Below are 50,132 nucleotides of genomic sequence, written 5' to 3'. Positions count from 1 at the left end.
CCGCCCCGGCCGCGCCGCCTTCGGATTGCATTTCCACCACCGTGGGGATGGTGCCCCAGATATTGGTATCGCCCCTGGCGCTAAAGGCATCGGCGTGTTCGCCCATTCCAGAGGACGGGGTAATGGGGTAAATAGCAATTACCTCGTTGGTTTTGTGGGCAACGTAGGCTGCCGCCTCGTTGCCGTCAATCGTAACTTGCGTTCGAGTCATAATAATGTCTCCTTTGATCGAAAACTAGATGTTTTTCATTAATGCAGCCAAACGCTCCGGTGTCCCGGCGACAGCATTGAACCCGGACATCGGAGCGTATCATTGCGTTCTGGCTCAGCCGCCACTGGTGGAGTTTTGGCCTGAATAGCACCTTTTTATCTTACTCTCTTTGGGCGGCTGGCAACAGTGACACATGTCATCTTTCTAGGCGATACATGTCATCTGTGTGATATTCGTCACGATAATGCTCGGTAGGGGGTTCTATAAGGTATCTTTTAACACCTGCGCCGACTTTTTGGTCATGCCCGGCACGGCGGCCAGTTCTTCCACACTGGCTTCACGAATGGCCCGGATGGAGCCAAACTTTTGCAGCAGGGCGCGGCGGCGTTTGGGGCCAATGCCGTCAATGTCGTCGAGGCTGGAACGGACCGCGCTTTTGCCGCGCAATTGGCGATGGTAGGTTACGCCAAAACGGTGCGCTTCGTCGCGGATGCGCTGCACCAGGAACAGGGCCTGGGAATTGCGGGGCAGCATGATGGATTCCGACTCGCCCGGTCTGAAGATTTCTTCCTCGCGTTTGGCCAGCCCCACCATGGGAATCGCGTCGCGCAAGTCAAACTCGTCCAACACGGCCAGGGCGGCGTTCAATTGGCCCTTGCCGCCGTCAATGATCACCAGGTTGGGAATGAGGGCCCAGGCGTCTTCGCTTTTGTCCACTTTTGATTTGTCCCGGTAGCCCTCGTCGGTCATGCGTTTGAAGCGGCGGCGCAGCATCTCTTGCATGCTGGCGTAATCATCCTGCCCCGCCACCGACTTGATTTTAAAACGCCGGTAGTCGTTTTTACGAGGCACGCCTTTGGCAAACACCACCATGGAGCCAATAGTATGCGCGCCCTGCAAGGTGCTGATGTCGTAACACTCAATGCGCAGCGGCGGCTCCGGCAGGTCGAGCGCTTGCTGCAATTCAGCCAGGCCCTCGGTTTGTTTGCTCTCGTCGGCGGCCCATTGGGCGCGGAGATGGTTCAGGGTTTCCAGCGCGTTTTCGGCGGCCAGTTCCAACAGTTCCTTTTGTTTACCCCGGCGGGGCACCTTTAAGGTCACCTTGTCGCCGCGTTTGCCCTGCAACCAATCGCGGATGATCATCAGTTCGTCCACATCTTTGGGCAGTAAAATCTGGGGGGGGATCTGGGTGGATTGGTCGTAAAATTGTTTCAAGAACGAGGTCATGATTTCGGCGTCTTCCTCTTCCGCCGTTCCTTCTAAAACAAAATAGTCCCGGCCCACCAGTTTGCCGCCGCGAATAAAAAAGACCTGCACACAAGCGTCGCCGTCGGCGCGGGCAAAAGCCACTACATCTTCGTCCATGGTGGTGGCGCTGACCACTTTTTGTTTTTCCACCACCTGATCTATGGCCTTGATCTGGTCGCGCAGTTGGGCGGCGCGTTCAAAATCAAGGTTTTCGGCGGCGGTTTCCATCTGGCGGTGAATATCGGCCACTACCGGCTCAATGTTGCCGTTCAAAAAGTCGCATAAATTATCAATTATTTGGCGATACTCGGCCTGGTTGACCGCGCCAATACAGGGCGCGGCGCAGCGGCCCAGGTGATAGTAGAGGCAGGCTCGCTCGTCCTGGCCGTTAATTACGCGGGTGCAGGTTAAATAAGGAAAAATCTTGCGCACCAGGTCCAGGGTTTGGTAGGCGGCCCAGGCGGCGGTGTAAGGGCCAAAATAGCGCGCGCCATCGTTTTGCAAACGGCGGGTGGTGGTGACGCGGGGAAAGGGGTCTTGCCAATGCACCTTGATGTAGGGGTAACGTTTATCGTCTTTCAACCGCACATTATAGTAGGGTTGATACTTTTTGATGAGCGTGTTTTCCAGCAGCAGGGCTTCCAGTTCGCTATCGGCCACAATGAATTCGATGTCGGCAATTTCTTCCACCAGGCGGCGGGTTTTGGGGCTGCCGGTTTGGGCGGATTTATGAAAGTAAGAACGCACCCGGTTCTTCAGGTTAACGGCCTTGCCCACATAAATCACTTTGCCCTGGGCGTTTTTATGCATATAAATGCCCGGCCGGGCCGGTAAATTTTTTAGAATTTGCTCGATCTTGGCTGTCATGAGAGTGATCCGGCCTGACGGATTTTGAAAACCGATCAGACCTTCCAGTTTCTTAAGAACATATTTTACCACCTGACCAACGCCAAAACAAATGGGTTTTCCGGTGAAGATGACCACAGTACCCTCATCCCCTGATAAATTTTATGGTATAATGGAACTTGTTTGAACATGCCAGCAACATTGACCTGCTGGGTCATCAAATTAACCGGAGCGGTGATTAAACCCTTTTGCCCCAAGAACAACCTCATTAAGGACCAACCATGACCAAAGATAAAGACACCCTGCTCATAGTTGACGACAGTCCCGAAAATTTAGATTTGCTGTGCGTTTATTTACAGGGTTGCGGCTTCAGCGTATTGGTGGCTGAAAACGGTGAGGAAGCGCTACAAAAGGTCAATGAGGTCCGGCCCGACTTGATTCTCCTGGACGTAGTGATGCCGGTGATGGACGGCTTTGAAACGTGCCAGCGTTTGCAGGAAAACGAAGCTACCCGGGACATCCCCATTATTTTTATGACGGCCCTGGCCAACACCGCGGACAAAGTAAAAGGTTTTGCCCTGGGCGCAGTGGATCACATCACCAAACCCCTCCAGCCGGAGGAGGTGTTGGCTCGCATCACCACCCACCTGACCATTAAAAAGCTGCAAAAAAATCTCCAAGAACAAATCAGCGAGCGCGATAATTTGATTGCCCAATTGGATGCGTTTGCTCACACCGTAGCCCACGACCTCAAGAGTCCGCTGGGCCTGATCACGGGCTACATTGGTTTTTTACAAGATAATTGGATGACCATCCCGGCCGAACAAAGACAGGAATACCTGCAAACTATTGCCCAAACCGGCTACAAAATGAGCAATATCATTGAGGAATTGTTGCTGCTGGCCAGCATCCGCCAGAGCGAGGTTAAGGTAAAGCCGCTAGACATGGGCCAGATTGTGGCCGAGGCCTTGTTGCGCCTGGATTACCTGGTTGAAAAATACCAGGCTGAAGTTATTGTTTCCGATAATTGGCCGGTGGCAGTGGGCCATCGGCAATGGGTTGAGGAAGTGTGGGTTAATTATGTTAGTAATGGCCTGAAGTATGGCGGCCAGCCTCCGCGCCTGGAACTGGGAGCCGTGCCTTACGAAAACGGCTCTATTTGCTTTTGGATCCGGGATAACGGTCCGGGGTTAACCCCAGAAGAGCAAGCGCAATTATTCACCCGTTTCACCCGCCTGGACCAAACCCGGGCCAAAGGATACGGCCTGGGCTTGTCTATTGTGCAGTACATTGTGGAAAAACTCGGCGGGGAAGTAGGGGTGAACAGTAAAGAAGGACATGGCAGTATTTTTTCTTTTACCTTGCCGGCGGCAATTTATCAGAAGGGATAACTTAGGCTCCTAAGCTCACGCCTGCTGGCGCCGCTCATCGTGCAAACGCAGGATATGGCGCAGCACTTCGGCCCGATTAAAAGCGTGGAGCCGCCGCGAGCGCTGGCCAACAGAGAAGAAGTAATGATCGCCCAGCACTACCTGGATATTCCAACTGTGCAGCCCCATGCTTTCCAGCAAGTCCAGGGTTGGCCCCAGGGCCACCAGCCGGTCTTTGTGGCCCAACATCACAAACACATTGCTCCAATCGCGGGGGGGCGCGGTTTCTTCAGACAAACCGAGGGCAAAAAAAACCTGGGCAATCGTACCCTTGTCGGTTTGTTGAAAAATACGCACGTGCTCATCTTTAACAGCCTGGCTGGCGTTGGCCGCTAACAGGTCCATAATTGGCACGGCCAGGCGGCCTTTGAACGTATCCAAAAAGCCATATTGCACACCGGCTCCAATGCCCAAACCCAGGGTTTTATAGAGGGCTTTTTTCACCGTATCCTTATGCAGCATGGCCGGAGCCAGGGCCAGCAAGCTGTAGGGGGTTTCCTCCCAACCTCGTTTGACCTTGTGAAAAATAGATGCCCCACTCATCGAATGTCCCACAAAAGTAAAAACCTGTCGCTGACCGCCGGGGCGATGCAGCTTGAGCAAATTGAGCCATAGCTCCACCGCCTGCATATTGCCACGCGGCCCGCACAACTCCAAAAGCGGACTCTCAGCCTCGATGAAGGGCGACCCGCCAAAGCCATTGACATCCAAGGAAAAACAGATCAGGCGTGGGTTGGCCTCACACACGGCGGCGGGCAAATCTTCCCAGATAGCGTGGCTGCCATCCCAGCCGTGCAAAAAGATAACATATCCTTGAGCATTAGCCGCCAGCTCAGGGGCGGGCTGGACTCGCCCGGCAGGCCGGCGGTGGTAGTATACGCGCCAGGTAAAATCGGCCAGGCCGGTTTCCCGTTGAAATTGGGGTAATACGCGAGAGGAGATAGTTTCTGTAGCCGTGGCATGGGTAAGGCTGTGTAGCTGGCTCTTTACCCACTGCTGCGACTCCTGCCGGAGCGCGAGCGAGGTATTGAGCCAATCCCAGCGCCCGCGCCGTTTTTTACGCGCCATTTATTTCCTGCCACCCCCATCTAAAAAACTATTGCCAATATTTTATCATAGGTGAGAGGGCATTGAAAATAGGAGTTTGGGGGGAAGACATTAATAGGCGCCAGGCCGCGTCAACGGCAAATATTTTTTACTCGGTTCGCCCGCCGTAACGACGATCTCGCCGGCTAAACTCGCATAGGGCCTGGTAATACTCCTCTTTGCCAAAAGCGGGCCAGTAGGTGGGGGTGATGTAATACTCGGCGTAGGCGGCCTGCCAGATGAGAAAGTTGCTGGTGCGGAACTCGCCGCTGGTGCGGATGATCAAATCGGGGTCCGGCGACGTGCCGGTATACATGTAGCGGCTCAACAATTCTTCGGTTACGTCCTCGGGTTTCACATTATCGCGCATCAGGCTTTGGACAGCGTGGACAATTTCATCCCGGCCCCCATAATTAAAGGCCACGTTGAGCACAAGCCGGTTGTTGTTTTTGGTCAGGTCAATCGCGTGAATCACTTTTTTGCGAATGGCCGGATTCAGTCGTTCTAACTGGCCGATATGCCGCAACTGCACGCCGTTTTTGTGCAACTCATTCAATTCCCGGTCAATTACATTTTCCAGAATACTCATCAAGCCTTTCACTTCCAGGGGCGGGCGTTTCCAATTTTCAGTAGAAAAAGCGTAAATGGTGAGCATTTTTACGCCAAATTCCACCGACGCCTCCAAAATACGCCGTAGATTCTCGGTGCCGGCCCGGTGTCCTTCCAGTCGGGACTTGCCCCGTTCCTGCGCCCAACGCCCGTTGCCGTCCATAATAATGCCCACGTGGGAAGGGGGATTGGGCAGTGGGGGAAATTTTTTCTGGCCTGTTACTTCTTCCTGGTTTTGTATCATCACCATATCCATCATTTTTCCACTCCTGTTTTAAGGCAGCTCTCAAAATACGGATTGCGTATGGCAAGGATGATTTCCACAGCCGCCTCCGCCATCACTGGGGTAAACGTGATTCTGGGAACTGCCTGACTGCTAATACAAACGATTTATCAAAAACTCTGTCATCGTCCTCAAATCAGACTGCGCCTGGTTTGAGGCCCCAATTTTAGCCAGGGCGGCAAACGATTTCTGTTTGTAATTATCGGCCACCCCCTGAGCATAATGTTGCGCCTCCACCAGGGCCAAACATTCGCGCACAAACTCAATTTCCGGGGCGGATAAAGGCTCTGGGGTGGCGTAATAAGCCTCCAGTTTTTTTTGGCGCGCCCCATCTATCTGATCAAGCATATAAATCACGGGCAGGGTTTTCTTTTTGCGGCGCAGATCGTTAACGGCGGATTTGCCGGTTTGCTTACTATCGCCCCATATTCCCAATACGTCATCACGAATTTGAAAGGCCAGGCCAATATTGTGCGCAAAGTCGCTATAATTCTGGATGATGTCTTCGTCCGCGGTGGCCAGCCTGGCCCCGGCCAGAATAGCAGCCTCAATCAAGGCCCCGGTTTTTTTATACACCATGTCCAAGTACATGCCGGTTGACACGTTTTGAATCGTTTCAAATTTCAGGTCCAAATCCTGTCCTTCGGTGAGCCGCAAACAGGCTTCGTTGACAACGCGCAAAACCGCAAAAATTCTTTCGGGGGCAATTTTGGCCGGATCAAGCTGATACAGGGCTTTGTAAGCTAACGAATAGAGATGGTCACCGGCATTAATTACGGCGGGCTGGCCCCAGATTGTCCAGGCGGTGGGGCGTCCGCGGCGCTCCACATCATTATCTTCAATGTCATCGTGCAACAAACTGAAGTTGTGGATGATTTCAATAGACGCCGCCACCGGCAGGGCGTCTTGATAATTGCCGGTAATGGCCTCATAAACCAAGAGGCTGATGACGGGCCGCAGCATTTTGCCCCGCTTAGAAGTTGTTGGCTGAAAATTTTCATCCATCCAGCCAAAATGATAGCCAATAATGCCCCGCATAAAAGGTGGGGTTTCATTGACCAGGCGTTTGATGGTATTGTCAATATCTGCGGCGTATTTGGCCACAATTTGATTAATGGTAGACATTTTTTTTAGCTGAAACTTCACCTACCGCTTTATCAAACAAGGTAGTCTTTAAGGCTAAACGTCATTATCAGCAAAACAGGGGAAATAGGCAAAATGAGGGATTTGGTTTAAGCAAGGGTTAAAAGACAAAAAACTCAGACGTATGTACGTACATCCGAGTTTTTTCTGGTCCAGCCCTTTAGGTTTTAATAGTTGAGCAAACCAAGAGCTAAACCTCCATAATTTCTTTCTCTTTGGCCTCACCAATTTCATCGGCTCTTTTGATGTAATCGTCGGTGAGTTCTTGCAATTCGTCTTTACCGTGGTAAAAATCATCTTCGGTAATCAGGCTTTCTTTTTCAAAACTGCGCAAGTCTTCCAGCCCCCCGCGCCGAATATTACGAATGGAAACTTTGGCCTCTTCTACCCGCTTAGACACAGATTTGCTCAACTCCCGGCGGCGTTCCTCGGTGAGGGTAGGAATCTGCAACCGGATTAATTTGCCATCGTTGTTGGGGGTCAGGCCCAGATCCGATTGCAGAATGGCTCGCTCAATGGCCTTAAGGGCGGTGGGGTCATAGGGACGAATGGCAATTAATTGCGCTTCGGGCACGCTAATTGAGGCGACTTCTTGCAACGACGTTGGCGTGCCGTAATAATCAACCACCAATTTGTTCACCAACCCGGCCGAGGCCCGGCCGGTGCGCAAGCTGGCCAAATCATGTTGCAAACTCTCAATGGATTTTTCCATGCCGTCTTTGGCTTCGGCCAGAACATCATTGATCATTTTTTACCTCCACTGGATAGAATTACAAATAGCAAATTACAACTAAAAAAATGATTGACGGTTGCTATTTGCCACTTGCAACTTGCATGCTACTTGCTACCTGGCTACTTGTCAATTCAATAGCTAATCAGTGTGCCCACGGTTTTGCCCAACACCGCCTTTTTTAAACTATCGGGTTGCCACAGGTCCAGCACAATAATGGGCATTTGGTTATCCATGCACAGGGTCAGGGCCGTGCCGTCTAAAACTTTTAATCCCAGGTTAATGGCCTCAATATACGTTAATCGCTCAAATTTTTTGGCCTGGGCGTCAACTTTGGGGTCCGAGTTGTAAACGCCGTCCACTTTGGTAGCTTTTACCAAAAGTTCGGCGTCAATTTCCATGGCCCGCAGAGCGGCAGCGGTGTCGGTGGTAAAGTAGGGGTTGCCCGTGCCCGCGCCCAAAATCACCACCCGTCCCTTCTCCAGATGGCGGATCGCCCGTCCCCGGATATAGGGTTCGGCCACGGCGCGCATTTCAATGGCGGTTTGGACGCGGGTTTCTATGCCAATCCGGCTCAGGGCGTCGGCCAGGGCCAGCGCATTCATCACGGTAGCCAACATGCCCATGTGGTCGGCCGTGGCCCGATCCATGCCGTGGTCCAGGCCATCCTTGCCCCGCCACAAATTACCCGCGCCAATAACCATGGCAATCTCAATGCCTAACTGATGAATATCTTTGACGGTGGTGGCCACAGAGTCGGCCAAATCAGGGTTAATGCCAAAATTATTCTCGCCGGCCAGCGATTCGCCCCCCATTTTTAACAAGATACGATGATATTTTGGCAAGGTCATAAAATATTCCTCAAAATTTTATTGACTTTACACAGAAAGGCCGGAACAATTTGCTTGTTCCGGCCTTGTTGACAGGCTCACTAAACGCCTCGCTCAAAGCGGGCAAAGCGTCTCACCGTAATATTATTGCCCGATTTCTGCAACAATTTAGCAATGGTCAGATCGGGGTCTTTAATAAACTCCTGGTTGAGCAACACCACTTCGCTATACCACTTTTTGAGTTTGCCTTCGACTATTCGTTCTTTGATGTTGTCGGGTTTTTTATCCTCAACCAATTGGGTCTGGAAAAACTCCTTTTCGGCGGCAATCGCTTCAGCCGGAATATCTGCTTCAGAGACGTAATGTGGGGCAGCCGCGGCAATTTGCAGGGCCAGGTCGTGCACCAGTTCGGCAAATTGACTGTCCCTGGGGTCGCCGCCGGCCACCTCTACCAACACGCCCACCCGCGCGCCAGGGTGAACGTAGCTTTCAAGCATTCCTTCACCGGGCAGGTCAAAGCGGGCCACCCGGCGGACGATCATATTTTCACCCAGTCTGGCAATGATCTCGGTGAGTTGTTCCTGCACGGTTTTGCCGGGATCATCAAGGTAAGGAGCCGCTAACAAAGCTTCAACGCGGTCAAGGCCGGGTTGCTCCAACACCTGCTGAACCATAGCGTCCACAAATTTTTGAAAATCCTCGGTGCGGGCCACAAAGTCGGTTTCACAATTAACCTCAACCATTACGGCGGTTTGGCCATCATCGCTCATCTGCGCGCTAATCAAACCATCATTGGCTTCGCGGTTGGCTTTTTTAGCGGCGGCGGCCAGCCCTTTTTTGCGCAACAACTCACTGGCTTTATCAATGTCGCCGTTGGTTTCTTGCAAGGCTTTTTTACAATCTAATACCCCGGCTCCGGTTAATTCCCGAAGCAGTTTAATATCTGCGGTTGAAATTGACACAATTCCTCCAAAATCTATTTTTTGAAAACTTCTAATTTTACATCTTAGCCTACTTCTTTCAGATAACGGCTAATCCTTTTCCGCCTCAGCAGGTTCTGCCTCTTCTTCCCCTTCGACTTCTCCGGCAGCCTCTACCTGCTCGTCGCCGACTTCTTCAGCAACAGGTTCTTCAACCTCAACTTCCGGCTCTTCAACTTGGGGTTCCGCCTCTGGCTCGTCAGCCTCAACCTCTGGTTCCTCGGCGGCCACTACTTCTGCTTCGGAAATGACTGCCGCCAGCTCCTCAGCCTCAACAATGGCCTCGACCTCAGCTTCCGGTTCCTCTAACTCAGGTTCCTCCACGGCAAAAGCTTCTTCGCCTGCTTCGGCCTCGGCTTCAACCGCCGCCTGAATTTTGGCCAGGGTGCTGGGGCCAAGATAGCGCTCATCGGGCAGTTCTTCGCCTTCCAGCTCAACTTCTTCTTCCTCGGCCTGGAGACTGCTGTAAATAGCTTGGCCGTCTAACACGGCATTGGCCATGGTTGATAAAATCAACCGGATGGCCCGAATAGCGTCATCATTGCAGGGAATGGCGTAATCAATGGGATCGGGATCGCAATTTGTGTCAACCATAGCAATCACCGGAATGCCCAAAACGTTAGCCTCTTTAACGGCCAGATCATCTCGACGCACATCTACCACAAAAAGGTAGTTGGGCAAACGGCGCATATCTTTTAAGCCGCCCAACCGTTGATTTAAACGCTCAATTTCACGCGTGCGCAGCAGGGCCTCTTTTTTGATCAGGCGCTCAAATTCACCCCGGGCCTGTTTTTTTTCGGCTTCCAATAAATAATCAATCCGCTGCCGAATAGTGCGCCAATTGGTAAGGGTGCCGCCCAACCAACGATTTTCAACATAAGGCATGCCACAGCGTTGCGCTTCCTGCGCCACCGCTTCTTGGGCCTGCCGTTTGGTGCCAACAAACAGAATAATGCCGCCGGAAGCAACGTTATCTTTAACTAATTCGTAAGCTTGGTTTAACCGGGTAATGGTTTGTTGTAGGTCAATGATGTGGATGCCGTTGCGCTCGGTAAAGATGAAGGGCTTCATCTTGGGATTCCAGCGCCGGGTGCGATGACCAAAATGGACGCCTGCCTCAAGCAGGGCTTTCATAGGTGCAACTGACATATTTTGTTTCCTCCGTTTTTCTACTGCTACTCGTCCGTTCTCGTCAACCGTCCGGGAACCCCCTCGCCAGGAAAGGGCACGACCCGTTTGTCGGAGAACGTGTGAATTTGCCTAAAAATTTCCAAGCGGGCAGTATAGCACGTTGGCCAAGAATAAGCAAGAAAGAGCCGGGAAATAAAACTCATTGGGCCAACCGGCAAAAGGTTTGGCAAACCCCCCGTTCAGATGTATAATAACAGGCAGTTGTTAAAGTCGAGGCCGAAGGAGTGAGGCTTTAAGGGCATGAGCAGCGCCATCGACGAGATTAAAACTCGACTTGATATTGTCGAAGTAGTTTCGGAAACCGTCACCCTAAAAAAGACCGGCCGAAACTATATCGGCTTTTGTCCTTTCCACTCAAATACCAAAACCCCTGCCTTTGTTGTTTTTCCCGATTCTCAAACCTGGCGCTGTTTTGGGGCCTGCGCAGATGGCGGCGATTTATTTAGCTTTGTCATGAAGCGGGAAGGCTATGATTTTAAAGAGGCCCTCCGGCTGTTGGCCCAAAAAGCCGGTGTGCCCCTGGAACCGCCCTCCCCTCAGGCGGCCCAACAAGACGAACAACGTCAAAAACTGCTGGATTTAAACGCAGCCGCAGCCACCTATTTTCATCATTTGCTGACTACCTCCCCGGCTGCGCATGAAACAAGAGTATATTTGGCCCGGCGAGACTTTACCGCCGAAACCATTGCCACTTTCCAGTTAGGCTACGCCCTGGACGAATGGGAAACCCTGAAGAAACACTTTTTAGAACGGGGCTATCAGCCCGCAGATTTGTTAGCCGCCGGACTCATTGTGGAACGGGATGACGGCTCGCCGGGATACGACCGCTTTCGCCACCGGCTGATCATTCCCATCCGGGACCTGCGGGGGCGGGTAATTGGGTTTGGCGCGCGCGCCCTGGCCGAGGACCAGGCGCCCAAATATCTCAACTCGCCTCAAACCGCGCTCTTTGACAAAAGCGCCACCCTGTATGGCCTGGACCTGGCCCGCAAGCACATCCGCGAGGCCGACGAGGTAGTGGTGGTTGAAGGTTATATGGACGTGATCCAGGCTCACCAGCGCGGGGCCACAAACGTGGTGGCCCAAATGGGCACGGCCCTGACCGAAGCCCAGTTGAAACGGATTGGCGGCCTGGCCAACAGAATTGTGCTGGCCCTGGATGCCGATACCGCCGGCAACGCCGCCACCATGCGCGGCCTTAGCCTGGCCCGGCAGTTACTGCCTAAAAGAACCCAGGCTGCGCCAACGTCGCGGGGCATTGAGCTTGAGGCGCACCTGGTGCAAGAACTTTATATTGCGGCCCTGCCCCAGGGCCAAGACCCGGACGATGTTTTGCGGGAGGGGCTGGATGTTTGGCAGGCGCTCATTGACAACGCTATTCCTACCCTGGATTTTTACGAAGGCCTGATTTTGGGCCAGGCCGATTTGAACACCCCGCAAGGCAAATCCGTAGCCGTGCGGGAACTCATCCCCATTTACCGGGAGATCAAGGATAGCGTAGAGCGAGAAGCCCGCGTGCAGCGACTGGCCCGCCAACTGGGCCTTGACGAGCGCACCCTGCTGGCCGAGTTAAAAAGTAAACAGTACCAACCCCGTCCGGCGCGGCGAAAACAAGAACCGCCGCCGCCCGAACCGGACCTGTCGTTGGCCGACCTCCCGCCGCTGCCGGCCAGCGCAGAAAAACCAGGCCCGGCCTTAGAACGGTACTGTCTGGCCCTGATTTTGGCCAATCCCTCGGCCCTGGCCCTGGCCAATGATATTTTGGAAAAACAGGGCGTGCCGGGGTTGGTTGTTAACGATTTTAAACAAGGCGATCATCGAGAAATCTTCAAATCGTTGAACATCTGGACGGCGTCGGAAACGCCTAAAATAGAAATTCTGACAGAAATGGTGGGCGAATCCCTGGGCCAAAACCTGGCGACGCTGACCAGTCACTGGCATCGCCGCCCGCCGGCGCCGTTGGAAGATATAGATAAAGACTTGAGCAGCGCCGTTTTGCGGCTAAGGCTGAAAAACATTGTTGAACAAATTAATGAATTGACAACATTGCAACACCACACCGGCGATAAGCAGGACAATCGCTATTACACCGAAATGGTAGAACAATACAGACAAGAACGTAAAAAATTGGAATATACCCAAGATGCGCTCTCATTAATGGGCAAACGTCGGCTAGAGGCCAATCAATATGGAGAACCAATTTAGAACCAATTTCTATGGAGTTGTCCACAAACAACTCCCTGCATTGTGGAGACCGTGAATGGCCAAAAAGCAAGTTGCTAACCAAAAAATTCTCAAAACAGCCAAAAAGAAAACCAAACCCGCCCAGACGCCGGAAGCGGAAGTCGGTGATCCCCTGGAAGTTTTGGTAAATAAAGGCAAAAAACAAAAGGTTCTCACCCAAAAAGAGATTTTAAATGTGTTGCCTGATGGCGGGCTGGACGTGGAAGCCACCGATGCGCTTATTGCGCAACTGGTTGAACACGGCATTGAAGTGATTGAGGATGACGAAAGCGATACCCAGGCCCTGGCCGACGTGGATGAACCTGACGATGCGGCGTTGCAAGAAGTTGAAGAAGAATTAGAAGAAAGCGGCGCCACCAATAACATCATTGGCTTGGATAGTGAATTGAGCGTGGAATTAACCAATGATCCGGTGCGCATGTATCTGCGCGAAATCGGCCAGGTTAATTTGCTGACCGCCGCCGATGAAGTATCCCTGGCCAAACGCATCCAGCGTGGCCTCAAGGCCCAAAAGAGATTGGAAAAGAAAGAAGAACTGACCGAACCGGAGTATATCAGGCATAAAACCCAGGCCATTGACGGCCTGCTGGCCAAACGCTACCTGGCCGAAGCCAACCTGCGGCTGGTGGTCAGCGTAGCCAAACGTTACATTGGCCGGGGCATGAACTTTTTAGACTTGATCCAGGAAGGCAACATTGGCCTGCTCCGGGCTGTGGAAAAGTTTGATTATAAACGTGGCTACAAATTCTCCACCTATGCCACCTGGTGGATTCGCCAGGCCATTAGCCGGGCCATTGCCGACCAGGCCCGCACCATTCGCATTCCGGTGCACATGGTGGAAACCATCAACCGCCTGCTGCGTGTTCAGCGCCGCCTGCTGCAAGAGTATGGCCGGGAGCCAACGGCCAAAGAAATTGCCCTGGAAATGGACTTACTCACCGATGAAGAACTGCAAGCCATTGTTGAGGCGCAAGGTAACAGCCAAACGCTCGATTCGATGGTAGAACGCAGTTGGCGCCGCGCAGCCGGCAAAGTGCGCCGCATTATGCGCATTGCCCAGGAGCCGATGTCGTTGGACACGCCCATAGGCTCAGAGGAAAACAGTTACCTGGGCGACTTTATTGAAGATGAAAGCGTGGTTGGCCCGGTAGACGCGGCCTCCAAACAACTGCTCAAAGAACAATTGCACGAGATTTTGGACTCCCTGAGCGACCGCGAGCGTAAGGTATTGGAGATGCGCTTTGGCCTGTCCGACGGCCAGGGCCGCACCCTGGAAGAGGTTGGCCTGGCCTTTGGCGTAACCCGGGAAAGAATCCGGCAAATAGAGGCCAAAGCCCTGCGCAAATTGCGCCATCCCATCCGCAGCCGCAAACTGCGGGATTACTTGGGCTAAACCCAATTTGACGAACCGCCACTCTTGCATATAATTTATAGCTGCTGCCAGTTTTATCTGGCACACAAAAAAATAATCCTCGGTAGCTCAATCGGTAGAGCGGCCGGCTGTATATTGTTGCAGCCCTAGTCAGCAATGGCTAGTGGAAAAACGGGGTGAATTCAGGGAAACCGCAGCACTGCGGGTGGTGGTAACCTTGAGCCAAGCCTGGTGAATGGGAAGAAAAACGAGAATTACTCGTGAGAAGTAGCCAGGAAGGTGCAGAGACTTAAGTGGTGAGGACCCCAACCAATAAACCACTCTTGAGCGCCCCGCACCCCTCTGGGGTGGTGAGATAGTCCATTCCTTGTGGAAACGCAGGGGTAGATGTAACCGGTTGGTTGTAGGTTCGAGTCCTACCCGAGGAGCAAAAAAAAGCGGCTCACTATGGCGTGAGCCGTTTTTTTATTGAGTACACCCGGCCTTTGCCATTTCGGGCCGCAGCCGGTACAATGTAGGTTAGCACACCAAACGGAAGCATAATGACCCATTCTACAACCTCATTTGAATTTCCCTGTTCTTTTCCCCTCAAGGCGTTTGGCCGGAACGTAGACAACTTTGAATCATTCATCGTGGCTATTGCCCGCAAGCACATCCCCAACTTTGAACAGGCTACCATCAAAAGCCGGCCCAGCCAAAGGGACAAATACCTGGCCGTCACCATTACCTTTACGGCTACCAGCCAGGCCCAACTGGACGCCCTGTACCGAGAAATCAGCGCCTCCGAGCGCGTTTTGATGTTGCTTTAAACTTCCAAGCCACCCTCAACTTATTGACATTCCAGGCCGCCGGATGAGCCAGGGCCAGCCGGTTTACCCCGCCCCCACCGGACAAAGCCGGTGGTTAACCGGACAGCCGGCAGTTACCTTTCAGCTTTTTGGGTCAGGTTAGAAGACGTGCTACAATACATACATCAAAACCTGCAAGGAAATGAACCGTGAACAGAGCAGAAACCCTGGCCTGGATTGATCTGATTTTAGATTCCCTGGACAACTCTGAGATGATGGCCATTATCAACGAAAGCGCCGCCGAGTTTGACGGCGAATTTTTTGAAACGATGGACAGTGAAACCCAACGTTACCTGGCCCAAAACGATGCGGCCACCGCGGACCGCCTGACCGCTATTGCCCGGGCCATTGCCGTGGTCCGGCAAAATCGGGCGGAGAATTTATAACCCTCACCCACAGGACAAAGCATGACCAACCACTCCCACCAAAATATTATGTTAGACGGCGCTTTAGTGAGCAAATTAAGGGCCGAGATTGAAGACGTTTTTCAAGTTGACCGGGTTGAAATCCCCCCCCAACTTCCCCAAGAAATGGGCCTATGGCCCTGGCGACGCCCAGTCCATGGCTCGCGTGAGGCTGCGCCGGCCCGGCCAACGGGCGTCATCTTTTTTATGGGCAGCCTGCTGCGGCAAGACAGCGAAGCGGTTTATGACCTGGTGGCCGAACGCTGGTTAGCGCACGACTACACCCCCCTGCTGCGACGCTACAAGGGCCAAATTGCCCTCATCGCCCGGCCTGGCGTTGTCACCCCCCAACCAAGTAATCCGTGGGTTAACCTGGCCCTGGCCATTGCCACCATCCTGTCGGTGCTGCTCACCGGGGCCAGTTATGAATGCCAATGCTTCCCCACCACCCTACCCCAATGGTTAAGCGGCTTGCCCATGATGTTGACCATGATGGTTATTTTGTTGGCCCACGAATTTGGCCATTACTTTGCGGCCCGCCATCACCGGGTAGCGGTGACCCTGCCCTATTTTATTCCGCTGCCGATTATTTCACCGGTGGGCACCTTGGGGGCGTTTATTCAACTGCGCAGCCCGTTCAAAACCAAAAAAGAGTTGTTTGACATTGGCCTGGCCGGCCCGTTGGGCGGCCTGATTTTTGCCATTCCCCTGATTTTCTGGGGCGTGGCTACTTCACCGCTAAGGGAAATAACCCGGGGGGAAATGTCTCTCCTGGAGGGAAATTCTGTTTTTTATCTGTTGGTCAAATACTTGCTGCACGGCCAATTATTGCCAAATTTTGAGCAGTATGCCCATCTACCCTTCTGGCAAGAATTTGCGCTGTTGCTAACCGGCCTGATCCCGGCCGGCGGCGGAAACGATATTATTCTCAACTCAATTGCTTTTGCCGCCTGGTTTGGGTTATTTGTGACCGCCATGAACCTCATGCCGGTGGGTCAATTAGATGGAGGCCACCTCATCTACTGTCTGTTAGGGGAAAAGGCTCGCTGGTTGGGTATGATTTTGGTGACGGCCATGTTTGTGGCCGGGATTTTTTGGTGGTCGGGCTGGTTTGTGTGGGCTATGCTGATTTTCTTTATCATCGGCACGGGCCATCCTCCCCCGCTCAATGATTTGGTAGAGTTGGGGCCTACCCGGAAATTAGTGGCTTATCTAACCATTATTTTGTTCTTTCTCTTGTTTATGCCTAACCCCTTGCAGCCAATGTAGACCAAATACCTTCAACAAAAAACAGGCCCCGGCGGTTGCCGGGGCCTGTTGTGATCTCCGACCAAAAAGTCTACTCCTCTTCAGCAGATTCTTTGGGAATGCGGTAAACACAGTTAGAAGCTCCGTTAGCAATACAAGCTACTTCTTCTACCTTGTAGACCTTGCCCGTGGTCCAGGCCATAGCTTCCATAATGGCCCCCACACTCACGTAACAACAGGGCCTATCGTGTTGGGGCCGCCAGCGGCAGGGACATTCATCCTGGATGTAATAAAAGGCGTCGTCTTCCTCGCGCACGTGGCTGGGTTGATTGATCCGGTCGGTGGCGGCGGAGGCCATTCTTTCCAGGATCAGTTTCATTCGTTTCTGTTCGGGGATAGCTTTTAAGGCAATGCCGGCCAGTCCCAAAATGGCGGGCTGGTCTTTTAAGCCAAAACGAAAGGTGGCCCGGCCAATGCGCAGCAGCATTGCGCGCGCGCCTCGCGGCCCATAAAAATCTTCCACCGCTTGTTGGATGGCCCCATACTCAGAAAATTGGCGAGCCATTTCCAGGTCTTTGGGGGGATAATTGTCAATCAGGTCCTTTAAGCCTCCGGCATTTAACACCGCTTTGGTGCCGTTTTCTCCCATTACTTCCTCTACTGCATCCAATAACACCCGAACGGTTGCATTAGACATTGGACGATCTGCTGGCATCAGATAACCTCCCAATATTGTAGTAAGTTGATTATACCATAATTTGGTCAATTCGCTGAGTCAGGCTAAAAATCAGCGCGTGCGGCGACGCCACTCCTCTTTTAATTCCAAAACAGATAAATCGTCTTGCACGTCAAGAAAATCTTTGAGCAGGCGGGTGAATTTGGCCGCTTCATCCAGCATGGGAAAATGTTTTGATTCTGATAGGCCGATGGGCCGCACGTTGTCCCATTGGCCGTCCAGTTCCCGGCTGGGAGCCGGATCAATCAGATCATCTTTTTCGCCGTAAACAACCAGCAGCATTGAATCTTTGAATTGGCCAATGCTCTGAATTCGGCTGGGAATATCGGTTTGGGCCGCCGACTGAAGGCTAACGCTCACGGCTTCCTGGCCGGCTTTTTCGGCTTCGGTTTGCACTTCCTTGTAGGTAATCTGTCGCCACCAGCGCATTTTGGCCATCACCGAATTGTTGGCAAAATCAACCAAATTGCGATTGATACTTTCGGCCCCTATGGGCAGGCTAACGGCCATAATCTTTTTGACCCGGTCTGGATAGCGCACCGCATATTCCAGGGCCACGGTGGCCCCCAGGGCATGGCCAATAATGGGGGCTTCGCGGATACCCATATTTTCTACAAAATTATCAATCAAAGCCACGTAATCCGGCACACTATAACGGGAACCGGTTTTATCGGAATCGCCAAAACCCCACAAATCCAGGGCGTAAGTGCGATGTTTGTCCGACATTGCTTCCATGGTAGACATCCAGTAACGCCACGAGCCTAGCCAGCCATGCAAAAACAACAGGGGCCAGCCCCGCCCAAAGGCTTCATAATGTACAATTCTACCATCAATTACAACGGCGCTCATCTTTAACAATATAACGGGTCAGTTACATTTTGCCATGTTTGGTTAAAATCTGGTTGACTTTGGCCGATAACTCATCCGGGGCAAAGGGTTTGAGCAAATACTCCACCGCGCCCAATTCCAGGCCGGCGTTGATTTCCGCTTCTTGCCCCTTGGCCGATAAAAACACAACGGGAATATCGCTGGTACTTTCATGTTCTTTCAAGGCCTTGCAGGCTTCATACCCGGTCATTTTGGGCATGCGCACGTCCATCAAAATTAGATCCGGTTCTACTTCAACCGCCTTTTTAACGGCTTCCTCGCCGTTGGGCGCTTCAACCACATTAAAACCGCTGATTTGCAAAGAAAAAACAACTAATTCTCTTATATCCTTTTCATCTTCAGCTACCAGGATTAAGGGACTGCTCATACGGCACGTTTACTCCCCAAAAAATTGTGAATGGTGAATGATTAATTGCCAATGGTTAATCAATTATCATCCCCTGAATCATTTATTCGCTGCATCCTATATCATCAGCGCCAAGCGAAGGTTCATGCTGACCCCCAAACAAACTACTTATCACGCTTAGAATTATGCTCAATTTGCATAATTTCTGCAACCAAAGTATCTGCCGTAAAAAACCGGCCCCCGATGGGCCATATTTTCAGCGTATCGTCCGGCGCCGCGCTCTCGGTAATGGCAATAATGGGTATCTCTTTTGTTTCGGGCGTACGGCGAAGTTGGGCAATAAGTGTTCCGCCCTCAATGCCGGGCATGTTGGCATCGGCCAAAATCAAATCGGGTTTACTGGCGGCTATATCTATGGCCTGCTGGCTGTTAAAGGCTCGCTGCACAAAACAGCCGCAATTATGGAGTGTTTCTTTGAGCCAACTGGCCGTTTCGGTGTTATCGTTCACAATCAACACGTGGTCCTGGGGTAAAACTTCCTGGCCGTTGTCGGCCTGTAAGGTTTTGGAGTGGTTGAGGGCCAGCCCCACAATTTCCGATATTTGGGTTTCGGCATAAGAGGTTGAAATGTAATCAATAATCTCCAAACCCAAAGCCTGATCCTCTTGATTTACAAACAAGGCCGTTAAAAAAATAGGAATATCGGCGGTGGCTTTGTTTTTTTTGAACTGCGTTAGTAACTCAAACCCATTGGTTTCCGGCAAAAGAATATCTAACATTATCACCCTCAAGGTTTGGCTTGAGTTACGGGCAAATTCTAAAGCAGCCGGTCCTTTGCTTTTGACCACTACCCAGTAACCTTTTTCTTCCAAACGGGGCTTCAACATCTGTACCACCGCCGGGTCGTCTTCAATTAGCAATACCTGCGCCTGGTCAGGTTGGGCGGCCTCTGCGGCCAAAATATCCCTGGCCGCTTCCAGGGGCAAGGTAAAGCTGAAGGTAGAACCAACATCCACCTGGCTTTCCACCCAAATTTTGCCGCCCAACATCTCCACAAAACTTTTGGTAATGGACAGGCCCAGGCCGGTGCCATCCACCATCTCCACTTCTCCCCGCTCAGAACGATAAAACCGCTCAAAAATGTACGCCAGGTCTTTTTCCACAATGCCAATGCCGGTGTCTTCCACATCTATCTGCACAAACCGGTCGTCTTTAACCTGGGCGCGCACAATAATGTCTTTGCCTGCGGGAGTATAACGCCAGGCGTTACCAATCAGGTTGACCAATATCTGCACCACCCTGGCTTTATCGGCATACACCGGGGGCAAGGAATCGGGCACATCCAAAGAAAAGTTCATCGGTTTTTGCACGAGTTGTCCTTCAAAGGAAATAGCGACCTCCTGGATAAGACTGACCAGGTCCAGGGCCTCCAGGTCCAGCTTAACCCGGCCGGTTTCAATGCGAGAAATTTCCAGAATATCATTCACCAGGTGAGCCAGGCGATTGGTATTGGATTGAATAACCTCTACAAAACGGCGCTGCATCGGATTGAGTTCGCCCAGCCGGGCGGCAGCGTTAGAGGAAACCAGCAAATCAGCATAGCCCTTAATTGAAGTGAGCGGAGTGCGCAATTCATGGGAAACGGTAGAGATAAATTCGTTTTTCATGCGCTCAATTTCTGCTTCTTTGCTGATGTCGCGCAATACGGTAACAATACTGGGCCGTTCTTCGCCGCCCAGGGCTACCGGGGCCAGGGTGACAACCACTGCTTTTTGCTCAACATCCAGGCGAAACTCGGCCGAGGGCCGGCCGGCTTGTAGTTCGTCCAGCGCTTTGAGCAGGTTGTCATAAAAACGCTGCGTCAATTCCAGGGCTGCCGCCGAGGCGGACTGCCCTAAAATCTGGCCGAGTGGTTGATTTTCGGCGACGGTAGGGTCAATCTCCAAGATTTCAGCCGCTTTGGGATTGAGTAGCACAATGTTGCGGCTGGCATCCAGCACCAGCACGCCGTCGGTAATACCCCGCAAAATAGCCTCGTTTTTAGCCGCTTCCGACGCTTGCAGCCGGAGCATCACGCCCAAACGGTCGGCCTGGTCCGTGATCAGCCGATACAACTCTGCATTATTTATGGCGGTGGCCACTTGCGAAGTGGCCGCCATAACCAATTTAAGATGGTCCTCGGTAAAGTAATCAACGTCGGGGTGGAAGAGCAACAACGCCCCCACCACCTCTTCGCCCGTAATCAACGGCACGGCCATAGCCGAACCGTGTTCAAGGGGTTTCGGTTGGATTTCAGCTTCCAACTCTGCGGATAAATCGGCAATAATTTGGGGCTGGTGCATTCCAACCACTTGCTGGGCCAAGATATAATCCAGCTCGGTTTGGGCTTCAGCGCCTTTGGGTAAGGGCGTGTCCCGGCCCAGGGCAGCCCGGTAAACCAGGCCGCCTGTCTCTTGACTGGTAAGCAGGATGGAACCGTGCGAAATGCCTACGGCCCGGTTGATCAGGCTGAGCGCCTGGGTCAATATTCTGTCCAGGTCCAGGCTGGCCGAAATCTCGCGCGTAATCTGGTACAGGGCTTCCACCCGGTCGCGCTCCTCGGTTAAGTCTAACAGAGTTTGGGCCAGTTCTTCGGTGCGTTGGGCCACCCGCTGCTCCAACTCCTCGGTAAACCGATTCAAACGTTGCACCAGTTGAGCGTTGCGAATGGCCACGGCTGCCTGGTTGGCCACAAACGACAACAATTGGAGGTCGTAATCATTAAAGTTTCGCGCTTCAAGGCTGCCCACAAAAATAGCGCCATTGGCCTGGTTTTGCACCTTGATGGGCACGCCCAACATGGCCCTTACCCCCAACGCCCGAGCGTGTTCGGCCGGCAGGTCCGGGGGCGGTTGCGCCTCCAGATGGTTCAAGGCAGATGGCTCGCTTAACTGGGGCGACAGATTCACATTGACCGGCGCTTCGTCGGCCATCACCTGTTGGGTGACCTCATACCACAAGGACGTGCCACTGTTGTTGGCGGCGGCTTCCAGACGGTCAAAGGTGAGTTTGGAACGCAATTTTTCAGCCGTGGTGGCGCTATCAACCAGGTATTGCTGCGTTTCTTCTTCCCAATACAAAATTACGCCAAGCTGGGTATCGGTGAGGGTGATAGTAGTTTCTATCACGGAATGCATCACTTGCTGCACTTCCAGCATGCCGCTTACTTCAACCCCCAAATTGTAAAGGCGTTGCATCTCATTGGCCCGCTGGCGGGTGTTTTCCAGCAGGCGGGTATTGTCAATGGCAATGGCGGCCAGGTCGGCCAGGGTAGTGACCAACTGGAGCATGTTTTTATGGTGAATAACGGTTTCCAGGGCCAAAATACCAATCACGCCTTGCTCCGTTTTTAAGGGCACGTAGGTAACATCATCCGGGAAAGGCAGGCCATAATGAGCAATATCGTCTTTTTTGGTTACGCTGCGTTCAACCACCCGCACGTCGCCGGACTGGATGACTGGGGCAAAGGGTTCGGAATTGACCGAGATGGCGCTTTCGTTGACCAGCTCAACCATAAAATCTGAGATGTTTTTGGTATTGGCAATTTTAACCGTATTGGTATAATTATCCACCAACCAAATGGTGCCCTGCTCGCAGCCTGCCAGGTCAAAAACGGCGTCAAGCACCAGGTTCAATACTTCGTTCAGGTCCAAGGCCCGGTTCAGTGATTGGGCCACTTCCGTCAGCGCCGCCAGTTGGCGCACCTGCTGGCGGGCCTCGTCAAACAGGCGCGCGTTTTGCATAGCCACCGCCACCTGGTTGGCAAAGGCCAACACTACCCCCGCATCTTCCTGGCTAAAAACGTCTGCCTTGGCGCTGCCCAGCGACATCAACCCCAAGATATTGGCTCCATAAGTGAGGGGAACGCCCAACCAACTTTTTACCCGATTATAAGGCGGTTTGGCAAAAACCTGGGGATATTGCCGGCGAGCATCCTTAACCAACACCGGCTCTTGCGTTTCAATAACCAGCCGATGGGGGTTGACGTCCATCATTGAAAAAGAAATCTCCAACATCTGCCGGCTGTGCTCCCAGGCTCGCCCGCCAACCGCCACCAATTGGTCCTCTTCCAGCCGATACACTGAGGCGATATCGTAGGCCAAAACATTGGCCAGTTCGCGCAATACAATATTCAATAATTCATCAAACTCAAGCTTGGAACTAATTGCTTCGGCCACGCCGCGCAGCGTATCGGCCAACCGGCGGCGCTGCTGCTCGCGCTCAAACAGGCGGGCATTCTCAATAGCCGTGGCCGCATGATTGGCAAAAATTTCCAGCGTTTCCACCGACGAAATACCGGGCCGCAACCCGGAGTCGGGGTCCTCAACGGTAAGCAAACCAATGATGTTGTTTTCCACATCGGTCAAAGGCACAAATAAAACATCGCCGGCCTGCCAGGCCAGGCCATTGTCCGGTTTAACCATATTTTCAGGGGAGGCTTGCCGGGCCAGGTAGGAAATATCCAATTTGCCCTGCCACACTTCTTTGCGCTCAACGGGGATAAAGTAAGACCGGCTCAAGCAAAAGTCGGCCAGCATAATTTTTGGCAAATGGGCCAAAGGCTGTGGGCCTATTGCCTGGCGAAACGCCCGAAATTCGGCAATCGGAATACCGGCTCCCACCTCAAGAGAAAGCGCGGGCGGCTCGTCCGCCACCAAGCTAATGAGCACCACCCGGTAGCCTACGGACTCAATAATGGCATAGGCAATGTCTTCCAGCACTTCGTACAGGGGCCGGTTGGTGCGGAAGATATGGCTAATTTCGGCCAGGCGGGAGAGTTGGTCAATGCGCCGGCCGGCCTGCTCGCGTTCAAGCCGCTGTTCCTCATACGCCTGGGCATTGCCAATGGCCACCGCCGCCTGGTTAGATAGCGCCTCCAGGTAACGGAGTTGGTTTTGGGTAAAGCCATGCCGCCGGTTGCTTTCCAGGTTGATCACGCCGGCCGGCTCGCTGCCATAGTAAATGGGCACCACCACCCGGGAATGGGTATGGGCGCCAAAACCCTGGGTATCCTCATTCTCCCGTACATCAGAAATTAAAATTGACTGCCCCGTATCCAGGGCGCGTTCCATAATTTTTTGGCCAACGGGTGATGCTTCGTTTGCCGGCGGGATAGAGCCGCCAGTTCCACCTTGTTCTTTGTGCGCCGTCAGTTTACCGGTCCGGGGGTCGTATAGATTGACTTGCCCCAAATCGGCCCGGGTCACCCGCAAGGCCTCGGCCAAAACCAGATCTAAAATTATGTCCAGATCAAGGGTGCTGTTTAACTCGCGGCTAACCCGCTGCAAGCCGGCCAGTTCGTCAATGCGCCGTTGTAACCGCTGGTCGGTCAGGCTAAAGAGACGGGCATTTTCCATCATTATGTTGGCCTGGCCGGCCAGCGATTGCGCCAGGAGAATTTGATCGTCGGTGAAAGCCTGGGCATCAACCGAAAAGAGGGCCAACAAGCCGGTCATTTTATCGCGGCTGGTTAAGGGGATGCCCACCATCGTGCCACATTGACATTCTTTAAGCAAATCTACCTCGGCCAAATTAGCCAGGGGGTCATCGGTGCGAATGATGAGGGGCACCTGTTTTTTTAACAAATTTTCCCAAAGCGGGATGGTGGCCAGGGCGCGGGCAAAGGTTTCTTTACTAAGGCCGGGGAACACAGCGGCTGTAGCGGGGGCAGTATCGCGATATTGATGCACTAAATTCAAGGCGCTGGTTGCTTCGTCAAACTCAAAAATGGCGCAGTCGTCGGCGGGAAAGGCTTTAATCATTTGCCGGGTTAAACTGTGCAGCAGTTCATCATAAGACAGGGTGGCCGACAACTCGCGGCTGGCATCAAACAGCAGGGATAACTCGGAGACTTTATGCTGGGTGGCATAAAACAGGCGAGCATGGTCCAGGGCAATGGCCATTTGATTGGCCACAACCTCCAGCAGAATCAAGTGTTGTTGGCTGTAAGCCCCAACCGGCGCAGCGGCCAATTCCAAGGTTCCCAAAAACTTCAGGCCCGCCTTCAGCGGCATGCCCATTAAGGAACGATAGGGGAAATTATCCAGGCCCATCTTGGGCGTAACTTTAGAGTTCTGCCGGGTATCGTTAATCAGCAGGGGAGCTTGGTGGGTGGCCAGCCAGCCGGTGTAACCTTCGTGCGGCTGATAGGTGCGGTCGTAAGCTTGAAGGTCGGGCTGGTCTTCCGGCACGCGCAATTTGGCGGTCAACGTATCCGTTTGATCGTCCCACAGGCATATTTCCGCCGCGTCAAACGGAAATAGTTCCTTTAACTGCGGACTGTCAAGCACGGCGTGGCAAATAGAGGAAGTATCTAACAGGTGAAGAGAGGTGGTCAGGGCTTGGCCAATTTGGTTGACAATGATTAATGCCTGGTTTAAATCTGCCTTTGGGGAAGGGGGCGCAGACGTATTCTGTTCAGGCGAGTCGCCCAAATTTGATAAAGTTTTTTTGGTATCGCCTGGCAAATGACTCAATTGATCAACCCGGGCTGATAATTCATTACTACTCACAATTGCCCCCTCGGCAAATTCAAAACAAGCCTTGTGGCAATTTCAAACCTACTGGTTAAGTTGATAAAGTTCGAACAATTGAAGACTTGGGCTTTGTCTACATTTAAAGAGATAAAGCGGGCAAAAAAAAGCGGCCTGCCGGTTAAGTCAAAAACCCTACCCCCATAACGGTTCTGCCAACCAGACTATTTTGGACAACCAGAATTACGCCGCCGGTTTTCTGCCGCGTCTTCGGTAATTTGCACAATATCGGCAAATGGGCCATCTTGGCTTGAGACCGCGCCAACGGCCAACTCCATTAAAGGTGATTCGTGGGCCTGGCCGTCAATATCCTCGTAGGTCACTTTCCCGGCTTCCCGGATGGGGAAGGGATAAAAGACATCGCTTTCTTTGTTAAACCGTTGGGTGACCATGTGACAAATGGTTGAGGCTTTTGCAGGCGTGGTAATGACAATAAAATCATTATCAGACGCCTGGCCGATAAAATCGTTTAAGGAGCCTTGTTCGTTGACCACTTCCCGCATAATATCAGCCAGGAAAACCAAAACTTCATTAACCTGGAGAGGGCCGGCTATTTCTTTAAAAGCGTTGATATAGCGGATGCCAAAGTAAAGGAAAAGCCAGGGTTCGGTTGAGTCTTTTACTCTTTTGAGTTGCTCCTCGATGAGTTTGCCGGCCGGCAAATTGGTGACCGGGTGGGTAAGCGCTTCACGCTGCGAGCGGCGAATGGCGCCCTCAACCCGCAATTTGAGTTCCTCAATGTCAAACGGTTTGGTGATGTAATCATCGGCGCCCAGTTCCAGCCCGGCAATTTTATCGCTACGCTCATCTTTCTGGGTAAGAAAGATAATGGGCACGTAGCTGGTGCGGGTATTACTGCGCAAGATGCGACATATTTCATAACCGTCAATATCCGGCAACTGGATATCCAACACCACCACGTTGGGCAATTTGGTTTGACACATCTCCAGGGCATCGTTACCCCGGTTGGCCACCAACACCTCATACCCTTGCGAGTCGAAATAGATGCGCAACATTTTGGAAATATCAATGTCGTCTTCTACCACCAGGATACGGCCTTTACCCATTGTTTACCTCTTTCTAAAATATTTAAAATTGATTTACGAGCTGGCCCACTTTAAACGAGCCTGTTTTTGCACCGTATTTTGCCTGATCTGGGCAATTTGCTCGTCTGTTACCGGCAATTCAAAACTGCGAAAGCCGCTTACTTCAAACCCATGTTGACCGGCCATTGCGGCCATGGTTTCTACCTGTTCTAATTTTATATTCTTGCCCAGCGTGTAACTTTGATAACAACCGGCCAGGGCCAGGGTTATGGTTTCGGCCATGCAGGCATAGGCCATACCGGGCGGAAAGCCAAAATCAAAATTAAAATTAACCGGCCCCGGCACTCTCACCATGCCCCCTTCTACCACCAGCACATCGTTGCGTTCTTCAATCACCCGGCGCGACACATCCCTGGGCCGGGCCACATCACACACTACGGCCCCACTTTTGAGATGGTGCGGTTCAATAACGGTTTTAATGGCGTTGGTTACGGTCAGCACCATCTCGGCTTGTTGAAGATCTTGCATGTTGGTGCTCACTTTAACGCGGGCCTGGCTCTGGGCCGCGACCAGGGTTTGCACCTGCTTTAAGGCATCTAGCCGGCGGCCAATGAGGATCACTTCCGGCACCCGGCGGGCCAACAATTGCGCGCACACCCGGCCAATGGAACCCGTGGCGCCCACCACCGCCGCCGTGGCCCCGGCGGGATCAATGTTCATGCGCCGGGCCGCTTTGAGGGTGGCTTCCACGGCGGTAGCAATGGTGTAACTATCGCCCGTGGTTACGGGAATTTCAAGGTGTTGGGCAATGGTTATTCCGGCGTCACCCACCACCGAGGTGAACCCGCCCAGCCCCAATATTTTGGCTCCCAGTTTTTGGGCCAATTTTCCGGTGGCAATCACCTTTTTGTAAACGGTTTCCGGGGGCAGCGAGATCATTTGTTTGGGGGTAAAGGGACAGGCAATAAACCAGCCTTCTATTTCTTTGCCGGTGGCTGCGGAGGTGATGCCGGTAATGTGAGAAATATAAACCGGGGGAAAGAATTGGGAAAAGTAGTGAATGGCCGGTTCCGGCAGTAGTTTGCCCAACAACGGGTACTTACGCTGCACGTCTCGTTTGGGGTGAACCGGATGAATGATAAAGGCAAAATTGTCCATAGCTTATCTTCTCTGGCGCAGGCAAGTTCAGGTGACCGATTGAGTCACCGGCTCAGGCGTTGAAGTGAATTCTGGTTCTTCGGGCAAAGGGTCATCGTGATACCGGACCACGTGGCCGGAATCAGGATAATCGTGATGGTCGCTATCTTGATAGGCTATATTTTTGGTAATTATGGTCCGGCCTTCCCTGGCAAACAACACCACATCCGATTCTACCGAGCGCGCCGGGAAAAAGGTGTGCCCGGAGCCAATGCGACAATTATGCCCCACACAGCCGCCCAACACCGGCATGCCCACCTGGCACAACTCGCCTCGGTGTAAAACCTTTAAGGGTTTGGCCATCAGGTTAAAGTCGGTAAACGTATTGCCGGCGCCAATAAAGGTGTTGCGGCCTACTACGCTGAGTTGCAGACAAGTATTTTGGGCCACCAGCGAATTTTCCATCAAGGTGGTCATAAACAGGGCCGCCCGAAACCCCAGGTAAGAACCATCGCCCACCACACTGAGCAGCAATTGAGTGCCTTGCATCACGTTAACGTTATCGCCAATTACGCAGGCATTAATCACCGAGCCGGGGCCAATGGTCACGTTATCGCCAATAATGGCCGGGCCCTGAATAACGGCGGCCGGGTCAATTTGGGTGTTTTTACCCACCACTACCAGCGCCGAAGAGGATAAAAACTGCTTGCGCTCCAGCAAAGAGTGCCACAGCACTTTAAGCATGGTGCCAAAATTATCCAGCGATTTTTCAATCCGCGCGCCGTGGGCAAAAACGCCAAAGGGGCAATTGGCCATAAACACATGCACCCAATTTTCTATGGATAAAAAAGCCCGCAGGGGAACTTTGAAGCCCAGTTCTCCCCGTTCGTTGGCCATGTAAGTGGGCACGCGGTAATAGCCCATTTCTCTGGATTGGGTGTCAATAACCAGGGGCTGCGGAGATTCGGTGGCGGCGGAGAGGCCGTTTGGGTAATAAAAAAGATCGGCCACGTATACCTCGCCTGCCGGGCGAATTCCATCTTGAACGGGCAGGGCGTGGGCAACAATAGCCGCATCGTTTTTGGCAAAGGCAATTTGGGCCGGTCGGTTCAATTGGCGGGCGGCGGTAATAAAGGCCGCAAAGAGGAAGTCGTCAAAAAAGAGATTATCCCGGTAAACAACCAGTTCACCGGACAGGAACTGGGGGGGCAAAGCAAAAATTTTTCTAAAAGATTCACATTCCAACTCTTCCCGGCAGTAAGGGCTAAGCACATCTCGCTGGTAGAGCCAGAGGGGCTTATTCATAATGCGCAAATCACGCGCAGGTTCATTGAACGGTGAAATTAGGGTTTGATCCCGAATGATAATCTTCTTCATGAGTTAGCGTGCAACATAAAACTGCAATGAATCTGTTCGATCCCCTTGCCCCAAATATGCCCAAATATCCCGCAATCATAAGCATAGACAGGATAACAGAAAGAGTCAACAATATAATCCTTTTTAAGTTACAGCGTAACTATTGCCTCTGCTCATTCCCTACCCGGTTTTGATGAACCCAGCAGTTGGGCTGCGCTTTGGAACGAGGGGCACGTATATGTTAATTTGCCGACGAAAATCCAAAAGCAAGGAACTCGGCCAGGTTTTCATTAAAAGCTTGTGGCTCGTCTAACATTGGAAAGTGCCCGGAACCGGCCATCATTTTTATCCGAGAAACAGGCACGCTTTTATCAATAAGATAAGCCTGGCTTGGTTGAACTACATTGTCGCCTACACCATAAATACCCATAATAGGCCGGGTTATGCCCGGCAAATGGGGCCTGAGATCAGTTTTGTGCAACGAGTTGATGCTTAAAAAAAAAGCTTCCAGCGTCGTGCGCGACAGGTCACGCGTAATCATCTTGTACCACTCGGGCCAATCTTTGACAACGTAAGGGGAAAAAACTTTGATTCCCAACTGTAAAGCGGTAGGCATATGCCACACCAGTGAGGCAATCCAGGGCTTACCCGCCAGGCGAAGAAAAATGTTCAGCGAGTCTCCCACAATGGGGGAACCAACAGCAACCACTTTTTGCACACATTCAGGTTTAGTTAAGGCCAGAGAGATAGCTACGGTGCCACCCATGGAGTGGCCCACCACCGGGGCAGATTCAATACCCAGTCTTTCCATAAACTGCTCAACCAGGTTTACAAAATCACTTACCTGATAACTGCTCCGGCGCTTGCCAGAATCGCCAAAGCCCCAAAAATCTAAAGCATAACACCGATATTGATTTTTGAGGGACTCCATGGTCCTGAGCCAATATCCCCAAGAGCCTAACCATCCATGGAGCAGGATAACCGGCTGACCACGACCATAGACCTCATAATGAACAATTCCCTGGTCAGTTACTATAGAACTCACGGGTTAGCCTCAATACCACCGGAGCGCCACGTTCAGAAGCTAAATCATCATCCTGCCCCAAAATTACCTTCAATAGCCAATAATTGTTAAAATGCGCCTAATAATTCGCTCGTGGAAAAGGGGATTGTAAAGTGTTTTGTTACACCCAAACAATCCTTGACCCTTACCTAATCTAAACCTGCGCTCAATTCCAGGCGGTTTTGGGTGATTGTCGCCTGGGTATGACTTTTGTTAAAAAAACTGTTTATCCCTCTTCCTCCACCTGCATCTTCTCTAAGATAGAGTAAAGCAATTCAAGCAACACGTTTTTAACGCTTTCCTTGTCCAGGGCCACGCAACTGAGCACTTTGATTTCTTTATCTATCTTTAAAGCAATCCTCAGGTCTTCGGGGGTCCAGGCGTCAGGCATATCCTGTTTGTTGGCCGCCACAACATAAGGCGTGGTAGCATATCCCCGGAAAACCTCCAGGATATGCTTGGCCTCCCGAAACGTTTCAGGCCTGACACTATCTACCAGCACCACAAAACCAAGCATGCCCTCCGACAAAATTTCCCACATAAAGTCAAAACGTCTTTGTCCGGGCGTGCCGAACAGATAAAGTACCAGGTCATCATCCACCGTAATCCGACCAAAATCCATGGCCACAGTCGTTTCTTCTTTAACCCGTTCGGCATCGCTGGAGATTTTCCGTTCCGTGGTCACAACGTCAATCTCGCTGACACTGCTGATAAATTCTGTTTTCCCGGCACTAAAGGGGCCCGTGACGACCATTTTTACGGTTTGCATCGAATTGACCCACCTCAAATAAAGACTTTGAAATTATCGTTTTATAAATCAAGTGGTGACAAATTAGTGCTACCGGCAACGGCAAATACCCGTTTGAAACCACTATTAAAAACAAATCACTTAGATCCGTTTAATGCGATCAATCAGTTTGGTGACAACGCTGCGTTTTTCCGCAGGTGATTGGCTGGCCGCCCGCCGGCCGGCGCGCGTAACCGGCGTTCTTTCTTTAGGCTCCATGCCTTCAGGGATAATTGTTTCTACTAACCCGGCCTGCAACATGCCATAAACGATTTTTCTAATCTGAAATTCGTCCATGTTGTTGTTTTGGGCAATTTGTTTAACCGTGTTACGGGGGTGGATATGGGAGATAACGCGCCAATCATCCTGGGTAAGTTTAACATCACGCAAGGGTTTATCCGTAATTTTAAGCGCTATCTTGGCCAGGTCGGGCAGTTCATCTTGCAGTTTATCAAATTCCTGGATGCGCCGGCTGCCTTCCAGAATTACATTGTCCAGATTCAGGGGCACCGTAATTCTATCGCTGGAGGGCAACATATCCTGCTCAAAAAAGAATTCCCCTTCGTCCCAGGTGAAAAGATTATACACAATTTCTAACATGTAATCCTTAACACCCTGGACAATATCGTCTCTGGATACCAGGCGGGCATCCATTAAATACTTGCCCATCACTTTGTCTGAGGATGAACCGCCGGACTTACTGCTAACTGTTGAAGCCTGCTCTTCAGTTAACTTGCCCGTTCTCAACAACATCGCCGTTAAATGGCCTTCGTCGGCGTTGGTGCAGGCATGAATCAATCTGCCCTCTCGAAAATGCAGAACGGCTTTTTGTTCTTGACCATTAACAGTTAGCTTGCCCGTTTTCCGAGCCAGATTAACTAAATTGAGAAGCTGCGTGGTACTAAAATCTCGCAGATTTCCTTTTAACGCCATTCCTACCTACCGCAACCAGAGGGTTACTTTGTAGATTATACCAGATGGCCTATTATACATGTTCGCGTGCATTAAGTCAACCTCTGGCAAATAACCCTTAACATGATTTAAGTTGTCATACCAGGTTAGTGCGCCTGTATCCAAAATTGTCACCTTAAGGTATCATCAGGCCCCACAACGATCAACCGTGGAAAACAAAATTTACAATTTTTTACAATTTTCCCCGTATTTTCCGCATCACCTCCTCTGTCCATTAAATTAAATCAAACTTTTGGCTAAATGTCTGCCATCAAAAACAAGGCCTTTAATATCCATAATATAACATGCGTAAGTTAAGAGTCCATAGAGCGATAGTCCCACAATCCCGCTCAAGGCCCCAATTTTACTAATTTGTAATGAAGTTGTAACCGCCGTTGCGCAAATGTGTGCCGGGGTCTTTTGGGCCCAAACTGAGCTTAAGCACAAGAAAATTTTTGGGGAAATGTTTCTGTTTTGGCAGATTTGTGTTTCTAAAAATTTCTCCACGTCACAAATTTGAACTTGGCAATGTCCCAAATTCTGCTATGATAGGAGTCTAAAAATTCAACCAATGCCACGTATAAATAATATGAGTCAATCGTCAACCTACATCGCTTCAACACTACTAAAACAACCTGTCTGGATAGATACGCCTCGCCGGTTAGGGCAACTGGTAGAAAATCTTTCTCATCAGCCGGTGGTGGCAGTTGATACCGAGAGCGACAGCCTTTACAGTTATTTTGAAAAGGTCTGCCTGGTGCAATTTTCTTTACCCCATGCGGACTATTTAGTAGATCCGCTCAATGTAGACATCTCCGGGCTGGCCGCTTTTTTTGCCAATTCGTCTATTCAAAAAGTGTTTCACGCGGCAGAATACGATATTTTGAGCCTGAAGCGGGACTACGATTTTGTGTTTGCCAATTTATTTGACACCATGCTGGCCGCCAGAATTTTGGGCTGGCCGCGTTATGGCCTGGGCACAATTTTACAGGCGCATTTTAACGTTAAGCTGGATAAACGATTTCAGCGTTATAATTGGGGCAATCGCCCCCTAAACAAAAAAGCGCTGGATTACGCCCGGCTGGATACCCATTATCTCTTGCCGCTGCGTGAAATCCAGCTCAAAGAACTGACCCGGCAAAATCGGCTGCGCGAGGCCACCGAAGCCTTTGCCCGCCAAACGCAGGTTGAACCGACCCCCAAAGTATTTGACCCCGACGACTTCTGGCGCATTAAAGGCTGTAGAGATTTACTCCCCCAGCAGCAGGCCATTTTGCGCGAATTGTTTATCGCCCGCGATAAAATTGCCCGCAAAATTGACCGCCCGCCTTTTAAAGTGATGAACGATGCCACCCTGATCCGGTTGGCCGAACAACAGCCCCAAACCGGCCAGGCCCTTAAACAAATGAAAGGCTTAAGCGACAAACTGCTGCGCTACAATACTCACGATATTCTCCAGGCTATTGAAAAAGGGCAAACGGCCCCCCCACCGCACTATTCTCATGCCAATAACAATCATCGCCCAGACGACGAAACACTGGCCCGCTACGAAACCCTGCGCCACTGGCGCAACAATCTGGCCGCCGAACGCGGCGTGGAGCCTGATGTGATCCTCAGCAACGACACCCTGATGGACATTGCCCGCCACAACCCCCAAACCTTAAAAGCATTGACCCAACTGGAAAGCCTGGGCCAGTGGCAAGGCGAAACCTACGGCCAGACGCTATTGAGGATATTGAAGAAAAGGGCCTGAACCCGGCTACTCCTCATCCGGCTCGCTGCCCTGCTTCATCCAATCCGCCCGAGCCGTGGAAACCGTATCCCGTTGGCTGCTTCGGATTACCAAAATGATCCCCCCAATCAGCCCGGCCAGCACCACCAGCCCTACCAAACACACCACGATCAATGAAAGACTCATTACCATTTATCCGGTCCTTTATCCGTTACGGCCCCGCCACAGCCAGGGCGTACACCTCGTCGCTCAAATATTTCTGGGCAGCAGCCTGAATTTCCTCTCTGGTCACGGCCTTAATCAGATCCGGGTAGCGGGCGATATAATCGTCTCCCAATTGGTAAAAATACATGTCCAGTAACATGGTCCCTACCCCCTCGTTGGTTTCCATTTGCAGAGGCAACACGCCGGTCAGGTAGGCTTGGGTGTCGGCCAGCTCCTCGTTGCTAACCGGCTCGGCCTGGAAGCGGCGTATCTCGGCCAGAATCAACTCAACGGTCTTGTCCACCACCTGGGGATTGACCCCGGCAAAGGCATACCAGGGGCCAGGCCCGCCACCACCTTGCACGCTGGCGTTGGCATAATAGGCCATCCCTTCGGTGTCGCGCACAATTTGCCCAATGCGCCCGCCCAAGCCCAATTGTCCCAGGATAGTATTGCCGATGTATGCTGCATAGAAGTCATCAGCCCGCCGTTCAGGCCCCAGCCAGCCCAAAACCAGATCGGCCTGAAATTTACCCGGCATCCGGTGAAGATAGACCGCTTTTTCGGTGAGCGGCCGCGGCGGCGGCAGCACCGTATCGGGCGGGGCATGGACAGGTTGCCACTGACCCAACGCCGCTTCCAGAATTTGGTAGACTTCCTCGCCGGTCACATCACCCACCACCACTACTGCGCCATCTTGGGGATGAAGCCGGTGGTAGAAGTCAAGCAAATCGGCGCGGGTCAATAAAGGGATGCTTTTGAGCGTGCCGTCCACAGGGCGGCCATAAGGATGGTCAATTGTGTAAAGCAGTTCCCGGAAATAGCGCCCGGACATGGTGCGGGTGTCATCTTCGTCTTCCTTGAGGTCGGTGATAATTTGGCCGCGCAATTTTTCTATTTCAGCAGAGGGAAAAGTGGGGCAGAGCAGATTATCGGCCATCAACTCAACCAGTAGTTTAAAATCTTCGGCCAGGCTTTTTCCGCCAAAGCCGGTCAGGTGGCGGCCGGTGTTAACGTACACGCTGGCGGCCACCGACTCTACAATCTCGTTGATTTCGGCATAGCTGTGTTTTTCCGTTCCCCGGCGCATCATGCCGGAGGTAAAAGAGGCCAAACCAACTTGCTCGGCCGTATCTAAATTGGCCCCGCCCGGCAAATAACCTCGCACCACCACGCTGTGGGCATGGTGATTTTCTTTAACAATTAAGGTGATGCCGTTGCTTAACGTGTATTTGGCAAAGGTCAGGTTCAATATTGTCTCCTTTTGGCGGGAAGTAGGCATTAAACGGGGTTCCGCTTAACCTCTAACCCCGGATAGGTTCAAACCAACCGACGGTGCGATTGGAAGGGGTAAAGTATTGTTGGGCCACCCGCTGCACCTCCACGGCCGTTACGGCCGAAAGATTGTCAACAAAGGTATCAAATTGGCGCCAATCGCCCAGCATTTCCATCAGACCCAGCCACTGCGCCTGGCTGCTCACTCGCTCCAGGGTGTAGGCAAATTGCGCCCGCACCTGTTTGCGCGCTCTGGCCAGCTCTTCTTCCGTAACCGGCTCCCGGCGCAGGCGCTCTATTTCAGTATCCAGAACAGCTTCAAATTCTGCCGGTGAGCGGCCGTCGCGGACCGTGCCGTAAAAACGGAAAGGATCAGGATCAAGGCTGGTTTGGTAATGAGCGCCCACGTAAGCCGCAATTTCGGTTTCTACCAGGGCGCGGTACAGCCGGGCGCTGCGATGCGTGGGCGCGCCTCCGCCAAAGCTGACCCCCGATAGGATGGCTTCCAGCATCATCAGGGGAAATGCATCTTCATGGGCGGCGGCGCAGGTGTGATAAACCGATTGGAAATAGGCCGCGTTGCCGGGCTGGCGCACAATTACGCGCCGTTCACTTTGTTGGGGCGGCTCTTTAAGCTGCACCGGCGGCGGCGGCGGGCCGGCCGGGATAGGGCCAAATAACTCGTCAATGCGGGCCTGAACCCGGTCTATCTGGATGTCGCCCACAACAACCAGCACCGCATTGTGCGGGCCATAGTACATTTTGTAATGTTGGTAGAGGTCGTTGCGGGTGATATTGAGCAGGTCATCCTTCCAGCCAATGACCATGTGGCCGTAGGGATGTACCCGGAAAGCTGTGGCCATTACCTCCTCGTAAAGCACCCATTCCGGCTCATTTTCGCCGCCTTCCCGTTCCGCGATAATCACGGTGCGCTCGCTCTCTACCTCGGCCAGGTCAATAACCGAGTTGGCCATGCGGTCACTCTCAATGCGCAACCCCAGGTCCAGCCGGTCGGACGGCAGGGTTTCAAAATAGGCGGTATAATCGTGGCTGGTAAAACCGTTGAGCACGCCGCCGTTGCGGTTGACTTCCAACATAATGCTGCCCTTGGGAAAGGTGGGGGTGCCCTTGAACATCATGTGTTCAACCCAGTGGGAGATGCCGGTTTTACCGGGCAGTTCGTTGCGGCTGCCAACGCGATACCAAAGCCAATTGCTCACCACCGGCGCGGTGTGAAGAGGCTTGAGCAGCACTTTGAGGCCGTTGGGCAAAGTGTAATCAACTACTTCGTCTCTTTTGTTATTCAAGTGTTCCGCTCCTTGAGAGAAGGATTAAGAAGAGTCCTCAGATACATTTCAATTCTCGGTCAAGCGAGAAGTCAATCATTTCCTCAAGATGGCCTGTTCACCCAGGGCCAGAATCAGGGCCGCGTAGGCCACTACGGCTTCTTCCATTTGAGCCAGGCTGATTCGTTCCTGGTTGGTGTGGGCCAAACGCTCGTCGCCGGGGCCAAAGCCAACGGTGGGGATACCGGCGGCCATCAGGTGACCGCCGTCGGTAGCAAAACGCCAAATATCTACCCCCTCATCCCGGCCTAACACTTTGACCAGCATCGCGTGAGCCGCCTGCAACAAAGGGTTGTCCTCGGCCAAAAGAAAGGATGGAAAGATGTCGGGCAAAGACATGGCCTTGCCGGTGTAAGACATAAGTTCAAAGCCGGTGATTTCTACAACGGCTTCGCCCTCACCCCCTGCGCCGGTTTCAGCCAGGCAGCCGGCCAGTAGAGTGCGCACTTTCTGCAAAATGGCTTCGGGCGACTCGGCCGGCACGTTGCGCCAATCCAGGGTAAGGTATACTTCACCGGGAATAACGTTGGAGCTGGTCTGGTCGGTGGTGTAGAGAGTGGGCACTACGCTTGAAACGCCGATCCCTGCCTGTTCCGCCATCGCCAAGTCCGGCAGCTTGCTTAAAAATGCCGCCGCCCTATAGTGGGGATTCAGGCCCAACTGCGGGGTGCTGGCATGGGCGGAACGTCCTTTAAAGGTAACTTGCAGCCCCACCCGGCCGCGATGTCCCCGCCGGAGAATATTACGGCTTGGTTCGCCGCAGATGGCTACATCGGCCTGCAAGTGAGAGGTAAGGTAATGCGTGCCTACGCCACCCACTTCTTCCATTACCGGCACGGTCATCAAGATGTCGCCGGGCGGGCTAAAATCCATCTGTTTGAAGAGGCTGGCGGCATAAATCATACAGGCCAGCGGGCCTTTCATATCCACTGCGCCCCGGCCCCACAACTCGCCCTCAATAATTTGACCGCTAAAAGGGGGATAGGGCCAACCCTGGGCCGGTCCGGGGTCAACGTGGTCCATGTGGCCGTTCAATAATACCACCGGCCCCGCACCGCCGTTGATTTTGCCAATAACGTTGCCCACTTCATCAGTCCATACTTCATCGTAGCCCAGGTTTTGCATCTCGTAGGTAATGGCCGCTGCCACCTCTTTTTCGCGGCCCGGCAGGCTGGGAATTTGGATGATTTGTTGGGCAAAAGCAATGGTGGCTGCGTGTCGCTCCCGGGCTATAGCCCGTATGTTTTCCAGGGGAATGGACATTTTTGCTCTCGTTTTAGATATAAAAAGCAGTGTACCCAGCCGGGCAACACTGCTTAACAGTTTAAGGGCTAAGGATTAATTAACTGCCATATTTTTCAGAATACAAGCAGGCTGGCAATTGGGTTTAGCTCTACTGAGTTTTGAGCGGCTGACTCAACGCCTTGCGCAAACTGGCAACGCTGGAGAAATTTTCGTGTTTTTGCGAGAGAATAACCGTGGAGACATCCATAAACGGCACTTCCACTTTTTCCCCATCCTCACCGCCGCGCTGCACGTAGCCTGTTTCGCGGTCGTGAATGGGGTAAAAGTAGGTCATGGCCTGTTTAAGCCGCTCTTCAATTTGACGGCTCAACTGCGCGCCTTTGTTGGGCACGGTAATGATGATAAACTGCTCTTCTGCCGGATGGCCCACAAAGTCGTCAATACTGCCCAATTCGTCAACGGCGCTGGTCAGGGTGAGGGCAATAGCCCGCAATACGTCGTCTCGGGCCACAAAGCCGTAAATCTCATTAAATTTATCCAGGCCGCGAATATTGACCGCCAGAACCGACCAGGTTTCACGTTCCAACATTAAGCCAAGCCGGTCGCTGGTGAGCTTTTCGCCGGGCAGGCCGGTGATAGGATTGTTCTGGCTGCCGGCCCGGCGGAGGGCATTGCGCACGCGCAAGCGCAGTTCTTGCACGTCAAACGGTTTGGTGATGTAGTCAATAGCGCCCAGTTTAAGGCCAACAATGCGGTCGTCCCGTTCGCGGCGCTCGGTAACAAAAATAACCGGCAGGCGGCTGGTCCGCACATCGTCTTGCAGGTGCCGGCCTACTTCAAAACCGTCAATATCAGGAAGGCGGACATCTAGCAGGATCAGGTCGGGAAGTTCACCCCGACATTTCTCCAATGCCTCCTGTCCGCCTCCTGCGGTAACAATTCGATACCCTTGTGCTTCAAAATAGACCCGGAGCATCTCCGAGGTGTCCAGGTCGTCCTCAACGATCAACAGGGTATGTTTCATTCGTTGTCTGCCCCTGTTGGGTAATTAATCATTGTTAAGTTATCTGTTAGTTAGTTGAGAGGTTCTTTGTAAATATAAAAAACGCAGTTTGCTGCGCCGTTGGCTTTACACTCTATCTCTTCAACTTTAAAGTCTTTTCCGCCACTAACCCACCGCAGACCTTCTTGCAAGATGCCTACGGCGCCGTAACAGATATTACGGTCGCTGGTTCTGCCATAACAGACCGGACATTGATAAATGGTATAGATGAAATAATCGTCGGCTTCCTCTACATCGCTGGTTTGATCGCTAAATTTGCTAAAAGTTTCGGCCATAGCCTTGAGGCCAACTTTTAGTTTGGTGGCCAGGGGAATAACTTTAAAAGCCAGTTCACTGGCCCCCACCACTGAGCCAAATTCACTCAGCCCCTGGGCAAAAGCGGCTCGGCCGGCCCGCAAAGCCAATCCACGGCCACCACGTGGCCCATACATTTCTTCAATGGCCTGGCCAAGAGCGCCAAAATCGGCAAAGTCAAACTCACGGGCCAGATTGTTGGGTGGGAAATTGTCAATCAGTTCAGGAACTTTGGCCAGGTTAAGAACGGCTTTAATTCCGTTCGTGCCCATAACCTCTTCCATTGCCATCAGGTATATACGTCCCATCTTATTGGGGTAGTAAAGGCCGCTTTTTTCTACTGCCACTCTGTCCACCTCCAAGGGCTGTTTTCGGATGTAAAATCATAAAAGTATTTGGCCCAAAAGGCCAAACTTGGATTTGGCCTTTCCATATCAATTCAAGGCAAATACTTTCGTCGTATCGCCAACGACGATTAAGTATACCCCAAGCTACCGCAAAATGTCAACTGGCAGGACTGTGTCTTAAGGCGGGTCGCCGCTTTACTGGCCCGATCAGGCAAAAATGGCTTCAAAACTCTGCCCGTCCAGGGTTTCTTCTTTTAATAATCGTTCGGCAATTTCTTCCAGCTTGGCTTTATTTTCTAAAATGGTTTGTTTGGCTTTGTCGTAGGCATTGCCCACAATGCGGCGCACTTCATGGTCAATCTGGCGGGCAATCTCATCGCTATAGTTACGCTGCTCGCCAATTTCTTTGCCCAAAAATACCAGTTCATCTTTTTCGCCAAAGGTGAGTGGGCCAAGTTTTTTGCTCATACCGTATTGGGTCACCATGGCCCTGGCCAGCTTGGTAGCCTTGTTCAGGTCATCGCTGGCCCCGGTGGTAACTTCATTAAAAACCACTTCCTCGGCAGCCCGACCCCCCAGGATGGCGGCTAACTCGGCTTCAAATTTGCTTTGATTTTCCAGGTATCTGTCTTCAACCGGCAATGAAATGACATACCCCCCGGCCATACCGCGGGCAATAATGCTCACCTTATGCACGGGGTCGCAGCCGGGGGTCATTTTTCTGACCAGGGCGTGACCGGCCTCGTGATGAGCAATGATTTTTCGCTCTTTGGGGGGAATCACCCGGCTTTTGCGTTCTGGCCCGGCAATTACTTTTTCTATGGCTTCTTGCATGTTGGCCATAGAGATTTGTTTTTTGTTGTGCCGCGCCGCCAAAATGGCTGCTTCGTTCACCAGGCTCTCAATATCGGCGCCTACAAAACCGGGAATTTGTTTGGCAATCACTTCCAGGTTAACGTCGTTGGCCAGGGGTTTGCCTTTAACGTGGATATTTAGAATCTGTTCCCGCCCCTGCCGGTCGGGCCGATCTAACACCACCCGGCGGTCAAACCGGCCCGGACGCAACAGGGCCGGGTCCAAAATATCCGGGCGGTTGGTGGCGGCTACTACTATCACATTGGTGTCGGTATCAAAGCCGTCCATTTCCACCAAAATCTGATTCAAGGTTTGCTCGCGCTCGTCGTGGCTGCCGCCCAGGCCGGCCCCCCGATGGCGGCCCACGGCGTCAATTTCGTCCATAAAGATGATGCAGGGGCTGTTGCGTTTGGCCTGGTCAAACAGGTCTCGCACCCGGCTGGCCCCCACGCCCACAAACATCTCCACAAACTCGGAGCCGGAGATACTAAAGAACGGCACGCCGGCTTCGCCGGAAATGGCCTTGGCTGTAAGCGTTTTGCCACAGCCGGGAGGGCCAACCATCAACACGCCCTTGGGGATGCGCGCGCCCAGGGAGATGAATTTTTCCGGCTCGCGTAAAAATTCAACAATTTCGGCCAGCTCTTGTTTGGCTTCTTCAACCCCGGCCACATCTTCAAACGTAACCGTGGGTTTGTCGCCCGTAAACATTCTGGCCCGGCTTTTGCCAAAACTGAGCGCCTGATTGCCCGCGCCCTGGGCCTGGCGCAGAATAAAAAAGAAAAAACCGCCAATAAGGATGAGGGGAAATAGCGTAGCCAAAATCGTCAGCCAGCCATCCCAGGCGCTGCGGGGCGCAACAATGATTTTGATGTTGGCCAACTGTTCCTGGTTTACGCCTAACAGGGTCAATGTTTCGGTAACGCTGACCCCTTGTTCTTTATGAGCGGTAATCTCTGCGCCGCTGGTGCGGGTAATAATCAGTTCATCCTGATCAACCTTGATAGACTCAATCTTGCCTTCATTAGCCAAATCTACCACAGTGGACAGGTCAACAACTTGCGGCGAGTCGGTTCTTAGCATAAATGCGCCATAAACAAAAACAAATACCAGCAAAACCAACATCACCAATAAGGCCCGAGACAATCTCATGTTCTGTTTACCTCAAACAAAAAATACTAAACCCCTCAAACTATACCACGCGCAATAGTCAGAGTCAAAATAGACATTATTCATCATTTCATTTAAGATGAAAGATGGAGGTAGTTCCCCGGCAAAGCGGGGCAGGTTATCAACTTATAGACAGATAAAAGATTGACGCCGGCAGCGCCCGGCCTGTAGAAAAGGATAAACCAATGAACGAAAAACTTGATCTTATTGACCTGAACCAGGCCGATGTGGCTGCCCTTACCACTCTGCCTGGCCTGGGGCCAAAACTGGCCGCCCGTATTGTGGCATACCGGGAACAGAACGGCCCCTTTGAGTACCCGGCCGACATTACCGCCGTGTTGGGTATTTCCAGCGAACTTTTTCTCCGCTTTGCCGACCAGGTGACTGTTTCCGCGCCTGTTGTTGAGGAAGAGGTTCAAGCCGAACCAGTTGCCGTAGTTGAACCGCCTGAAGAACCGGTAACGCAAACAAAGCCAGACAAAGTGACAGGCGCTGAACAACTGGCAGAAGAAGCGCCTCCACCGGCAGAAGAAGAACCGGCGGTAGAAGAGGAAGAGGGCTACATGATCATGTGGGAAGATGAAGAAAGTGAGGCCGCCGCAGCGCAGCCCGAAACCGCGCTGGTGGCCAAGGGAGAGGCTGCGCCGGTGGTCGCCACACCGCCGGTCAAACCCGCCGGCCAGTCTATCTGGCGGCTCTGGGTGTTAATGATGATTGCTCTATTCGGCGGGGCGGTGCTGGCCTTGCTGGTAATGCAAGTTCTCAACGGCACTCTTATCTTTGGCCGCCATCCCCAAATTGTGGCACTCAATCGCCAGGTAAACGCCCTGGAACAAGAAAACAAACTGCTCACCCAGCAGGTCGAGGAACTACAGGCCACAATCAATCAGTACGCCGATTTAAGCCAAGAGATGCAAACAAACCGGGCCGATATTCTGTTGCTGAAACAGGCCAGAGACAAACTGGAGAATCAAACCGAAACATTGGCCGGGCGGGCCGATATTTTGGAAGGAAACGTTATCTCGTTGGCCGAGGAGTCGGTGAAAATGCAAAAAATTATTACCCGGCTTGAAAATGACGCCGGCCGTTTTAATAGCTTTCTAACCGGCCTGCGCACGCTACTGATTTCTGTGGAAGGTGAAACGGATACAGACTCAATTTTAACCAGAGAAGCAACTCCCACCCCCGCCATTGCAACTACTCCCACCCCCCAGGAATGAGGCCACACAATGAATACAAGGAGAAAATAAAATGACACAAATAATTAAGTACAAACCGGCCAAACATTCTACCCTGGTTTGGGTGACAATATTGGTTGTTATTTCCCTGGCTCTGCACGGCCTCCTCTATTTGGGCCTTTTTGTGGGTTGGCTTACGGCCAACAATATCTTGAACCAAACCGCCAACGACCTGGACACGCTGGCCCACGACCATATTCAATATACCGTAAAAATTGATCGGACCGTGCCGGTGGAAACCAGCCTGACCATCAACCAGGAAATCCAGGTGCCGGTCAGCATGGAGGTCAACCACACCCTCCCCATCAGCACCGTCGTCTCTTTTCAAGACGAGTTGCTGGCGCCCATTGACCTGACCATTGACCAGACCTTTCCCGTTGATACCGTAATTCCCTTTCAGGGCGTGTTTACCGTGCCGGTGACGCTTGACCTGGAAACCCTGCTGCCCGTAGCCGCCCGGGCCACGCCGCTGGGCCAGGATATTGTGGTGCCGCTAAATATTGGCCTCAACGAGGTGCTGCCGGTTGACGCTTCGCTCTTGTTGGAACAAAATGTGCAGGTTCCAATTAACCTGGAAATTGACCAGGAATTTGCGGCCACCACCACGCTGTTTGGTCAAACCATTACCGTGCCGGTAACGCTGGAAGTTTCCAGGGTGGTATCGGCCAGCGCCGCGCTGCCGCCCGGCCCCCCGCTTGACTTTACGGCCAATCTGACGGTCAAAGAAATCTTGCCGCCCGAAGCCGTATCTGGGCTGGAGACCGCCGGCGCCCGCACCACCGAAACCGGCCTGATTATTCCCCTGCCCTCGATGGAAGAGGTGATAGCCAACGTGCCGCCGGCGCAGCGTTCGGTACAAATAGAAGTGCCCATTGAGGTAAGCCAGAATATTCCGGTGCAGTTGGAAGTGCCCGTCAACCTGCCCTTCAGTGATACCATCCCCATTGCCCTGGATCAGGCCATGCCCATTCACATGGAAGTGCCGGTCAACTTGCCTGTTGAAACCGAGCTAACAGTGCCCATTAATTTGACTCTACCTATTGCCCTGGAAGTGCCGGTACAGATGGACGTTCCCATTGACATCGCTTTGGATAAAACGCCCTTTGGCCTTTACTTGCAACAACTCAGCAACCAACTGCGGCAGGGGTTATGGTGGTGGTAGGATGATGTGGTCCTAATTTATTTGCGAGATATTCTTCACACATGGTAAAATTGGCTCTTTGGTTTTAACTTTGCCTTTAGATTGGATTTGAAATATACCTATGACCATTGAAACACATTCCCAAACTCGCACCCTCAAAGATTACCTGGGCCTGGCCGCTCGCGGTTTTGCCATGGGCTCCGCCGATGTGGTGCCCGGCGTTTCCGGGGGCACAATGGCCTTTATTTTGGGCATTTATGAAGAGCTAATTAACTCTATTCGCAACCTGGCCAGCCCCAAAACTGCCCGGCTGCTGCTGGGTTTTAAGTTCAAACAGATGTATGACGAGCTGCCCTGGCGGTTTCTATTAGCCCTGGGCATTGGCATTTTTGCAGCCATTCTCTCGCTGGCCCGCTTTTTGGAATACATGCTCCAGAATCAGCCGGTATTTATCTGGTCTTTCTTTTTTGGCCTGGTGCTGGCCTCAATTCTGACGGTCAGCAAACGGATCAGGCAGTGGCGCTGGACCATATTTGTCGGCCTGGCCCTGGGCGCGGTAGCCGCCTGGGTGATTGTGGGGCTGGTGCCGCTGGAAACCCCCAACGACGCCTGGTTTTTGTTTTTGAGCGGCGCCCTGGCCATTTGCGCCATGATTTTGCCCGGCATTTCCGGCGCGTTCATTTTAGTTTTGTTGGGCAAATATGAATACGTGCTGGCGGCGGTAAACAACCGTGAGATTATGACCCTGGCGCTGGTGGCTGCCGGAGCCGTTATTGGACTGGCTACTTTTGCCCAGATTTTGGGCTGGTTCTTCAAGCGATACCACGATACGACAGTGGCGGTGCTAATGGGCTTTATTCTGGGTTCGCTGCGCAAAATTTGGCCGTGGAAAGAAACTGTTGAATTTATTGAACGGCACGGCCAACAGATTCCCATCCGCCAAATCAACGTGCTGCCGGAGGCCTTTAACGGCGAAGTGGCGCTGGCTATTCTATTGGCGATGGTGGGGTTTGCCCTGGTTATTGTTTTGGATTACCTGGCTTCACGAAAAAAAGAGCCGTTGCCGGAAGTGGCCGAAGTAGTGAGCAATTAGCCGTTAGTGATCAACGAGGCGTGCAGATGAAAATCTGCACGCCTGTTTTATTTTATTCGGGGGGGGCGGTTGGTTTGGGATGGGGGCGTGATGGCTGTTGCAGCGCAGGGGCCGGGGCAGCCGGGCGTCCATCGGCTCGCCTGTCGCGCGGGCGAGGCACAGAAACAATCTGCACATCGCCGCCGAGTCCCAATAACGATCCCAAACAGCCGGGTTTGGATTTTACGGCTTTAATATCTGGCGCGGGTGTTGCTTGAGCCGTAACCATTGCTTCTGTAGCCAGTTGTTGGGTAGTAGCAATTTTGGCATCAAGCTCCTGTCGCAAAGCCTCACGCTGCCATTCCCCTTCCTGGCGAGATTGGGCCAGGCTGCGTTCCACTTCTAAAATGCGCTCGCGCAGGCGGTTGTTTTCCTCTTTCAGGTTGAAGTTATCCTGAATAAGCACCCCCATTAACTCGCGGTTGGCCGCCTGGCTATTGAGAATACTTTTCTGATTGTCCGACAGGGTGGCCAGGGTATTGGTTAAAAAGGCCACCGCGGCAGACTCGTTGCCATTAGAGGCAATCAGGCTTCTTTCTTCTGCTAACCCCTCGCCCGGTGCATCATCCTCAACCGGCTCCGGCGATATGCCCCTCATCTGTTCCTGCGTCCCGGTAAAGTTAAGGGCCAACTGCCGGAGCACCTGTTCGTAGGTTAGCCCGTTATTCATTAATTCTTTGACCACCCGCAGCGTGGCCAAATCATCATCCGTATAACGGCGATGACTTCGCTCCGCATCAGAACCGGAGGCTTCTGGAGACAGATAATCGCCAAATCTTTGGGACCAACGCCGGAGCGTGGCTGAAGATATATCTAACGCTCCGGTTACGGCTTGCGGCGCGTGATAAGTAGTTTGTTCGCTCATAAAACATACACCTTTTGTTAATCTTCATCCATGCTTTGGGGCGTTGGGCCATCTCCGTCGTCGTCATCCGTGTTCCTGGCCTCTAATTGGTTGGGGTAATCTGGGGCAATCTCCGCATAATCTGTTTCAACCACAAACTCATCATCATCAAGATGGCCGTACTCAAACCGATCAAGATAAGCCTGCACCACTTCCGGCGGGCACAATTTTACAAACAAAGCCAGCCCCAACAAGATAACGCTCAGATCATCCAATTGGCCCAATCCCAACACCACATCGGGCACAAAATCAACGGGCGAAATCAAATAAAGCAACGATCCGGGCACCACCAATTTTGTCCACATTGGCACGCGGCTATCCCAAAAAAGATTCCACACCAATCTGATCCGTTTGATTAAACCGGCCAAAAAGGCCAGGCTTTTGGTTGAGTCATACGGCACCGGCTTTTGATCCGACATTGTTATCTCCTTCTTTCTCTGAAAATTCACGCCATCCCTAAACTTTTGTTTTATGACCTCACCTGGAGGTGACGGCGCTCAACTACCGAAATTATAGACGCGACTCGTGAATCAGGCAATTGAATTTGTTTATTAAATGAGCGATTTTATGAGCGTTTAAGATACGTTTTCCCTACGTGTTCCAACCTATCGTTCAGCAAATGGTGAGCGTTTGAGCCAGACCAGACCTGTTTTTATTGTATTACGAGAGGTATGGTATTTGGTTTCAAAATGCTCTCACTCTCTCTTACCCAAAATCCCTCTGGACAGATACAACCACCTGCGATTATAATAGAAGTATGAAAACCCTGTACCAATCACTGCTTGATTACGAAATGGCCCTGCTTCAGGCCATTGCCCATTGCCGGGGCGTGCCGCTAACTACCCCCAGCAAACACGAGGCCGTGGCCTTGCTGGCCGAAACTCTGCTTTCCCCCGGCGTCATCGCGATTGCCCTGGCCGATTTATCCGGGCCGGAAAAAGAGGCGCTCCAATTTGTGGCCGGCCAGGGTGGCCGGGTGGAAACTCCTCGCTTTACCCGGCAATATGGCGCTATTCGCCCCATGGGGGCCGCCCGGCTGGAACGGGAACAACCCTGGCAAAACCCGGCCAACCCGGCTGAAGGATTGTGGTATCGGGGTCTCATTTTCAAAACCTTTCAAATCACCACCCTGGGCAGTGTGGAAGTGGTTTACATTCCTGATGACATGCTGCCTTTGTTGGAAATGGCCGGATCGGCCAAAGCGGCCGGCGAAGCGCAGGAAACAAATCACAATTTACAAACGGCAAATGGCAAATCCTTCTCGGTTTCTCAACTGCCAATACCGGCGGTGATGGTGAGCGGCGAAGGGCGGGGGCGGGAGAACATGTTTAATTTGTTGGTTCATCTCCAAACCAACCCCGTCCGCGTGGACGATAAACTTAAACTGAACGACAAAGACCTGAACGTGCTGCTGGCTTGTTTGCTGCCGGCGCTGCATCCCACCTTTGCTCTGAAAACAGAATTGGAGTTTTTGCTTCATCTGGGCCAACGCGCCGGTTTGTTGATGGTCGCCCACAACCGGCTCAAACCCGACCGCGACCCCACTCGCGCCTGGCTGCAAAAATCTGCGCCTGAACAGACCCAATTTCTGCAAAATACCTGGCGCGCCGACCCCACCTGGAACGATCTGTGGCACACACCCGGTTTGATTCCCCAGCCGACGGGGTGGGAAAATAGCCCGCTGCTGGCCCGTTCTAAAATTTTGGCGTGTCTGTCACAATTGGCCGCCGCGCCGGAAACCTGGTATTCGCTTGACGATTTTGTGGCCGCCATAAAACGGGTTGACCCCGATTTCCAGCGACCCACCGGTGATTACGACAGTTGGTACATCCAGGACCCGGCTGGCCAGTTGTTGATGGGGTTTGAGCATTGGGACAGGGTGGAAGGGGCGCTGATCCGGCACACGTTGACCCATCTTCTGCCCGCCTTAGGCGTGTTGGATTTGGGTTTGCCCGCCGACGCCGGCGAGCCGGTCGGTTTCCGTCTCACGGCTCAGGGTTATAATTTTCTTTTAGAACAGCCGGCTGCCCCGCCTCTGCCCCCAAAGGCCCATTTCTGGCGCGTGGATGATAATTTTCAAGCGCACCTGCCTGACCCCACCAACCTATTGGATCGTTTTCAACTGGCTCGTTTTGCTTGGTTGGAACGGTATGAATCAGGCCGCGTAATCTACCGTATAACCCAGGCCAGTGTAGGCCGCGCCTTGCGCAATGGCGTTACCGCCGACCAGATGGTGGCTTTTTTGGCCCGCGTCACCAACAATCGCACCCCTTTGAAAGTAGTTGAAACCCTGCGCACCTGGGGCGCGCGCCAGGATACCGCCAAAATTGAGCATGCTGCCCTGTTAAGACTCAAGCATAAAAGTCTGGTAGAAGAACTACGCCAAAATGCCAACCTCCGGCCCCTGCTGGGCGAGGCAATTGGACCAACAACTATTCTTATCCCCTCAGACAATGTGGCCGAGGTGCGGCGAATTTTAACCGAGTTAGGATATTTGGAATAAAACAGGAGCATAATGCTTAAGACGAAGAACGAATAACGAACGACCAGCGTTGGTCGTTCGTCATTGGTCGTTGGTCGGGAACCCCAACTGGTAACAACCAAATTCCAAACCTTAATCCAGGAAGCCAGGAGAAAAAATGAATGAGCACACTCAAAGTTCCGCCCCTTTACAAAACAGAGCCAACATCCTGGTAGTTGACGATACCCGGGCCAACCTCCAGCTTTTGGCCGGTATCTTGGCCCAACGAGGCTACAAAGTACGGCCGGCCACCAATGGCCGCATGGCGTTGGCCGCGGCTCAAGCCGAACCCCCCGATCTGATTTTGCTGGACATCATGATGCCGGAAATGGATGGCTTTGAAGTATGCCATCACTTAAAGGCAGATGACCGCACCCGCGACATCCCCGTTATTTTTATCAGCGCCATCAGCGAAGCCTTAGACAAAGCGACGGCTTTTTCTGTGGGCGGGGTAGACTACATCACCAAACCATTTCAGGCTGAAGAAGTTTTGGCCCGGGTTAACACCCACCTGACCATTCGCCGGTTACAGCAGAATTTGCAAGAACAAATAGCCGAACTGGATGCCTTTGCCCATACCGTGGCCCACGACCTCAAAAGCCCCCTGACGGTGATGATTGGCTTTGCCCATTATTTGCTTAAATACGCCTCCGAGGTGACGCCAACTGAATTATTGACCAGCCTCCGGCATCTGGAGCAATCCGGGCAAAAAGCCGTCAATATTATTGACGAACTGCTTCTTTTGGCCAGCGTGCGTAAAGAAGATGCGCCAATTGGGCCGGTAGATATGGCCCTTGTGGTCAGGTACGCCCAAAAGCGGCTTGCGTTAATGATAAAAAAATATCAGGGAGAAATTATTTTGCCCAACGCCTGGCCTGAAGCCAAAGGTTATGCCCCCTGGCTGGAAGAAGTCTGGATCAATTATCTCAGCAACGGCTTAAAATATGGCGGGCAGCCGCCGCGCCTGGAACTGGGCGCGACAGCCCAACCCGACGGGTTGGTTCGCTTTTGGATGCGGGATAATGGCCCGGGCCTGGCGCCGGAAGCTCAAGCAGCACTTTTTACCGAATTTAGCCAGGTCAAGGTGAAAAAAGTGGAAGGACACGGCTTGGGCCTATCCATTGTGCGCCGGATTGTAGACAAACTGGGGGGCCAGGTTGGCGTTGAAAGCCAGGCAGGCCGGGGCAGCGAATTTTACTTTACCTTGCCGGGGGTTGAGTAGTAGACGAGGTGCTGTATGAACCTTTTTGACATGAAAACCGTTATTTTTAGTTTTATCATCAGCAATGCCATCTGCGCCGTGGTGATAACCCTCTTGTGGTTGCAAAACCGCCGGCGTTTTGCGGGGCTTGGCTTTTGGCTGGCTGGTTTTGGGCTGCAATTTGCGGCGACAGTGCTGGTTATCCTGCGCGGCCTCGCGCCGGACTTCGTGTCTATGGTGGTCGGCAATGCCTTGTTGATTTTGGGCGCCATCTTCCTGTATATGGGTCTGGCACATTTTATCGGAAAACGCGGCCCGCAACTTCACAATTATACCCTGCTGGCGGTTTTTATTCTGGTGCACACCTATTTCACGGTGATGCAACCCAGCCTGGCGGCGCGTAATGTCAATTTCTCGCTGGGTTTTCTGGTGATATGTTTCCAGGGCGCGTGGCTTATGTTGTATAGGGTGAATGTTGACATGCGCCCGATCACGCGCGGGATTGGCCTGGTCTTGGCCGCTTTTTGTTTGGTCAGCATTATCCGCATTATGGTGGATTTGGCTGTGCCGCCAGGTAACGATTTCTTTCATTCCAACACCTTCGAAACGCTGCTAATTCTAACCTACCAGATGCTTTTCATCCTCCTTACCTTCGGCCTGACCCTGATGGTCAATCGCTGCTTGTTTGTTGACCTGGAGGACGATATTGCCGGTCGCCGGCAGGTGGAAGAGGCGCTGAGGTTGAGCGAAGAAAAATTCGCCAAAGCCTTTTATGCCAGCCCCGACGCCATCCTGATAACCCGCGCCGGCGATGGGCAGCTCATTGAAGTCAACGAGGGTTTTTGCCGCCTCTCGGAATATTCGCGGGAAGAGGCGCTG

The 50,132-nt window shown here is 52.4% G+C and carries 41 protein-coding genes; 13 read left to right on the top strand and 28 right to left on the bottom strand.

Annotated elements, in window-relative coordinates; genetic code table 11:
- Nucleotides 1–211 (bottom strand): hypothetical protein (locus JW953_08820; GenBank protein ID MBN1992798.1); only part of this gene is annotated, 211 nt, incomplete at its 3' end.
- Between the two features lie 261 nt (nucleotides 212–472).
- Nucleotides 473–2,326, bottom strand: a complete 1,854-nt coding sequence (uvrC, locus tag JW953_08815) for an excinuclease ABC subunit UvrC (GenBank protein ID MBN1992797.1) — start codon at nucleotides 2,324–2,326, stop codon at nucleotides 473–475.
- A gap of 260 nt (nucleotides 2,327–2,586) precedes the next feature.
- On the opposite strand from uvrC, the gene JW953_08810 reads away from it, so the two are divergent.
- Entirely contained in the window at nucleotides 2,587–3,696 is a 1,110-nt protein-coding gene (locus JW953_08810) for a hybrid sensor histidine kinase/response regulator (GenBank protein MBN1992796.1), read from the top strand.
- Nucleotides 3,697–3,711: 15 nt separating this feature from the next.
- Here the strand turns inward: JW953_08810 and JW953_08805 are convergent, their stop codons facing one another.
- The 7 genes from JW953_08805 to rpsB form a co-directional block, all read right to left on the bottom strand.
- Nucleotides 3,712–4,803: an alpha/beta hydrolase gene (locus JW953_08805; GenBank protein ID MBN1992795.1), complete on the bottom strand. Its 1,092-nt coding sequence runs from the start codon at nucleotides 4,801–4,803 to the stop codon at nucleotides 3,712–3,714.
- A gap of 127 nt (nucleotides 4,804–4,930) precedes the next feature.
- Nucleotides 4,931–5,674, bottom strand: coding sequence for a di-trans,poly-cis-decaprenylcistransferase (gene uppS, locus JW953_08800; GenBank protein MBN1992794.1), 744 nt, complete (start codon nucleotides 5,672–5,674; stop codon nucleotides 4,931–4,933).
- A 132-nt stretch (nucleotides 5,675–5,806) separates the two neighbouring features.
- Entirely contained in the window at nucleotides 5,807–6,838 is a 1,032-nt protein-coding gene (locus JW953_08795) for a polyprenyl synthetase family protein (GenBank protein MBN1992793.1), read from the bottom strand.
- A 208-nt stretch (nucleotides 6,839–7,046) separates the two neighbouring features.
- Nucleotides 7,047–7,604, bottom strand: a complete 558-nt coding sequence (gene frr, locus JW953_08790; protein MBN1992792.1) for a ribosome recycling factor — start codon at nucleotides 7,602–7,604, stop codon at nucleotides 7,047–7,049.
- Nucleotides 7,605–7,720: 116 nt separating this feature from the next.
- A complete protein-coding gene (locus JW953_08785; protein ID MBN1992791.1) occupies nucleotides 7,721–8,437 on the bottom strand; it encodes a UMP kinase in 717 nt (238 codons plus the stop codon).
- An 80-nt stretch (nucleotides 8,438–8,517) separates the two neighbouring features.
- On the bottom strand, nucleotides 8,518–9,378 hold the full coding sequence (locus JW953_08780; protein ID MBN1992790.1) for an elongation factor Ts: 861 nt from the start codon (nucleotides 9,376–9,378) through the stop codon (nucleotides 8,518–8,520).
- A 69-nt stretch (nucleotides 9,379–9,447) separates the two neighbouring features.
- Nucleotides 9,448–10,545 carry a 30S ribosomal protein S2 gene (gene rpsB, locus JW953_08775; protein ID MBN1992789.1) on the bottom strand — a complete coding sequence of 366 codons (1,098 nt, stop codon included), beginning with the start codon at nucleotides 10,543–10,545 and terminating at the stop codon, nucleotides 9,448–9,450.
- A 282-nt stretch (nucleotides 10,546–10,827) separates the two neighbouring features.
- Between rpsB and JW953_08770 the strand changes: the two genes are divergently transcribed.
- From JW953_08770 to JW953_08750, 5 genes are all read left to right on the top strand, one after another.
- Nucleotides 10,828–12,792 carry a DNA primase gene (locus JW953_08770; protein MBN1992788.1) on the top strand — a complete coding sequence of 655 codons (1,965 nt, stop codon included), beginning with the start codon at nucleotides 10,828–10,830 and terminating at the stop codon, nucleotides 12,790–12,792.
- A gap of 55 nt (nucleotides 12,793–12,847) precedes the next feature.
- On the top strand, nucleotides 12,848–14,224 hold the full coding sequence (gene rpoD, locus JW953_08765; GenBank protein ID MBN1992787.1) for an RNA polymerase sigma factor RpoD: 1,377 nt from the start codon (nucleotides 12,848–12,850) through the stop codon (nucleotides 14,222–14,224).
- A 521-nt stretch (nucleotides 14,225–14,745) separates the two neighbouring features.
- Nucleotides 14,746–15,012, top strand: coding sequence for a DUF493 domain-containing protein (locus JW953_08760; GenBank protein ID MBN1992786.1), 267 nt, complete (start codon nucleotides 14,746–14,748; stop codon nucleotides 15,010–15,012).
- A 188-nt stretch (nucleotides 15,013–15,200) separates the two neighbouring features.
- Entirely contained in the window at nucleotides 15,201–15,437 is a 237-nt protein-coding gene (locus tag JW953_08755) for a hypothetical protein (protein MBN1992785.1), read from the top strand.
- 21 nt (nucleotides 15,438–15,458) lie between these two features.
- Nucleotides 15,459–16,724: a site-2 protease family protein gene (locus JW953_08750; protein MBN1992784.1), complete on the top strand. Its 1,266-nt coding sequence runs from the start codon at nucleotides 15,459–15,461 to the stop codon at nucleotides 16,722–16,724.
- Nucleotides 16,725–16,794: 70 nt separating this feature from the next.
- Here JW953_08750 and JW953_08745 read toward each other — a convergent pair whose 3' ends face one another.
- The 10 genes from JW953_08745 to JW953_08700 form a co-directional block, all read right to left on the bottom strand.
- On the bottom strand, nucleotides 16,795–17,400 hold the full coding sequence (locus JW953_08745; protein MBN1992783.1) for a 4-vinyl reductase: 606 nt from the start codon (nucleotides 17,398–17,400) through the stop codon (nucleotides 16,795–16,797).
- A 90-nt stretch (nucleotides 17,401–17,490) separates the two neighbouring features.
- The gene (locus tag JW953_08740; protein MBN1992782.1) at nucleotides 17,491–18,288 is read right to left on the bottom strand and encodes an alpha/beta hydrolase; all 798 of its coding nucleotides are present in this window, start codon (nucleotides 18,286–18,288) and stop codon (nucleotides 17,491–17,493) included.
- Between the two features lie 22 nt (nucleotides 18,289–18,310).
- Complete coding sequence (locus tag JW953_08735; GenBank protein ID MBN1992781.1) at nucleotides 18,311–18,694, bottom strand: response regulator; 384 nt, start codon at nucleotides 18,692–18,694, stop codon at nucleotides 18,311–18,313.
- A 143-nt stretch (nucleotides 18,695–18,837) separates the two neighbouring features.
- On the bottom strand, nucleotides 18,838–25,224 hold the full coding sequence (locus JW953_08730) for a GAF domain-containing protein (GenBank protein MBN1992780.1): 6,387 nt from the start codon (nucleotides 25,222–25,224) through the stop codon (nucleotides 18,838–18,840).
- A 185-nt stretch (nucleotides 25,225–25,409) separates the two neighbouring features.
- Nucleotides 25,410–26,312, bottom strand: coding sequence for a response regulator (locus JW953_08725; GenBank protein ID MBN1992779.1), 903 nt, complete (start codon nucleotides 26,310–26,312; stop codon nucleotides 25,410–25,412).
- A 33-nt stretch (nucleotides 26,313–26,345) separates the two neighbouring features.
- Complete coding sequence (locus JW953_08720) at nucleotides 26,346–27,449, bottom strand: polysaccharide biosynthesis protein (GenBank protein MBN1992778.1); 1,104 nt, start codon at nucleotides 27,447–27,449, stop codon at nucleotides 26,346–26,348.
- A gap of 27 nt (nucleotides 27,450–27,476) precedes the next feature.
- Complete coding sequence (locus JW953_08715) at nucleotides 27,477–28,805, bottom strand: multidrug transporter (GenBank protein ID MBN1992777.1); 1,329 nt, start codon at nucleotides 28,803–28,805, stop codon at nucleotides 27,477–27,479.
- A gap of 220 nt (nucleotides 28,806–29,025) precedes the next feature.
- Nucleotides 29,026–29,829 (bottom strand): alpha/beta hydrolase, encoded by an 804-nt coding sequence (locus JW953_08710; GenBank protein MBN1992776.1) that lies wholly within the window; start codon nucleotides 29,827–29,829, stop codon nucleotides 29,026–29,028.
- Nucleotides 29,830–30,073: 244 nt separating this feature from the next.
- Nucleotides 30,074–30,616 (bottom strand): ATP/GTP-binding protein, encoded by a 543-nt coding sequence (locus JW953_08705; GenBank protein ID MBN1992775.1) that lies wholly within the window; start codon nucleotides 30,614–30,616, stop codon nucleotides 30,074–30,076.
- A gap of 120 nt (nucleotides 30,617–30,736) precedes the next feature.
- Nucleotides 30,737–31,567 (bottom strand): DUF4388 domain-containing protein, encoded by an 831-nt coding sequence (locus JW953_08700; protein ID MBN1992774.1) that lies wholly within the window; start codon nucleotides 31,565–31,567, stop codon nucleotides 30,737–30,739.
- A 607-nt stretch (nucleotides 31,568–32,174) separates the two neighbouring features.
- Between JW953_08700 and JW953_08695 the strand changes: the two genes are divergently transcribed.
- Nucleotides 32,175–33,338 (top strand): HRDC domain-containing protein, encoded by a 1,164-nt coding sequence (locus JW953_08695; protein ID MBN1992773.1) that lies wholly within the window; start codon nucleotides 32,175–32,177, stop codon nucleotides 33,336–33,338.
- 6 nt (nucleotides 33,339–33,344) lie between these two features.
- On the opposite strand, the gene JW953_08690 is transcribed toward JW953_08695, so the two are convergent.
- The 7 genes from JW953_08690 to ftsH all read right to left on the bottom strand — a co-directional run bounded on the left by JW953_08690 (nucleotide 33,345) and on the right by ftsH (nucleotide 41,098).
- Nucleotides 33,345–33,503 (bottom strand): hypothetical protein, encoded by a 159-nt coding sequence (locus JW953_08690; GenBank protein MBN1992772.1) that lies wholly within the window; start codon nucleotides 33,501–33,503, stop codon nucleotides 33,345–33,347.
- 25 nt (nucleotides 33,504–33,528) lie between these two features.
- The gene (locus JW953_08685; GenBank protein MBN1992771.1) at nucleotides 33,529–34,773 is read right to left on the bottom strand and encodes an insulinase family protein; all 1,245 of its coding nucleotides are present in this window, start codon (nucleotides 34,771–34,773) and stop codon (nucleotides 33,529–33,531) included.
- Between the two features lie 52 nt (nucleotides 34,774–34,825).
- A complete protein-coding gene (locus JW953_08680; GenBank protein ID MBN1992770.1) occupies nucleotides 34,826–36,103 on the bottom strand; it encodes an insulinase family protein in 1,278 nt (425 codons plus the stop codon).
- Nucleotides 36,104–36,178: 75 nt separating this feature from the next.
- Nucleotides 36,179–37,405: a M20/M25/M40 family metallo-hydrolase gene (locus tag JW953_08675; protein ID MBN1992769.1), complete on the bottom strand. Its 1,227-nt coding sequence runs from the start codon at nucleotides 37,403–37,405 to the stop codon at nucleotides 36,179–36,181.
- A 130-nt stretch (nucleotides 37,406–37,535) separates the two neighbouring features.
- On the bottom strand, nucleotides 37,536–38,411 hold the full coding sequence (locus JW953_08670; GenBank protein MBN1992768.1) for a response regulator: 876 nt from the start codon (nucleotides 38,409–38,411) through the stop codon (nucleotides 37,536–37,538).
- Between the two features lie 50 nt (nucleotides 38,412–38,461).
- The gene (locus tag JW953_08665) at nucleotides 38,462–39,052 is read right to left on the bottom strand and encodes a 4-vinyl reductase (GenBank protein ID MBN1992767.1); all 591 of its coding nucleotides are present in this window, start codon (nucleotides 39,050–39,052) and stop codon (nucleotides 38,462–38,464) included.
- Between the two features lie 246 nt (nucleotides 39,053–39,298).
- Nucleotides 39,299–41,098, bottom strand: coding sequence for an ATP-dependent zinc metalloprotease FtsH (gene ftsH / locus JW953_08660; protein ID MBN1992766.1), 1,800 nt, complete (start codon nucleotides 41,096–41,098; stop codon nucleotides 39,299–39,301).
- Nucleotides 41,099–41,301: 203 nt separating this feature from the next.
- On the opposite strand from ftsH, the gene JW953_08655 reads away from it, so the two are divergent.
- The 3 genes from JW953_08655 to JW953_08645 all read left to right on the top strand — a co-directional run bounded on the left by JW953_08655 (nucleotide 41,302) and on the right by JW953_08645 (nucleotide 44,588).
- Nucleotides 41,302–42,336: a helix-hairpin-helix domain-containing protein gene (locus JW953_08655; GenBank protein MBN1992765.1), complete on the top strand. Its 1,035-nt coding sequence runs from the start codon at nucleotides 41,302–41,304 to the stop codon at nucleotides 42,334–42,336.
- A 31-nt stretch (nucleotides 42,337–42,367) separates the two neighbouring features.
- A complete protein-coding gene (locus tag JW953_08650) occupies nucleotides 42,368–43,516 on the top strand; it encodes a hypothetical protein (GenBank protein MBN1992764.1) in 1,149 nt (382 codons plus the stop codon).
- A 172-nt stretch (nucleotides 43,517–43,688) separates the two neighbouring features.
- Complete coding sequence (locus tag JW953_08645; GenBank protein ID MBN1992763.1) at nucleotides 43,689–44,588, top strand: DUF368 domain-containing protein; 900 nt, start codon at nucleotides 43,689–43,691, stop codon at nucleotides 44,586–44,588.
- A 52-nt stretch (nucleotides 44,589–44,640) separates the two neighbouring features.
- Here JW953_08645 and JW953_08640 read toward each other — a convergent pair whose 3' ends face one another.
- Together JW953_08640 and JW953_08635 are read right to left on the bottom strand one after the other, a co-directional pair.
- Complete coding sequence (locus JW953_08640; protein MBN1992762.1) at nucleotides 44,641–45,492, bottom strand: MerR family transcriptional regulator; 852 nt, start codon at nucleotides 45,490–45,492, stop codon at nucleotides 44,641–44,643.
- Nucleotides 45,493–45,509: 17 nt separating this feature from the next.
- Nucleotides 45,510–45,950 carry a DUF1232 domain-containing protein gene (locus tag JW953_08635; GenBank protein ID MBN1992761.1) on the bottom strand — a complete coding sequence of 147 codons (441 nt, stop codon included), beginning with the start codon at nucleotides 45,948–45,950 and terminating at the stop codon, nucleotides 45,510–45,512.
- A gap of 338 nt (nucleotides 45,951–46,288) precedes the next feature.
- Here JW953_08635 and JW953_08630 point away from each other — a divergent pair, with 338 nt between their 5' ends.
- The 3 genes from JW953_08630 to JW953_08620 all read left to right on the top strand — a co-directional run.
- Nucleotides 46,289–48,034 (top strand): helicase-associated domain-containing protein, encoded by a 1,746-nt coding sequence (locus JW953_08630; protein ID MBN1992760.1) that lies wholly within the window; start codon nucleotides 46,289–46,291, stop codon nucleotides 48,032–48,034.
- A gap of 136 nt (nucleotides 48,035–48,170) precedes the next feature.
- The gene (locus JW953_08625) at nucleotides 48,171–49,274 is read left to right on the top strand and encodes a hybrid sensor histidine kinase/response regulator (GenBank protein ID MBN1992759.1); all 1,104 of its coding nucleotides are present in this window, start codon (nucleotides 48,171–48,173) and stop codon (nucleotides 49,272–49,274) included.
- A gap of 15 nt (nucleotides 49,275–49,289) precedes the next feature.
- Nucleotides 49,290–50,132 (top strand): hypothetical protein (locus tag JW953_08620; GenBank protein MBN1992758.1); only part of this gene is annotated, 843 nt, incomplete at its 3' end.

The organism is Anaerolineae bacterium, assembly GCA_016931895.1.
Taxonomy (GTDB): domain Bacteria; phylum Chloroflexota; class Anaerolineae; order 4572-78; family J111; genus JAFGNV01.
The sequence above is the reverse complement of the archived record's forward strand: the minus strand, read 5'-3'. Positions and strand labels throughout refer to the sequence as shown.

Coding starts and splice junctions, on each gene's coding strand:
- JW953_08705 (MBN1992775.1), bottom strand. CDS start 30,616: ATGCAAACCGTAAAAATGGTCGTCACGGGCCCCTTTAGTGCCGGGAAA.
- JW953_08735 (MBN1992781.1), bottom strand. CDS start 18,694: ATGAGCAGTCCCTTAATCCTGGTAGCTGAAGATGAAAAGGATATAAGA.
- JW953_08640 (MBN1992762.1), bottom strand. CDS start 45,492: ATGAGCGAACAAACTACTTATCACGCGCCGCAAGCCGTAACCGGAGCG.
- JW953_08795 (MBN1992793.1), bottom strand. CDS start 6,838: ATGTCTACCATTAATCAAATTGTGGCCAAATACGCCGCAGATATTGAC.
- JW953_08805 (MBN1992795.1), bottom strand. CDS start 4,803: ATGGCGCGTAAAAAACGGCGCGGGCGCTGGGATTGGCTCAATACCTCG.
- JW953_08645 (MBN1992763.1), top strand. CDS start 43,689: ATGGGCTCCGCCGATGTGGTGCCCGGCGTTTCCGGGGGCACAATGGCC.
- JW953_08635 (MBN1992761.1), bottom strand. CDS start 45,950: ATGTCGGATCAAAAGCCGGTGCCGTATGACTCAACCAAAAGCCTGGCC.
- JW953_08740 (MBN1992782.1), bottom strand. CDS start 18,288: ATGAGCGCCGTTGTAATTGATGGTAGAATTGTACATTATGAAGCCTTT.
- uvrC (MBN1992797.1), bottom strand. CDS start 2,326: ATGACAGCCAAGATCGAGCAAATTCTAAAAAATTTACCGGCCCGGCCG.
- ftsH (MBN1992766.1), bottom strand. CDS start 41,098: ATGAGATTGTCTCGGGCCTTATTGGTGATGTTGGTTTTGCTGGTATTT.
- JW953_08715 (MBN1992777.1), bottom strand. CDS start 28,805: ATGAAGAAGATTATCATTCGGGATCAAACCCTAATTTCACCGTTCAAT.
- JW953_08675 (MBN1992769.1), bottom strand. CDS start 37,405: ATGTCCATTCCCCTGGAAAACATACGGGCTATAGCCCGGGAGCGACAC.
- JW953_08690 (MBN1992772.1), bottom strand. CDS start 33,503: ATGAGTCTTTCATTGATCGTGGTGTGTTTGGTAGGGCTGGTGGTGCTG.
- JW953_08700 (MBN1992774.1), bottom strand. CDS start 31,567: ATGGCGTTAAAAGGAAATCTGCGAGATTTTAGTACCACGCAGCTTCTC.
- JW953_08745 (MBN1992783.1), bottom strand. CDS start 17,400: ATGTCTAATGCAACCGTTCGGGTGTTATTGGATGCAGTAGAGGAAGTA.
- JW953_08625 (MBN1992759.1), top strand. CDS start 48,171: ATGAATGAGCACACTCAAAGTTCCGCCCCTTTACAAAACAGAGCCAAC.
- rpsB (MBN1992789.1), bottom strand. CDS start 10,545: ATGTCAGTTGCACCTATGAAAGCCCTGCTTGAGGCAGGCGTCCATTTT.
- JW953_08810 (MBN1992796.1), top strand. CDS start 2,587: ATGACCAAAGATAAAGACACCCTGCTCATAGTTGACGACAGTCCCGAA.
- JW953_08750 (MBN1992784.1), top strand. CDS start 15,459: ATGACCAACCACTCCCACCAAAATATTATGTTAGACGGCGCTTTAGTG.
- frr (MBN1992792.1), bottom strand. CDS start 7,604: ATGATCAATGATGTTCTGGCCGAAGCCAAAGACGGCATGGAAAAATCC.
- JW953_08785 (MBN1992791.1), bottom strand. CDS start 8,437: ATGACCTTGCCAAAATATCATCGTATCTTGTTAAAAATGGGGGGCGAA.
- JW953_08725 (MBN1992779.1), bottom strand. CDS start 26,312: ATGGGTAAAGGCCGTATCCTGGTGGTAGAAGACGACATTGATATTTCC.
- JW953_08650 (MBN1992764.1), top strand. CDS start 42,368: ATGACACAAATAATTAAGTACAAACCGGCCAAACATTCTACCCTGGTT.
- JW953_08720 (MBN1992778.1), bottom strand. CDS start 27,449: ATGGACAATTTTGCCTTTATCATTCATCCGGTTCACCCCAAACGAGAC.
- uppS (MBN1992794.1), bottom strand. CDS start 5,674: ATGATACAAAACCAGGAAGAAGTAACAGGCCAGAAAAAATTTCCCCCA.
- JW953_08695 (MBN1992773.1), top strand. CDS start 32,175: ATGAGTCAATCGTCAACCTACATCGCTTCAACACTACTAAAACAACCT.
- JW953_08670 (MBN1992768.1), bottom strand. CDS start 38,411: ATGAAACATACCCTGTTGATCGTTGAGGACGACCTGGACACCTCGGAG.
- JW953_08655 (MBN1992765.1), top strand. CDS start 41,302: ATGAACGAAAAACTTGATCTTATTGACCTGAACCAGGCCGATGTGGCT.
- JW953_08760 (MBN1992786.1), top strand. CDS start 14,746: ATGACCCATTCTACAACCTCATTTGAATTTCCCTGTTCTTTTCCCCTC.
- JW953_08630 (MBN1992760.1), top strand. CDS start 46,289: ATGAAAACCCTGTACCAATCACTGCTTGATTACGAAATGGCCCTGCTT.
- JW953_08665 (MBN1992767.1), bottom strand. CDS start 39,052: ATGGGACGTATATACCTGATGGCAATGGAAGAGGTTATGGGCACGAAC.
- JW953_08770 (MBN1992788.1), top strand. CDS start 10,828: ATGAGCAGCGCCATCGACGAGATTAAAACTCGACTTGATATTGTCGAA.
- rpoD (MBN1992787.1), top strand. CDS start 12,848: ATGGCCAAAAAGCAAGTTGCTAACCAAAAAATTCTCAAAACAGCCAAA.